At 53.6% G+C, this 41854-nt stretch carries 37 protein-coding genes and 2 pseudogenes; 18 read left to right on the plus strand and 21 right to left on the minus strand.

Annotated elements, in window-relative coordinates:
- The 7 genes and pseudogenes from ABLU88_RS24535 to mdh all read right to left on the minus strand — a co-directional run.
- Positions 1–79: pseudogene (locus ABLU88_RS24535) on the minus strand (oxaloacetate decarboxylase subunit gamma); the annotation flags it as partial.
- A gap of 346 nt (positions 80–425) precedes the next feature.
- A complete protein-coding gene (ttdB, locus tag ABLU88_RS24540; RefSeq protein WP_014227006.1) occupies positions 426–1043 on the minus strand; it encodes a L(+)-tartrate dehydratase subunit beta in 618 nt (205 codons plus the stop codon).
- Positions 1043–1942, minus strand: a complete 900-nt coding sequence (ttdA, locus tag ABLU88_RS24545; RefSeq protein WP_025108481.1) for a L(+)-tartrate dehydratase subunit alpha — start codon at positions 1940–1942, stop codon at positions 1043–1045. The genes ttdB and ttdA overlap by 1 nt, the downstream gene beginning before the upstream one ends.
- 32 nt (positions 1943–1974) lie before the next feature.
- Complete coding sequence (locus tag ABLU88_RS24550) at positions 1975–3243, minus strand: SLC13 family permease (RefSeq protein WP_025108482.1); 1269 nt, start codon at positions 3241–3243, stop codon at positions 1975–1977.
- Positions 3244–3453: 210 nt separating this feature from the next.
- Positions 3454–4119: a GntR family transcriptional regulator gene (locus tag ABLU88_RS24555; protein WP_014227009.1), complete on the minus strand. Its 666-nt coding sequence runs from the start codon at positions 4117–4119 to the stop codon at positions 3454–3456.
- Positions 4091–4735, minus strand: a complete 645-nt coding sequence (locus tag ABLU88_RS24560; RefSeq protein ID WP_025108483.1) for a GntR family transcriptional regulator — start codon at positions 4733–4735, stop codon at positions 4091–4093. The genes ABLU88_RS24555 and ABLU88_RS24560 overlap by 29 nt, the downstream gene beginning before the upstream one ends.
- A 131-nt stretch (positions 4736–4866) precedes the next feature.
- Positions 4867–5805: a malate dehydrogenase gene (gene mdh, locus ABLU88_RS24565; RefSeq protein WP_004854646.1), complete on the minus strand. Its 939-nt coding sequence runs from the start codon at positions 5803–5805 to the stop codon at positions 4867–4869.
- A 413-nt stretch (positions 5806–6218) separates the two neighbouring features.
- On the opposite strand from mdh, the gene argR reads away from it, so the two are divergent.
- The 3 genes from argR to yhcN-B all read left to right on the plus strand — a co-directional run bounded on the left by argR (position 6219) and on the right by yhcN-B (position 7676).
- Positions 6219–6689: a transcriptional regulator ArgR gene (gene argR / locus ABLU88_RS24570; RefSeq protein WP_004106225.1), complete on the plus strand. Its 471-nt coding sequence runs from the start codon at positions 6219–6221 to the stop codon at positions 6687–6689.
- A 354-nt stretch (positions 6690–7043) separates the two neighbouring features.
- Positions 7044–7307, plus strand: coding sequence for a peroxide/acid stress response protein YhcN (gene yhcN / locus ABLU88_RS24575; protein ID WP_004106226.1), 264 nt, complete (start codon positions 7044–7046; stop codon positions 7305–7307).
- Between the two features lie 102 nt (positions 7308–7409).
- Entirely contained in the window at positions 7410–7676 is a 267-nt protein-coding gene (gene yhcN-B / locus ABLU88_RS24580) for a DUF1471 family stress response protein YhcN-B (protein ID WP_004106229.1), read from the plus strand.
- Positions 7677–7726: 50 nt separating this feature from the next.
- Here the strand turns inward: yhcN-B and ABLU88_RS24585 are convergent, their stop codons facing one another.
- From ABLU88_RS24585 to aaeX, 4 genes are all read right to left on the minus strand, one after another.
- Positions 7727–8002 carry a barstar family protein gene (locus ABLU88_RS24585; RefSeq protein WP_004854654.1) on the minus strand — a complete coding sequence of 92 codons (276 nt, stop codon included), beginning with the start codon at positions 8000–8002 and terminating at the stop codon, positions 7727–7729.
- A 139-nt stretch (positions 8003–8141) separates the two neighbouring features.
- Positions 8142–10109, minus strand: coding sequence for a p-hydroxybenzoic acid efflux pump subunit AaeB (gene aaeB / locus ABLU88_RS24590; RefSeq protein ID WP_032720724.1), 1968 nt, complete (start codon positions 10107–10109; stop codon positions 8142–8144).
- A 5-nt stretch (positions 10110–10114) separates the two neighbouring features.
- On the minus strand, positions 10115–11047 hold the full coding sequence (gene aaeA, locus ABLU88_RS24595; protein WP_004854657.1) for a p-hydroxybenzoic acid efflux pump subunit AaeA: 933 nt from the start codon (positions 11045–11047) through the stop codon (positions 10115–10117).
- A gap of 7 nt (positions 11048–11054) precedes the next feature.
- Complete coding sequence (aaeX, locus tag ABLU88_RS24600; RefSeq protein ID WP_002918640.1) at positions 11055–11258, minus strand: p-hydroxybenzoic acid efflux pump operon protein AaeX; 204 nt, start codon at positions 11256–11258, stop codon at positions 11055–11057.
- A 131-nt stretch (positions 11259–11389) separates the two neighbouring features.
- Here aaeX and aaeR point away from each other — a divergent pair, with 131 nt between their 5' ends.
- Positions 11390–12319: an HTH-type transcriptional activator AaeR gene (gene aaeR, locus ABLU88_RS24605; protein WP_004854659.1), complete on the plus strand. Its 930-nt coding sequence runs from the start codon at positions 11390–11392 to the stop codon at positions 12317–12319.
- Here aaeR and fucR read toward each other — a convergent pair.
- The 9 genes from fucR to csrD form a co-directional block, all read right to left on the minus strand.
- Positions 12316–13062: an L-fucose operon activator gene (gene fucR, locus ABLU88_RS24610; protein ID WP_025108485.1), complete on the minus strand. Its 747-nt coding sequence runs from the start codon at positions 13060–13062 to the stop codon at positions 12316–12318. The genes aaeR and fucR overlap by 4 nt on opposite strands.
- 58 nt (positions 13063–13120) lie before the next feature.
- On the minus strand, positions 13121–14566 hold the full coding sequence (tldD, locus tag ABLU88_RS24615) for a metalloprotease TldD (protein WP_004854666.1): 1446 nt from the start codon (positions 14564–14566) through the stop codon (positions 13121–13123).
- A gap of 88 nt (positions 14567–14654) precedes the next feature.
- Positions 14655–18452 (minus strand): AsmA2 domain-containing protein YhdP, encoded by a 3798-nt coding sequence (yhdP, locus tag ABLU88_RS24620; protein ID WP_009651883.1) that lies wholly within the window; start codon positions 18450–18452, stop codon positions 14655–14657.
- A gap of 79 nt (positions 18453–18531) precedes the next feature.
- Entirely contained in the window at positions 18532–20001 is a 1470-nt protein-coding gene (gene rng, locus ABLU88_RS24625) for a ribonuclease G (RefSeq protein WP_004125826.1), read from the minus strand.
- A gap of 2 nt (positions 20002–20003) precedes the next feature.
- A complete protein-coding gene (locus ABLU88_RS24630) occupies positions 20004–20585 on the minus strand; it encodes a nucleoside triphosphate pyrophosphatase (protein ID WP_014839653.1) in 582 nt (193 codons plus the stop codon).
- 7 nt (positions 20586–20592) lie between these two features.
- Entirely contained in the window at positions 20593–21081 is a 489-nt protein-coding gene (gene mreD, locus ABLU88_RS24635; protein WP_004125830.1) for a rod shape-determining protein MreD, read from the minus strand.
- Positions 21081–22067 carry a rod shape-determining protein MreC gene (gene mreC, locus ABLU88_RS24640; RefSeq protein ID WP_004106252.1) on the minus strand — a complete coding sequence of 329 codons (987 nt, stop codon included), beginning with the start codon at positions 22065–22067 and terminating at the stop codon, positions 21081–21083. The genes mreD and mreC overlap by 1 nt, the downstream gene beginning before the upstream one ends.
- Before the next feature lie 70 nt (positions 22068–22137).
- The gene (gene mreB, locus ABLU88_RS24645; protein WP_002918653.1) at positions 22138–23181 is read right to left on the minus strand and encodes a rod shape-determining protein MreB; all 1044 of its coding nucleotides are present in this window, start codon (positions 23179–23181) and stop codon (positions 22138–22140) included.
- 305 nt (positions 23182–23486) lie between these two features.
- Positions 23487–25427, minus strand: coding sequence for an RNase E specificity factor CsrD (gene csrD / locus ABLU88_RS24650; RefSeq protein WP_102803995.1), 1941 nt, complete (start codon positions 25425–25427; stop codon positions 23487–23489).
- Positions 25428–25646: 219 nt separating this feature from the next.
- On the opposite strand from csrD, the gene ABLU88_RS24655 reads away from it, so the two are divergent.
- The 11 genes and pseudogenes from ABLU88_RS24655 to fis all read left to right on the plus strand — a co-directional run bounded on the left by ABLU88_RS24655 (position 25647) and on the right by fis (position 35705).
- Entirely contained in the window at positions 25647–26621 is a 975-nt protein-coding gene (locus tag ABLU88_RS24655; RefSeq protein WP_348838297.1) for an MDR family oxidoreductase, read from the plus strand.
- A gap of 77 nt (positions 26622–26698) precedes the next feature.
- Positions 26699–27700, plus strand: coding sequence for a protein-methionine-sulfoxide reductase catalytic subunit MsrP (gene msrP / locus ABLU88_RS24660; RefSeq protein ID WP_102803994.1), 1002 nt, complete (start codon positions 26699–26701; stop codon positions 27698–27700).
- Positions 27700–28299, plus strand: a complete 600-nt coding sequence (gene msrQ / locus ABLU88_RS24665; RefSeq protein ID WP_025108489.1) for a protein-methionine-sulfoxide reductase heme-binding subunit MsrQ — start codon at positions 27700–27702, stop codon at positions 28297–28299. Before msrP ends, msrQ begins: the two co-directional genes overlap by 1 nt.
- Before the next feature lie 393 nt (positions 28300–28692).
- Positions 28693–29166 carry an acetyl-CoA carboxylase biotin carboxyl carrier protein gene (gene accB, locus ABLU88_RS24670; protein ID WP_004125844.1) on the plus strand — a complete coding sequence of 158 codons (474 nt, stop codon included), beginning with the start codon at positions 28693–28695 and terminating at the stop codon, positions 29164–29166.
- A gap of 10 nt (positions 29167–29176) precedes the next feature.
- Positions 29177–30526 carry an acetyl-CoA carboxylase biotin carboxylase subunit gene (gene accC, locus ABLU88_RS24675; RefSeq protein WP_004125846.1) on the plus strand — a complete coding sequence of 450 codons (1350 nt, stop codon included), beginning with the start codon at positions 29177–29179 and terminating at the stop codon, positions 30524–30526.
- 110 nt (positions 30527–30636) lie between these two features.
- Complete coding sequence (locus ABLU88_RS24680; protein ID WP_004125848.1) at positions 30637–30879, plus strand: YhdT family protein; 243 nt, start codon at positions 30637–30639, stop codon at positions 30877–30879.
- Positions 30869–32320, plus strand: a complete 1452-nt coding sequence (panF, locus tag ABLU88_RS24685; RefSeq protein ID WP_032751512.1) for a sodium/pantothenate symporter — start codon at positions 30869–30871, stop codon at positions 32318–32320. The genes ABLU88_RS24680 and panF overlap by 11 nt, the downstream gene beginning before the upstream one ends.
- A gap of 11 nt (positions 32321–32331) precedes the next feature.
- The gene (gene prmA / locus ABLU88_RS24690; protein WP_046878630.1) at positions 32332–33213 is read left to right on the plus strand and encodes a 50S ribosomal protein L11 methyltransferase; all 882 of its coding nucleotides are present in this window, start codon (positions 32332–32334) and stop codon (positions 33211–33213) included.
- Positions 33214–33349: 136 nt separating this feature from the next.
- Positions 33350–34090 carry a carbonic anhydrase family protein gene (locus ABLU88_RS24695; protein WP_004854712.1) on the plus strand — a complete coding sequence of 247 codons (741 nt, stop codon included), beginning with the start codon at positions 33350–33352 and terminating at the stop codon, positions 34088–34090.
- Positions 34091–34418: 328 nt separating this feature from the next.
- Positions 34419–35427, plus strand: a pseudogene (dusB, locus tag ABLU88_RS24700) (tRNA dihydrouridine synthase DusB).
- Entirely contained in the window at positions 35409–35705 is a 297-nt protein-coding gene (fis, locus tag ABLU88_RS24705) for a DNA-binding transcriptional regulator Fis (protein ID WP_000462905.1), read from the plus strand. Before dusB ends, fis begins: the two are co-directional and overlap by 19 nt.
- Positions 35706–35778: 73 nt before the next feature.
- Here fis and envR read toward each other — a convergent pair whose 3' ends face one another.
- Positions 35779–36420, minus strand: a complete 642-nt coding sequence (gene envR, locus ABLU88_RS24710) for an acrEF/envCD operon transcriptional regulator (RefSeq protein ID WP_004854718.1) — start codon at positions 36418–36420, stop codon at positions 35779–35781.
- 378 nt (positions 36421–36798) lie between these two features.
- Here envR and ABLU88_RS24715 point away from each other — a divergent pair, with 378 nt between their 5' ends.
- The 3 genes from ABLU88_RS24715 (at position 36799) to ABLU88_RS24725 (ending at position 41552) form a co-directional block, all read left to right on the plus strand.
- Positions 36799–37938, plus strand: a complete 1140-nt coding sequence (locus ABLU88_RS24715) for an efflux RND transporter periplasmic adaptor subunit (RefSeq protein ID WP_348838304.1) — start codon at positions 36799–36801, stop codon at positions 37936–37938.
- Positions 37939–37951: 13 nt separating this feature from the next.
- On the plus strand, positions 37952–41062 hold the full coding sequence (locus ABLU88_RS24720) for an efflux RND transporter permease subunit (RefSeq protein ID WP_348838306.1): 3111 nt from the start codon (positions 37952–37954) through the stop codon (positions 41060–41062).
- A 268-nt stretch (positions 41063–41330) separates the two neighbouring features.
- A complete protein-coding gene (locus tag ABLU88_RS24725) occupies positions 41331–41552 on the plus strand; it encodes a hypothetical protein (RefSeq protein ID WP_025108494.1) in 222 nt (73 codons plus the stop codon).
- Positions 41553–41854 lie beyond the last annotated feature (302 nt).

Genomic DNA, 41854 nt, shown 5'->3' on the forward strand with positions numbered 1-41854 from the left:
ACAGAAACGCCAGCACGAACCCCATGCCGAGAAACATCAGGGTGAAGCCTTCACCTAATAGCAGTGCTGCATCAGTCATAAAATAGCCTTCGGGCAGGAGGCACGATAATGATGTTATTTATCCCCGTCATCTTTCAAATTGCTTCTTTGTTGGCCAGCTTCGTTCCCCCCAGTCACTTACTTGCGTAAGCTCCCGGGGATGTAATGAGGGACATCCATGTCCCTCACCAGAGGCAGCCTTTGGCTGTTCAAATTCGTTCCAGACGAATTTGTCTCTCCCTTGCCGCCTCAAAGCAACTCGAAATCTTTTGGGTATATAACGAAAATAATAAGGGTGGATTTCCCTGGACCGCCCGGTCAGAGCCCCTGTTTATTATCGTCATAAACATCACGCCATCATTATCGTGCGAATGATATCATCCAGATTATTTGATAAAGCTTACGTTCTGGCATATTTCATCAGCGACTATCTCTTTACGCTGATTGAAAATAACTTTGTTCTGTTCAAACAGGTTATTACCATGAGTATCAATAGAAACAATTAACGGGCCAAACTCTTTCACCCGACATACCCACAGCGTTTCCGGCATACCCAGATCGCGCCACTGCGCATCTTCAATTTCTTCCACGCACACCGCGGCCACTACCGCGCAGCCGGCCGGGAATACGCAGTGCAGCGCTTTATGCTCCGCGCAGCCCTCTTCAGTGCCCTTGCCCATACCGCCTTTACCAACAATTAATTTCACGCCGGTCTTTGCAATAAATTCTTTTTCGAATTTTTCCATGCGCATGCTGGTCGTTGGTCCGACGGAGACCATTTCAAACTTATCGTCTTCGCCTTTAATCGGACGGACAATAGGCCCGGCGTGTAAAATAGCGCCGCCGCTAACATCAACGGGTAATTCGCGGCCACCTTCAATTAAGCGACGGTGCGCCACATCACGACAGGTAACAATATGGCCATTGAGATAAATAATATCGCCAGCCTTAATATCGGCTAAATCTTCATCTTTAATTGGCGTAGTAAGGATTTTTTTCGTCATCAGAAATTCACTCCGCTGTGAGACATAATGGTGTAGTTCAAGTCTTTATCAAAAACGATATGCCCTTTCCGGTGTGACCAGCAGCCCACGTTCACCGCCACCCCAATGGTAGAAGGATGACGCGCGGTGTTTTCAATATTCACGCCCATAACGGAGGTATTACCGGACATCCCCTGCGGCCCAAGGCCAATTTTGTTAATACCGTCTTCCAGCATTTTTTCCAGCGAGGCCGCACGTTCATTTTCATTATGCGAACCGATCGGACGCATCAGCGCTTTTTTCGACAACAGCGCCGCCGTTTCAACGGAGGTCGCCACGCCCACGCCGACCAGCAGCGGCGGACACGCGTTCAAACCGTAGCTGGTCATCACGTCGAGAACAAAGCGGGTAACGCCTTCATAACCCGCGCCCGGCATCAGCACCATCGCTTTCCCCGGCAGGGAACAGCCGCCGCCAGCCATATAGGTATAAATGCTGCACTGGTCAGAATTGGGGACAATCTCCCAGAACACCGTCGGCGTGCCTTTACCCACGTTTTTGCCGGTATTGTATTCATCAAAAGTCTCAACGCTGTTGTGGCGCAGCGGGGAATCCACGGTCGCTTTAATCACCGCTTCACGCAGCAGCGCTTCCAGCTCGCCGATCAGCGGGAAGTTCGCCCCGCACTCCACCAGAAACTGAATCACGCCGGTATCCTGGCAGGAAGGGCGATCCAGCTCCTTTGCCAGACGCTGGTTCTCAATCATGGTCATAAAGATGACGTCAGCCAGTTTACTGGTCTCTTTTTTATGCAAATCTTCCAGTTTTGCAGTGACGTCATCAGGTAAGACTTTGCCGGTATACCCCACAAATTTGGCCATCACATTGGTCATATGGGATATCTGTTCACTTTTGCTCATACAGGCTCCTTAGTCAGGACAGCTTCCGTTCATTACGGATGAAAAGGGAAAAGGATTGGCAGCAGAATCAGGCTGACAATGGTGGAAACGATAATCAGAGGGATGCCGGATTTGGCGTAGTCGACAAACTTATAGCCACCTGCCGACAGCACCATCATGTTGGCAGGCATACCGATTGGCGTAGCGTAGGCGCAAGAACTGCCGATAACCGTCGCCATTAGCACCGCACGAGGATCGGCGCCCATGCCCGCGGCAATCGACAGGCTCACCGGTACTAACAGCGCGACGGTCGCGGTGTTGGACATGAAGTTAGTCATAATGATGGACAGCGCAAAGACCACCACCAGCAGCATAAACGGCGAAGAGTTTTGCCCCAGCATGCCAATCACGTGATCCGCCACCAGTTTTCCCGCCCCGGTCATTTCCAGCGCTTTCGCCAGCGCCAGCGTGCCGCCGAAGATAAAAATGGTCTGAGAATCAATGGCTTTATAGGCCTGCCTTTCTGTAAGTACGCCGGTAACCACCAGCACCAGCGCGCCGATACAGCCCGCTACCGCCAGACTCACACCGGTCTGCTTTTCGAAAATCATGCCGAGGATCGTGGCGATCAGAACAACCAAAGAGAGGATCTGCTTCCAGCGCGGAACGTGGCTGTAATCGCGCTGTTCACCGATGCTGCCAACTGCACCGCTGTTCGGGTGATTGGGCAGGAATTTATAGCCGATGGTCAGGAAGTAAATAACGCCGCAAATCAGCATCGGTAAACCGACTTTGGCATATTCAAAAAAGCCAAAACCGCTGCCAATATTCTGCAAAGCTGACTGCGCAATCAGGTTGCCCGGCGCGCCAATCAACGACAGATTACCGCCGAGCGCGGCGGCAAAAACCAGCGGCATCAGCAACCGGGAACGGGCAAAGCCTGATTTCGCCGCCACGCCGATAACGACCGGGATCAGTACGGCTGCGGTACCGGTATTGGAGAGAAAACCGGACATCACGCCAACCACGACCATAATGGTAAAAATCAGCTGTTTTTCCGTTTTCGCGAAGCGCGTAATCACGCCCCCCACCTTATTCGCCATCCCGGTTTCAAATAGCGCCCCGCCGACGATAAACATGGCGACGAAGAGAATAACGTTGGTGTCGATAAAGCCGGCGAAAGCCTGCTTGAGATTGAGCACGCCGGTAAGCACCAGCGCGACGCAAACCACCATAGATGTGACCGCGAGGGGGATTTTTTCCCACACGAACATGGCGATAGCAAACACCAGCAAACATAGGGTAATGGTAATCGGTTCCATATTTATAGTTATCCCATCAATGATATATGATATTGTATCCAATATTGACGGGAGGGAAATTATTCCCATACAAAGAGTAAGTCAACGCGTTTTTTTCGAAAGCTTCAGGATTGAGATCTTTATCAAAATCTTGCGAAAGCAGTCACTTATCGAAACTTATTTATGAAATGAATAAGTAAGGCGCCTGCAGCGGTCCTACAGGCGATGCGATCAAGCGGAAGGTTCTTCGACGTAGCGCGTTAGCATGTTCTCCATCGAACGGATGATATGCTCGCGCATTCGCTGGCGCGCCAGCGCTTCATTATGCTGCTCCAGGGCCTGTAAAATCCCCTTGTGCTCGCGGATGGAAATGATCGCGTACTCTTCCTCAGTGACCTTATGCCCCATCGAAAGCCCGTTCCACATATTGCTGAGCAGCAGCTTCATTTTGCCATTTCCCGCCGCGTTCCATATCTCCATATGAAACGCCTGGTTCAGGTCTGAATATTCAGCTGAGTTATTTTCCGCCAGCGCTTTTTCCGCAGAGTAATGCACTTCGGCAATGCGCGAAATGTCCGTCCCGGGACGACACGCTTTAGCGACTGCTTCACTCTCCAGCAGCGCGCGAATCTCATAATGCTCGCGGATCGTTTGTTCGTTAATTCCCAGCACGACCGCCCCTTTATTGGGCCGGACTTTAATCAGCCCATCCGCAGCCAGTATCTGAAACGCTTCACGCACGGGCATACTGGACACGCCGACCATGGTGGCGATCCCTTCAAGGGTAATTTCTTGCCCTTCAACTAAATCTCGCGACAGTATAGCTTTACGTAATACTGCCGCGACCTGCTCTTTCGCTGAAAGAAGCTTAATTTTCCCTAATCGAGGCTTCTGCACTTTCCCAATCCTTCATGTGTTGACGCATTATTTCTGCCAGAGAGAGGAAATAACGCTGCGTTTCCTGCGCGATCTCGGCGCGATCGCCCTGACGAATAGCCTCCATCAGAGAGCTGAGTATTTGCGCCGACTCTTGATTATCCTCTTTCAGATACAGAATGACATAACCGATATAACCATCCAAAAACTGCTGATAAATTTTTTCCAGATAGCGATTATCAATATAAGAAATGAGCGTCTCGTGGAACGCCAGCTCTCGCGCTCGCTCACCGGGATGCCCCAGCGCGCGCGCGCTGGCCGCCAGCGATTCGCCCGCCGCTGCGGGTACCAATGAAAAAAGCTCCGTTGCCATCACCGCAATGGCCCGGAAAATATGGCTGACGTGGTCAGGCGCCAGCCTTGCGACCTGCATATGGCGGTTTGGCAAACGCACCAGAAACCCTTCCTGCTCAAGGGCCTGTAGCGCTTCCCGAACCGGCATACGAGAAAGCCCCAGCTGTTCGGCAATACTCTCCTGCGCGAGTTCATCCCCCGGTTTCATGCTACCGGAAAGGATCTCGTAACGGAGCATTTGCGTAATGTGGTCCCTGGTCTGCTTTCTTTCGATTTTTTTCACAACGTCCTCGTTTATTACCGCTCAAGACGCGGGGAGTTTAGCAGATTTACCAGCAGGTTGAGTCATTCAGGGGTGGGAGAAAGCCATAAAAAAGCCGGAACCCAGGCTCCGGCTTTTCTTTTCATGAAACGTTATTTATTCACAAAGTCTTCGCCAAGGGCGATATCTTTCTTCAGCGTATCCAGCATCCCCTCCAGCGCCTGCTGCTCAAACGCGCTCAGCGTGCCGATAGACTGACGCTGCTCTACGCCATTTTTGCCTAACAGCAGCGGCTGTGAGAAGAAACGGGCATATTGACCATCACCTTCAACGTAGGCGCATTCCACTACCCCTTTCTCTCCCTGCATGGCACGAACCAAGGAGAGACCGAATCGCGCGGCGGCCTGTCCCATCGAGAGCGTTGCTGAGCCGCCACCGGCTTTTGCTTCCACAACTTCAGTACCGGCGTTTTGAATGCGCTTAGTCAAATCGGCCACTTCCTGCTCGCTGAAGCTGACGCCCGGAATTTGTGACAATAAAGGAAGGATAGTCACGCCTGAGTGGCCGCCAATCACCGGAACCTCAACATCTGATGAAGATTTGCCTTTCAGTTCGGCAACAAAGGTATTCGAGCGGATAATATCCAGCGTTGTGACGCCAAAGAGCTTGTTCTTATCGTAAACACCGGCTTTTTTCAGCACTTCTGCGGCAATCGCCACGGTGGTGTTCACCGGGTTGGTAATCACCCCGACGCAGGCCTGCGGACAGGTTTTGGCGATTTGCTGTACCAGATTTTTCACAATACCGGCATTAACATTGAATAAATCGGAGCGATCCATGCCGGGCTTACGCGCTACGCCCGCGGATATCAGCACCACATCAGCGCCTTCCAGCGCAGGGGTGGCGTCTTCGCCGGAAAAACCTTTGATTTTTACATCGGTAGGGATATGGCTTAGATCAACCGCCACGCCCGGGGTTACCGGAGCAATGTCGTACAACGAGAGTTCTGAACCTGAAGGCAGTTGGGTCTTAAGTAGTAGGGCAAGCGCCTGGCCAATTCCACCAGCGGCGCCGAGGACTGCAACTTTCATCCTAAACTCCTTATTATGGTTAAAATAGTCTTTCGTTACTCCGTCGCCTGGACCTTAATTCACAAGATGAACAATTACAATAATTATGGCTGAAGAATGCGTGGTCGTGCGCAGCGATGCAGCAGCTTCGCATTTTCCTCCCTGAGACTGACCATCCAGCAAAGCGTAGTACCGGATCGACTGTTGGTTACAATACACCCAGCACATTGAGCAGAACAACATCATTTAATAACATTTCATTTACTTTTGTGGCAATTTGCGCGCCGTGACGAAAGCATGTTCCTTATTAGGGTTTTTTGCTAAAATATGCGCCCTTCATAACATTATTTACGCTTCTCCCCTGCGGATTATTTGCATAAAAATGCATGTTTATGCATAATGATGTTGTTTTTACCACCATAATTGGGTGACTTATGCGTAGTTCGGCAAAACAAGAAGAACTGGTTAAAGCGTTTAAAGCGCTGCTTAAAGAAGAGAAATTCAGCTCTCAAGGTGAAATCGTTCAGGCCCTGCAAGAGGAAGGCTTCGATAATATCAACCAATCGAAAGTCTCACGTATGCTCACCAAGTTTGGCGCCGTACGCACGCGTAACGCCAAAATGGAAATGGTTTACTGCCTGCCCGCCGAGCTTGGCGTCCCGACGACCTCCAGCCCGCTAAAAAACCTGGTGCTGGATATCGATTATAACGATTCGGTCGTGGTTATTCATACCAGCCCAGGCGCAGCGCAGCTGATCGCCCGGCTTCTGGACTCCCTTGGCAAAGCCGAAGGGATTCTCGGCAGCATTGCGGGTGATGACACTATCTTTACCACCCCGGCCAGAGGTTTTACCGTTAAAGAGCTGCATGACGCCATTCTCGTCCTGTTTGAGCAGGAACTCTGATGCCCTTCCCTCTGGTTAGCGCCGGAGGGTATCCCTTCAAAAAATTATCATTTCTTTAACATTTTGTGTGTTTTTCCGCTTCTATACATTCATTTACGTGATGAAACCGGCTTAAGCGCACAAAAGATCAAATTCACCTATCCTTATGATTTTATTAGCCATAATGACCAAGCATGGCGAAGAAAAGACATTTCTAATTCTTATATGTTATAAAAAAGACATTTCTTTGTAATTATTTACATGAAAAACAATTAGCAAGGTATTAATATTTTCAGTGATTAGTGTATACTTGATTTTGTGATGAGGGTCACGAAACAAAGACCCCCAACAAAAAGATTCGACGAGGTGAACATCATGAAAATCAAAACCACTGTAGCAGCATTGAGCATCCTTTCCGTTCTGTCTTTCGGCGCCTTCGCCGCTGACTCTATCAACAGCGAACAGGCTCAAGGCCGTCAGGCAATCGGCACCGTTTCCGTCGGCGCGGTAAGTTCTTCCCCGATGGATATGCACGAAATGCTGAACAAAAAAGCACAAGAAGAAGGTGCTTCTTCATACCGCATTATTGAAGCACGTACCGGTGACCACTGGCACGCAACGGCTGAACTTTATAAATAAGATTTAACGATTGTCGGTCATTAACTGAAACAGAATCTCTCCAGCGGCCCCAGGTTCATTAAGCCTCCCGCCGCTGCAAATATTAAGGTTGGAGAAAAAATTATGAAAAGCGCAATTATCATCGCATCCCTGGGTCTGGCTTCCGTTCTCTCTTTCGGCGCAAACGCCGCCGTTAATCAAGTGAACGCCGAACAGGCGCAAAATCTGCAGTCCATGGGCACCGTTTCCGTTTCTCAGGTAGGCAGCGCGCCGATGGATATGCGTCAGGAACTGGCGGCTAAAGCTGAGAAAGAAGGCGCCAGCAGCTACCGTATTATTGAGGCCCGTACCGGCGATAACTGGCACGCTACGGCTGAGCTGTACAAATAAACCCTCGTCGTCTTATCCGACGACTTGCCCCCGCTCCGTCGGGGGCTTTTTTATGACTGCCGCACATTAAAACGCAGCTCCCCTTCCAGCTCCTCTTCCGCCTCATCAAAGAGCAGAATTAACGCGCCGAAACGCCGGCGCTGATTATCGCTTAAATGAATAAACTCAATCTCCAGCGGTAAGGGTAACAGCCCGGCGGTCACGGCTTCCCACAGAGAATCCAGGTTATTCACTTTCTCACGCGCTAAAGCAAAGGTACGAGAAAACTCACGATAAAAATCCTGCTGCTCAGCTATTTCATCAAAATCAAAGGTATAGGTAGTCATTGCCCGCATCCCGTCCACACCTGCAACTTTTCATAGCCCGGTCATCCCGGCGTGTAGTTCCACTCTGACGGAGGAATTCATACTCTGAGCGTTAAGTATAGCGATAAAAAAACCGACGCTTCGGCGTCGGTTCTGGCGGTTAGCTGTTGGTTAACACATGCTGGTACTTATGCAGCATCTCCACCAGCCTTCGTACCGGCTCGGTCACCTGCGGAGAGGCTTCCCAGTGCTGTAATTTTTGCTGGTAGATATCCAGTTCATCAAGCAAGCGGGCAAAATAGTAGCGGCGCTTATCATCACTACTGGCTGAAATGACGCGATCCGCGGTACGTCGCAGCTGCCGGTGAAAGGCCGACAGATCGTCATTTATCGGTACCGGCGCATCGCGCAGACGCTGATGCGCGATAATCAGGGTCAGCGCCAGACGAAAGCGGGCGATATCGCCAGGGAATTTATTCAGCAACAAAAAGAGCTGACGATACAGGGCCGGCAAGTGGTTCTCTTTACGTCGCGCCATATTGGTGGTCAGCGATGATACCGCCGCCGAGACAAACTGGTTGAGCAGCACGCGGCCGGTGCGGGCCTGCGAATTATCACGCACCAGCAGGATCACCATCAGCGCAAGGAAGCATCCGACAATCTGGCCCAGGGCACTATCAAGAAACTGGTTGAATTCAAACTTCATCGGATTGTCGAGCACCAGAATATTAATGGTGCTGGCCAGCGCCCCCAGCGAACCGAGCCGCCGCTTTTGTACCTCGATGCCGATAAAAAAGGCCATCACCGCCAGGCTGATACACAGCAGCAGCATACTTTGCTGCGTCGCGGGCATAATCACGAGGAAAAACAGCGCCCCCAGCGGTAACGCCGCCAGCGTGCCGTAGAGGAAATCGATAGCTACCATCCGCGGATTAGGTAAACGCATCGCTAAGGCCGTGACAACCGCAATCATGACCATCGCCCCGCTTCCTGAAGTCCAGCCGGTCCACAGCCAGAACAGCGTACCGAGGATACAGGAGATAGACGTACGCCAAAAGTTGACCATCGCATGGTGCCGCTCGGCGGATTCCGCCTTCACCACCACTTCGCCTTGCAGCACTTCTTCTTCAATACGGCTGATTTTGGTATTGCCGACCACGCCCCGCTTCAAAAGCAGATAGCGCGTCGCAGCGCCTACCCAGCTGTAGATTGTTACCGGCGTATTGTGCTCTCCCTTCCAGGTCAAGAAGCGGCGCATCCGCTTTAGCTGGCGGTGCACGTCCTGCACGGTCTCGACCGGTTCAGCAAACAGCTCGCGGTAATCATCCGTCACCATCTCAGGCCGGGTATTCTGAATCAAATATGTTTCACAGGCCTGAGTAATTAAGGTCAGAGAGAGGGTATTGATCGCCTTCAGCCGCTGATTCACTTTTGCCCAGCGCGATGACTCCATGATCAAGTTGCCGCGCATCCCTTCCAGCGCGTTGGTACGACGCACCAGCGCGCTCCAGGCCTTATCGACGTCATCTTTATCACCATGCGCCACGCAAAGCTGCATCAGGCGATAGTGATCGATCAGCAGATTATCCAGTTCAAGGTCGATCTCTTTTTTAATCGAACGCGGAGAAAACAGCAGGTCGGCCACAATGGCGCTGACGATACCGATGACAATCTCACTGCATCGCTCAACGGCGAACTGCGGCGCCAGCATCGGCTCTTCATGAATAGTGATAATAATGATAAGCGCGGTATAGCCCGCCAGGCCCCAGGCATAGGAGTTCTCAACCCGCACCAGCGAGGAGATCCAGGTGCAGAATCCGGCCCACAGGCAGCATACCAGCACCATCAGCAGCGGGGCGCGGATCATCAGGATGATGATCGCCAGCGCGGCGATACAGCCGATAAAGGTGCCGGCGATACGCAGCATCCCGCGATAGCGGATCGCCCCGGAGTAAGGCTCCCCGCCTGCGGCAAACGCCGGGCCGGCAGCAACGATGGCGGCGGTAAGCACCGCCCAGCGCGGCGTTTCCAGCTGAAAATGAAAACCGACGAATAACGCCAGCACCACCGCGCAGGCTAACTTAACGGCGAAGCGGAGATGCCGGAGTTCGATGGTGAAGATCCCCATGGCGATTAACCGAACTCACGCAGGCGCATCGCCAGTTTCTGGAAGAAGTTTGCCTGGCGAGTATCGCGATCCTCTTTACCGGTAATCACCACCGTCGCGGTGGTACCCGCAGGCCAGAGATTGCCCTGCTGTTGATCGAGGCGAATACGTACCGGCACCCGCTGTGCCAGACGTACCCATTCAAGGTTAGAATCAATAGAGGCCAGCCCTTTTGAATCGCTGCTGCTGCTGGCATTGGTGACGCCTGCAGCAATGCTGTCGACGGTGCCCCTGAGGGTGTGTACGCTTCCCAGCGGGGTAATTTCAGCACGAAAACCGGGGCGCACGCCCTCAAGCTTGGTCTCTTCAAGATAGGCCATAACGTAGAAGGTATTCTGCTTCACCAGCGCAACCGCGGTGGAGCCTCGGGTGATAAACTCGCCGCGGTAAACGTTCAGGTTGGTCACCCAGCCGTCGGCCGGGGCGCGAATCACCGTACGTTCAAGGTCAAGCTTCGCCAGGTCGCGACTTGCCGTCGCTTTGGCTAATTGATGCTCAACGGTTTGCAGAACGTTATTCGCCTGGTCTATCTCTTCCCGGGACATGGCCTGGACGCCAAGGCGGTTACGACGGCCGGCTTCGACGCGCTTCTCCTGCGCCAGAGTCTGATAGTAGGAGACATCGGCTTCAGCCTCGGCTAACGCCTTCTGGTAACGCGGCTGGTCAATGACGAACAAAACCTGGTCTTTCTTAACCAGTTGGTTATCCTTGATATTCACCTGCGAAATCAGGCCGGAGACATCGGGAGCGATGGCCACAATATCCGCACTAAAACGCGCATCGCGCGTCCAGGGCGAGGCGGTGTAATACACCCATGCGCGAAAAATCGCCATAAATGCAAGGATAACCAGTATCACAGTGATTGCGGTACGGAGGATATTTCTTGTTAGTGTTTTCACATCAACCTCAAACGAACAAACGTGATATCAGATAAAACAGGCAGCAATATAGCGCGGTATTAAACAGTGCCGGGTGCCAGACAAAATCATAGATGCCCGTTGGAACCAGCAGGCGGTGCACCAGCCAGAAGATGGCTAGCGACAATAGCAATTCAAAGAAGATCGGCGGAAACGACAAGCCGAAAATCACAATGACAGGAAACAGACTCATGATGACCTTGATAAGAAGCGTACAGGTGATATGCGCGATGCGTTTATTATTAAGCTAACTATATAGTAACGTAACAATTGCGGTCTTATCTATAATGTGTGATCTAAATCACTTTTAAGCCAGAGTGAATAATGGAACGATTAAAACGCATGTCCGTTTTTGCCAGAGTGGTCGAATTAGGTTCATTCACCGCCGCGGCCCGCCAGCTCCAGATGAGCGTTTCTTCCATCAGCCAGACGGTAGCCAAACTGGAAGATGAACTGCAGGTTAAGCTACTCAACCGCAGTACGCGCAGCCTTGGCTTAACAGAAGCGGGAAAAATATATTATCAAGGCTGTCGGCGAATGCTGTTCGAAGTCCAGGATGTCCATGAGCAGCTGTACGCGTTTAACAATACGCCCATCGGTACGCTGCGCATCGGCTGTTCTTCAACTATGGCACAGAATGTCCTGGCTCGCATAACCGCCGATATGCTCAAAGAGCACCCCGGTCTCTCAATCAATCTGGTCACAGGCATTCCCGCGCCGGACCTGATTGCGGACGGCCTGGATGTGGTTATTCGCGTGGGAGCGCTGCAGGATTCCAGCCTCTTTTCCCGCCGCCTGGGCTCCATGCCGATGGTGCTCTGCGCGGCAAAAAGCTACCTTCAGCACGCCGGATGTCCGGAAAAACCGGCGGATCTCGCCAGCCACTCGTGGCTGGAATACAGCGTCCGGCCGGATAACGAATTTGAAATCATCGCTCCGGAAGGGATTTCAACCAAGCTGATCCCTCAGGGCAGATTCGTCACCAACGATCCGATGACGCTGGTGCGCTGGCTGACGGCAGGCGTCGGCGTGGCTTACGTTCCGCTGATGTGGGCGATCGAAGAGATCAACCGCGGCGAACTGGAGATCCTGCTGCCGAGCTACCAGTCCGATCCGCGACCGGTATACGCGCTGTATACCGAGAAAGATAAGCTGCCGCTTAAGGTACAGGTATGCATTAATTACCTGACTGAGTATTTCGTCGGGGTGGCGAAGATTTACCAGGGGATGCACGGCCGGGGGATTGCCCGCTAGCGGCCCGAGCCCGCCACAGAGGGTAAGAACAGATTATCGGGCCCGGCATCGGAAATAATCTGCGTTACGTCGCGGAGATTGCCGATACGCACCTCGCCGGAACGATCAAATTTGCTTTTGTCGATTAATAATAGCGACTGTGCCGCCCGTTTCAGAAGCAGCGATTTGTAGGCGGCATTATTGGCGCTGGAATCCCAGAGTACGCCATCGTTATCGATCCCCTCGCAGGAAAAAATAAACAGATCGATCTCCAGCGATTTGACCTGAGAGAACAGCGCCGGATTAACGTAATAACCATACTGACGCAGGAGCTGCCCCCCGGCGCTGATCAGCTGGATCCGCTCACGGCGGCCCAGCTCTACGCAGACCGGATGGCTATTGGTAAACACCGTCAGGGTCATATTCGGTAGCTGACGCGCCAGAAACCAGCAGGTTGAGCTGGCATCCAGGGCGATCGTCATTCCTTCATCAATCCACGCCAGCGCCGTACGCGCGATATCAGATTTATGGGCATAATGGCTTTTCACGCGGCTATGAAAAGGCTTCTCGCCGTTGTGATTGTTACGCTGGAGAACGCGCGCCTGCCCGTGGCTACGCTGAAGACGCCCCTGCTTCTGCAGCTCGCTCAAATCGCGACGAATGGTCTCGATACTGACCTGCAGCAGATGGGACAACGCTTCGGTGGTTAAGGTGTGATGCTGGTTGAGTAGTTCGACTATCTGCTGCTGACGCGCGGCTTTCATCGCGACTCCGCGGAGGTGATTTGCGCTTTCGCCGCGGGCGAAAGCGCCTTGAGAAGTATCAGGCGGTACCGCCGACGGTGAGTTTATCCACTTTGAGCGTTGGCTGACCGACGCCAACCGGTACGCTCTGGCCCTCTTTGCCGCAAACGCCGACGCCGCTGTCCAGCTTAAGATCGTTCCCCACCATCGAAATCTGCTGCATCGCTTCGATACCTGAACCGATAAGCGTCGCGCCCTTCACCGCTTTGGTCACTTTACCTTTTTCAATCAGGTAGGCTTCAGACGTGGAGAAGACAAATTTCCCGGAGGTGATATCCACCTGACCGCCGCCGAAGTTCGGCGCGTAGATGCCGTAATCGACCGATTCGATAATCTCCTGCGGCGTAGATTTCCCCGCCAGCATGTAGGTGTTGGTCATACGCGGCATAGGCAGGTGCGCGTAGGATTCGCGACGACCGTTACCGGTTGGCGCCACGCCCATCAGCCTGGCGTTGAGCTTGTCCTGCATATAGCCTTTGAGAATGCCGTTTTCGATCAAAACGTTATACTGGCCCGGCGTGCCTTCATCATCAATGGCAAGGGAGCCGCGACGGTGAGCAATGGTGCCATCATCCACTACGGTGCACAGCTCAGAGGCCACCAGTTCGCCCATATGGCCGCTGAATACCGACGTCCCGCGACGGTTAAAGTCACCTTCCAGGCCGTGACCGACGGCTTCATGCAGCAGGACGCCAGGCCAGCCCGCGCCCAGCACAACCGGCAGCATCCCGGCAGGCGCCGCGACGGCGGTCAGGTTGACCAGCGCCATACGCACGGCTTCTCTCGCCCAAACATCCGCGCGAACGTCGCCATCCTGCGAGTCCAGGAAATAGTCGTAGCCAAAGCGGCCGCCGCCGCCGCTGGCGCCGCGCTCGCGTTTGCCATCCTCTTCCACCAGCACGCTGACGGAAAGGCGAACCAGCGGGCGAACGTCCGCCGCCAGCGTGCCGTCGGTGGCGGCGACAAGAATTAACTCGTAGACGCCGGTCAGGCTGGCGGAAACTTCCTGCACCCGCTTATCGGCCGCGCGGGCGGTTTTATCTACCCGGCGCAGAATATCCAGCTTCTCTTCCCGGCTCATACTTTGCAGCGGATCGATGCTGGTATAGAGGGAACGATGTTCCACCCCGCCAAGGGTATGCACTTTACCATCCCCATGGTCGCGTACAATGGTGCGGGCCGCCTGTGCGCTCTGTTCCAGCGCCAGTCGACTAATCTGGTCAGCATAGGCAAAGCCGGTTTTTTCCCCGCTCACCGCGCGGACGCCAACGCCCTGGTCGATATTGTACGAACCATCTTTAATGATGCTGTCTTCAAGAACCCAGGACTCGTGATAGCTCGACTGAAAATAGAGATCGCCGTAATCCAGACGGCGCTCGGCCAGCTGGCCAAGAATGGTAAACAGATCCTGATGATTCAGGCCGTTTGCCGACAGTAATTGTTCACTTACCAGGTTCAGACTCATCGTTTTGCTACTCGTTTGTTGCCGCCTCAGGGGCGGAAATAAAAAAGGCTATCTATTGAGAGTGCGGTAATTACGCACAATCGTCAAATCATTGCTTTTTGTCGCTCCGCGCCTGGCGCAGCACTTCGTTAATTTGCGGCTGATCGATAGGACCGGTGATGCGATAGCGCAAAATAGAGACCTTGTTCCACAGCGGCCCCAGTACCTTACTGGCAGCAAAGACCGCGGCGCCGATAATCGGGTTAACGGCAAAGGCCGCGGCGACGCCCACGGTCGCAGAAATCTCCGGCGCGACCACGGCCTGCATATCCAGCTGACGACGCACGAGATCCACCGACCCCTTCATGGCGATATCCGCTTCCAGACCATCGACCAGCGTATCGTCGGTATGCAGAACGCCGTCTTTAATCCACGCCGTACTGCGAATGGAATCAAAGTAGAACCCTTCGCTGAACGTATCGCTAAAGTCGAAGCGCAGCTTGCGCAGCAGCGCGTCAACGCTCAACAAACGCAGAAGCTGGCCGGCATGACCGGTGCTGAGGTCGGTAAATTCGCCTTTTCCAAGACGGCTTTTGAGGATCCCGTTAAGCGAGGCAACGTCTGGCTGCCACGGCGGCGCACGCCAGTGCAGGTCATAATCAATATCAAACGACGAACCTTTTACCGGCGTGGAGACGCCGAAGAAGTTCACGAAATCGTCGGTTTTATTGCCGTGCAGCTTACCTTTCAAAGAGGTTCGTACGCCCGCCGGCGCGCTCACCCATACGCCATCGGTCGTCAGACGGCCAAAACCGGTATCGACCAGTCCGTTCGCCAGCGTCAGGGTATCGCCGCGAATATCAAAATCCCCTTCGATACGGCCATATTTTTGCCCCCACAGCCAGCACTCGGCGCAGCGAAGCTGAAGGTCCGGCCAGCCGTGGAAATCAATGTTGGTATCGGCCAGCGGGGCGCTGCTTTTTTCTGTACCGCGGCTTTTCGCCGCCGTTGGGTTGTAGTAGAGATAGCGAATGGCCGCCAGCCACGGGGCGTTCTTCCGCATCGTCAGGGTTGCGTTGACTTCACGCCCCTGGGCTTCGATCTTCGTTCCCCCGGCATCGGGCCGGGAGACAAGGCTAACGTTATTCCAGCTCTGCCCCGCCATCGTTAACGCTGGCGTTCGCAGCGTGACCTGCTCCGGGAAGACGAGATTACTGCTGACGTCATTCGCCGCTCCGCCCTGGAACAGCGCCAGCCACTGCGCGCCATCCATCGGCGGCATATTCAGCTCCACGCCTGGCTGCTCGGGAAGCGGAGAAACGGCTTTACTGTCCGTGGTTAAAATAGCGCGGTCCAGGGTCAGCTTATGACCCAGCAGCCAGCGGCTATTAATATGGTTCTTCGCCCCCATGGAGCCGGCCAGATTAAAACTGCTTAAGCCGCCATCGACCTTAATTTTTACCGGCAACGGCTCCCCGGCCTGCTTATCTAACGGTGCAGGTAAGTGACTACTTACACTCTTCAGGTCAGCGTTGAGGTCAACCTTATAGGCCGCGCTACCGCGATACGGAAGCTCAATCGCGACTTTTCCGTCCCAGGGCACGCTGCCGCTCAGGGTGCCGTCCAGGGATTTCGGCAATAAACCGGTACGCGCAGGCTGCCAGCTGGCGTTCATCCCGACGTTCACGAGAAATGCTTTCGCGCCTTCGGTGGTCGAGAAATCAAGATTCAGCGGCTGATTAAACCAGCTCGCGCTCATCGGTTCGCTTTTCAGGTCGCCGTTTACAAAGCTGAATTTACCGCTCAGGTTCTGCAATGTGGTATCGATAGGCTTGATAAACAAGCTGTTATTGTTCAACCGGACATCACCTTTAGCGGTGGTCATCTCGCCATCCAGGGGGATATCAAGATGTAAGCGAGCGCTAACATTACCGTCCAGCTGGAGCTCATCCAGCGCCGCGCCCAGCGTCTCTTTCAGCGGCGTCTCGTTAAAATAAGGGCCAACCTCTTTACCCGGGCCGTTAACGTCGGCATCAATCAGCAGCTTTTCTCGCGAATAGTCGGGAATCACCGCATCGAGATTGCTGGCGGTCACGTTGCCGAGCATCGCCTTATCGGCCTTCATCCATAGCCCATCATTGATAAAGTTAAGGTCGATATTAAGCCCGGTAAGCGCGGGCCAGTCAGGCTGAAAGGCAAAGGTGGCGTTCTTGAGCGGCACCGTGACCTGGAATTGCCCCTCATTATGCTTGTACGGGAAAAGATGCGGGTTACCGCCATAAGCCAGCGTAGCATCGGTGGCCTGACCGCCTTTAATGGCTCCGCTGAGGTAATCCACCAGCGCTTTGCCCATCAGATTTTCCGGGAAGTAGCGCCAGGCCTGTCCGCCATCGTTGGTACTGATACCGGCCAGAATACCGAGCCAGGGTTCGTCGCCCTGCGGCTGCAGATAGCGGAACCCACCGCGAGCGCGAACGCCGGTAGCCTGTACATCAATATCGCGACCATCGAGCATAAAACCCTTGTCATTCTTCACCCAACTGAGGGTCGCATCGCCTTTGGCGATCTCCAGCGGCGCACGAAAGACCGTTTCATAGGGCATTTTCGCCTGCGTCATGCTGGCATGCAGAGTACCGTTTTCTACGCTCCCGGCAATGTTGCCGGAGAAATGCTCAGCCCCTGGCAGCAGCTTCCACTGCTTCCAGGACATGTCGCTCCAGTCCGCCCGGAAGCGCGTTTTTTCCGCCATTTGCAGTGGAATATCCAGCGCCAGAAGATTGATTTTGCCGTCCGGCTGCGTCGTACGCCAGATTTCGCCCAGCGACGGAGCCAGTTTATCCGCCATCGGCTGCAGCCCGGTCAGACCGCTAAGGTTAAGGTTGCTGGCGCGAATGCGCAGCTCATCGCTGCGTTGACCATTTTTTCCGCCCACATCCTGAGCCGGGATCCACGCCATCGACAGCGCGCCGCGCGGCCAGGGTTTGTCATCCATCGAGATGCGCGTATCAGGGATGTGAAAGCCCCAGCTTTGATTATCGCGATAGATGTGAGCCGTCAGATTATCAACCGACAGATGGTGCTTCTCTTTATCGCCCTGCCAGCTGGCGCCGCCTTTTTTAAGCCATACATCGCCGCTGGCGACATCGCCTTTGTCGATAGTCATCCAGCCTTCCAGGCTAAACCGCGCGCTCTGCAGGGCGATGTTGTCCTGCATCCAGCGCCCAAGCCACGGCTTAACGTCGATATCATCCGCCTGAAGCCAGACGCGCCCCTTATTGAGCAGGCCGTCTTCATCGCGCAGGTCCATTCGCACCTGCATCACGCCGTGCTGGCCGGTCAGGCTGCTGAGACTAAGCTGCCCCTCCGCGCGATGGCGATTTTTACCGTTCAGCCAGGTAAGCTGCGGAATGGTGAGCTCCGCACGCTGGCCGGAGATGGTCAGAAAGCTCAGATGGCTATCGCGAAGAATAAAGTGATCGAACTGGCGGAGGAAAAGATCGCTGATACGGTCGGTTTTCAGCCCTTCACCGCTATTATTCGTTTGAATGGGGGTATTGGTATGAACCTGCAGCTGCCAGAAGGTCAGATCGCGAAACTGCCAGCGCATATGCAGCAGGCTTTGCCAGACGTCGAGCGCCAGGGTGACGCGTTTAGCGGAAAGCTCGCCGCCATCATTCAGGCCGGCCTTAACATCGCGGACATCAAGCGTCGGGCCAAAAGTCTGCCAGCTGGCGACAATATTTGAAGCATCGACCGGTACGCCGGCCATCGCGGAGACTTTTTCCAGCACCTGCGGACGCCAGCTGTTTAACTGCGGCAGAACGAGACGCAGACCGCTCACCAGCAGTGCGACGACAACAATCAATGTTGCCACGGTGAGCAGTAATATCCCGGGCAGTCGCCTCACGCATCTCTCCTTGTCAGCCTGTTACGCGTCATCCTTTTGCCCGCCTCTTTATCCCGACATCAGCAAGCAAAACGGATGATTACATCATTACTACATCAAACTGCTCTTGATTATAGAGCGGTTCAATTTGCACTTTGACCTGCTTACCGACAAAGATCTCGACTTCTGCCAGCGCGTGCGACTCTTCCCCTTTCAGCGTTTCCGCTACCGCAGGAGAAGCATAGACCAGGAACCGGTCGGAATCGTAGGCATGGTGCACGCGCACGATTTCGCGCATGATTTCATAGCACACCGTTTCCACCGTTTTCACCGTACCGCGACCGTGGCAGGTAGGGCACTCATTACACAGCACATGCTCCACGCTTTCGCGAGTACGCTTGCGGGTCATCTCTACCAGCCCAAGCTGGGAGAAGCCGTTGATGCTGGTTTTAACCCGGTCTTTGCTCAGCGCCTGCTCAAGAGAGTGCAGCACCCGACGGCGGTGATCTTCATTGTTCATATCAATGAAATCGATGATGATAATCCCACCGAGATTGCGCAGCCGCAGCTGGCGGGCAATCGCCTGGGTCGCCTCAATATTGGTATTAAAGATAGTATCGTCAAGATTACGGTGACCGACGAATGCCCCGGTGTTGATATCAACGGTGGTCATCGCTTCCGTTTGGTCAATGATCAGATAACCACCTGATTTCAGCTCAACTTTGCGTTCCAGAGCGCGCTGGATTTCATTTTCCACGTCAAAGAGATCGAAAATCGGCTGACGGCCGCTGTAGTGCTCCAGCTTGCTGGTCATCTCCGGAATATATTCGGCGGTAAACTCCAGCAGCGATTCGTAAGTCAGACGAGAGTCAACGCGAATCCGGTCAAGATGCGCATCGGCGAAATCACGCAGCACGCGCTGCGCCAGCGCCAGTTCGCCGTACATTTGATATCGGGTCTGCTGGCGCTTTTTGCGTTCCATCACTTTTGTCCAGACGCGCTTGAGATAGGCGGCATCTGCTGCCATCTCCTGCTCATGAACGCCTTCCGCCGCGGTACGGATAATGAATCCGCCCTGCTCGTCACAGTATTCAGAGACCACTTTTTTCAGGCGTTCACGTTCCGCTTCGCTTTCAATACGCTGAGAGACGCCGACGTGCGAAGCGCCGGGCATAAAGACCAGATAGCGAGAGGGAATGGTGATATCGGTGGTCAGGCGGGCGCCTTTGGTGCCGAGGGGATCTTTCACCACCTGCACCATTAAATCCTGCCCCTGACGCACCAGCTCTGAGATATCGCGGACGGCGAACTGCTTTTGCTCTTCGCCCGCCACGCACTCGGTGTGCGGCATAATATCGGAAGCGTGCAGAAACGCGGCCTTATCCAGGCCAATATCTACAAAAGCCGCCTGCATTCCCGGCAGCACCCGACTGACACGACCCTTGTAGATATTGCCTACTATTCCGCGTCGCGCTTCACGCTCAATATGAATTTCCTGAAGAATACCGCCATCAATGTAAGCGACGCGCGTTTCTGATGGCGTTACGTTAACTAATAATTCAGCAGTCATCTTTATCCCTTTTCTTCACGCAGTGAGTTAAAGTTACTTAGCAACTCATACGTTTCCACCAGCGGTAAGCCAACGACGGCGTGATAGCTGCCATTTATCTTCCTGACGAAACAGCCACCCAACCCCTGAATACCGTATGCACCTGCTTTATCTAAAGGTTCGCCGCTGGCGACATAATCGGCGATATCCTGCCCTGAGAGCACGCGGAAAGTGACCTCCGTGACCACCAGACAATCCAGCGTCTGCCGCTTATCAGCCAGCGCCACGGCGGTCATCACCTGATGAGTCTTTCCGGAAAGCATGCGTAGCATCTCGGCGGCGTGCCCGCCATCGCGCGGTTTTTCCAGCACTTCACCGTTAAGGATGACAATGGTATCCGCGCCTAAAACCGGGAGATCGCGCGGTGCCAGCGCGACGCCAGCCTGGGCCTTTTCGCGCGCCAGCCGGACCACATACTGCTGGGCGCTCTCCTGCGGGCGGCGCTGTTCCTCAATACCGGGAACCACGCGCTCAAAAGCGAGGCCAAGCTGTGTCAGCAGTTCCTGCCGACGCGGAGAACCTGAAGCAAGATACAGAGTCGTCATATCAACCTTATTGCACCGCAAACTGCTGGCGCACTTTACGCATCAGCAGGAAAATCCATGGCCAGAGCACACCGTTTACTACACTACTCCAGAACACTTCCGGACGGAAAGAGACGTTGATCACTAAAAACTCTGCCCAGAAAACAATGATATCCACGGAGAGGGATAACATGACCACCACCAGCGCCTGTTGCCAAAGCGCCAGGTTGCGGAACAGTTGATACTTCAGCGCAACCAGATAAGCCACAATACTTAATGATAGTGCGCGAACGCCAAGCGTCGACCCGCTGATGAGATCGAGGATCGCGCCCATCACAAAGCCTGTGCCAACGTTAACCCGGTGGGGTAGCGCGAGGATCCAGTACAACAGGATAAGCAATACCCAGTTTGGCCGGTAGACGCTAATGTCCGCCGGCCAGGGCATAATCTGCAGCAATAGTGCGATAAGAAACGAGAGCCAGATAACCCAGCGTCCCTGGCTACGGTAACTTGCCACTATTGCCCTCCTGCTGGCAGAGGCTGCTGTGGCATACCGGTTGCCGGCGCGGGCATCTGCGGCCCCATCGCATCCGGCGCAGGCAGAACCTGCGGCATCATCTGCATCAGGCGTTCATTCGCTACGCGATGAACCTCTTCCGGCGTCATCGGATTCGCGCCGTTGCGATCGGCTCCCCACAGCAGCAGCAGATAACGCAAGCGCTGCAGACCGGCAGTCGGACGCGCCTGAATCACCGTATACGCACGCTGCGTATCCAGCTTAACGGACGAAACCACCCCGACCGGATACCCTTCAGGGAAGCGGCCGCCGAGACCCGAAGTGACCAGCACGTCGCCGACGCGAATATCGGTATTGGCCGGCAGATGTTCCAGCTGTAAATCGTCAGTACAACCGTTGCCTGCGGCAATGACGCGAATATCGTTACGCAGTACCTGAATCGGTAACGCATGCGTGGCATCGCAAATCAGCAGCACGCGGCTGGTCAGTTTCGCGACCGCGACCACCTGACCCACAACGCCTTTATCGCTGATAACCGGCTGGCCTTCATAGACGCCGTTAACGCTGCCTTTATCGATAACCACCTGATCGCTATAGGGGTCGTTAACCGTTGAGATGACCTGGGTCACCATTTTTTGCTCGTCCTGGCGCAGCGGAGAGCCCAGCAGCTCGCGCAGACGCGCGTTCTCCTGTTTGTACTGACCCAGCATCAGTAAGTCGCTGTTCTTGAGCAGCAACTCCTGACGCAGCGCGCGATTTTCCAGTTCGAGCTGATCGCGGGTGGCCAGCGTTTGCGAAACGCTATCCAGCAGCTCCCGGGGACCATTAGAGACAAAGTAGAAAGGGCTGACGGCTGTATCCATATACGTTCGAATTTGGCTGAACGTACCCAGGCGGCTGTCGGCGATTATCACGCCAAGCGCCACCAAAACCGCCAGAATAAGGCGAATCTGTAGCGACGGGCCACGGCTAAAAATTGGCTTCATAGGCTATGCGTATTCTCGTGTCAGTTAAGATCGGGGCAGCCGTAGGCCAGCTACCCGGATCTCAGGCTGACTACTCTTCGCTGAACAAGTCGCCGCCGTGCATATCGATCATTTCCAGTGCCTTACCGCCGCCACGAGCGACGCAGGTCAGTGGATCTTCTGCAACTACGACAGGGATTCCTGTCTCTTCCATTAACAGACGGTCAAGGTTGCGAAGCAGAGCACCGCCGCCGGTCAGAACCATCCCGCGTTCGGAGATATCGGAAGCCAGCTCCGGTGGGCACTGTTCCAGCGCGACCATCACCGCGCTGACGATACCGGTCAACGGTTCCTGCAGCGCTTCGAGGATTTCGTTGGAGTTCAGAGTAAAGCCGCGCGGAACGCCTTCAGCAAGGTTACGCCCGCGAACTTCGATTTCGCGGACTTCATCACCCGGATAAGCGGAGCCGATTTCATGCTTAATGCGTTCTGCGGTCGCTTCGCCGATCAGGGAGCCATAGTTACGACGGACATAATTAATGACGGCTTCGTCAAAACGGTCGCCGCCGATACGGACAGAAGAGGAGTAAACCACGCCGTTAAGGGAGATGACCGCCACTTCAGTGGTACCGCCGCCGATGTCCACAACCATTGAACCGGTTGCTTCGGAGACCGGCAGGCCTGCGCCGATCGCAGCCGCCATCGGCTCTTCAATCAGGAAGACTTCACGGGCGCCAGCGCCCTGTGCGGACTCACGAATCGCGCGACGTTCAACCTGGGTCGCACCAACCGGCACGCAGACCAGCACGCGCGGGCTCGGACGCATAAAGCTATTGCTGTGCACCTGTTTAATAAAGTGCTGGAGCATTTTTTCGGTAACGAAGAAGTCGGCGATAACGCCGTCTTTCATTGGGCGAATAGCTGCAATGTTGCCCGGTGTACGCCCAAGCATCTGCTTCGCTTCATGACCCACAGCGGCGACGCTTTTCGGCGATCCGGCACGATCCTGACGAATGGCCACAACGGAAGGCTCATTCAATACGATGCCTTGTCCTTTTACATAAATCAGGGTATTCGCGGTACCCAGGTCAATGGACAGGTCATTGGAAAACATGCCACGAAATTTTTTTAACATACTAAGGGATAATCCTGAAAGCTGGGGCGGAAAACAAAATCCGCTTACTTTACCAACCACGCGCAGCAGCGACAAGGCGCAAAAATCATCTGCTGCGGTGAAAATTAGTGCAGTTCGTTACCTTTGTTACAAATTTGACTGAGTCCGTCCAACGCAGAAATCTTCAGCAGCGCTCCGCGCTTGAATCTGCAACCTGTCAAAGGTCATTCACTGGCATTTACATTGCGACAATCCGGCAGGTAGACAAGCACACCCCCATCACTATGGCGCGCATTATTCTACGTGAAATCACGCTAAACGGCAGATCAAACAGAGTATCTTTGCGAATATTTTTTCACATTTGTGTCAAGTGGCTGTGAGGCGGCAAAAAATTCCCCCTGGCCACCGGTAACACCGCATTGAGACAGCACCTGCCACTCGCTTCGGCTGAGTACGCCGGTTGCGAAAACCTGAACCGGCATTCCTTTACAGGCTTCTACCAGGCTCTGCACCAGCAGCTGATTTTCACTGCGTTTTTCTATATTGCGCGATAACCCCGAATGCAGCTTAATCACTTCAACATCGAGCTGCTTGATCCAGCTGGTTCCAACCAGCGTCAAACCGGCCTGAACCACGGCAATTCGAATACCTAAAGCGTTAACCAACCGCATAACCGGCTGCAGGCGGCCGATATATTGACAAACATCCGCCTCTGCAAGTTCAAAAATAATACGTCGACGGTGCGATTTTTCGCATTGCATCAAAGTATCGCGCAGCCAGCGCTGGAATCGAGGGCGGATCAAGGACTCGACCGTCACCTGCAGCGCGAGGTTTTCTTCCGGCCAAAAGCCTAAAAACGGCAGCAATCGCGTAATTTGCAAACGGTCATACTCCTCCGCCAGGCCAAACTGCAGCACCATCGGCATATATTCGGCCGCAATCACCTCTTCCTTACCATCATAAAGACGGCACATTAGCTCACGATGATGTACGCGACCATCACGAGTGACGGCGGGTTTCTGGTAAAGTCGCGGGCCGCCGCGGCTAAGCATTTGCTCGATAAGCGTACGCCAGCGCACGTTGCCACGCCCTTTCTCCGGCAGAGAATCGTCATAGACGGCCCAGCTGTTGCTGCCCTGCAGCACCGCATTACGCGTGGCCGCTTCCGCATGCCCCATTACCTGGGCCGCCGTTTGTCCGCTGCGGAAAGCGCAGATCCCGATATGCATCATATCGTCACGATCGAGAATTCGCGTCGGCGGCAGGGCATCCATGGCTTTCAGGAGTAACCCGGCAATGCTGTCCGCCTCTTTCAACGTGCGATGCGGAAGCAGGACGGCAAAATCGCTGCGGTGGTAGCGAGCCAGCAGTGCGCCAGGGTAGCGCATAATAAAAGTGGAAAGCATATTGATCAGCGTAAAGTAGTGCTCTTCGGTCGCTGCGCGTCCCCAGTTATCGCGCAGCAGGTCGAAATCCGGCAGGCGGATCATCATTACGATGCCGTATGACCCCACTTTCTCCTGATCTTCAAGCAGCGTCGACAGCTGATTATCAAAAAATAATCGGTTACTCAGCCCGGTTTTTGAATCCTGCGCGACATAGGAACGGATCAGAGTATCCATACGGCTTCGCTGATCGCTGGCGAACTGAAGTTCGGATAGCAGCATATCCAGCGCGCTACTGGTATTCGCTGGCCACTCGTGTACCGACCCTCGCACCTGCGGTCCGCGTTCGCCATTAAGAATACGCGCAGTGCGGAGTTCCAGTAGCTCCTGGCCCGCCAGCTGGCGACGGATCCAGCGTACGGAAAAAAAGATAATCAGCACCATAAAACCAATGGCGATGGAGAGCGGCGCGGTGATGTGCAGTGAACGGAAGTAATTGGCCATCGGATCCAGGTACACCAGATGGATTGCCATACCGGGCTGCTTGAGCGACGGTACCGTGATATCGCGAAACTGATTGCTGCTACCTAAAGGACGATAGTTATCGGTGCGGGAATGGCTATAGACCGATTTGCCATTAAGCTGAAAGTCAACGCGCGTCGCGTCGATCGGCGTCATCAGCTCATCCATCTGCGGTTCAATCTGGTCAAAAGACATAGAGACCAGACGGTTATCCAGCATGGTCGCCACCGCCTGAACGCGGTTGGTCATTTTTAGCTGAATGCCGTTGTAAAAACTCAGCGAAGCGCCAATCAGCGTGACAAAGATCGTCAGGCTGGTGAGTAACGTGACAAACGCTGAGAATTTCGTCGTTAATCGCATCCCTGTGTTAACTCCGCGTGTGAATGACTACCCGATAAACATCCGGGCTCCTGTGCTGGCGCCTAAACTAAAGTAAGCACTAACTTTCTAAAGAGCGACGCATACTATCAAAGCTGGCGCATCTGGCAATTTATTGCGTTACATCGGTGTAATAATGCCGTTAGCGAGTATAGTCTGCAGAAAAAATTTTCCAATCATCCAACCTATGAGGACCGGCGCATGCAGGCTTTAATCTTAGAACAGCAGGATGGCAAAACTCTCTCTTCGGTGCAAACCATTGACGCCAGCCAGCTGCCGCAGGGGGATGTGACAGTGGATATCCACTGGTCCAGCCTTAACTATAAAGATGCGCTGGCCATCACCGGTAAAGGAAAAATTATCCGCAACTTTCCGATGATTCCTGGCATCGATTTTGCTGGTTTTGTCCACAGCAGCGAGGATCCGCGTTTCCACGCCGGCCAGCAAGTCCTGCTGACCGGATGGGGCGTGGGGGAAAACCACTGGGGCGGACTGGCGGAGCGCGCTCGCGTTAAAGGCGACTGGCTGGTGGCGACGCCGCAAGGCCTGGATGGTCGTAAAGCCATGGTCATTGGGACCGCTGGTTTCACCGCGATGCTGTGCGTGATGGCGCTGGAAGACGCCGGGGTTAGTCCGGAAGATGGCGAAGTCGTGGTCACCGGGGCCAGCGGCGGCGTCGGCAGCACCGCGGTCGCTTTGCTGCATCATCTCGGGTACAAGGTGGCGGCGGTTTCCGGGCGCGAAAGCACCCATGAATATCTTAAAAACCTCGGCGCGCAGCGCATTCTTAGCCGCGATGAGTTCGCCGAAACCCGCCCGCTGGAAAAACAGCTGTGGGCCGGTGCCGTTGATACCGTTGGCGATAAGGTGCTGGCAAAAGTGCTGGCGCAGATGAACTACGGCGGCTGCGTGGCGGCCTGCGGTCTGGCAGGCGGCTTTGCCCTGCCCACGACCGTGATGCCGTTTATTCTGCGTAACGTGCGCCTGCAGGGCGTTGATTCGGTAATGACGCCAGCCGCGCGCCGGGCCGAGGCCTGGCAGCGTCTGGTGCGCGATCTGCCGGAATCCTTCTATGCGCAAAGCGCGACGGAAATCTCCCTCGCCGAAGCCCCTGAATTTGCCGATAAGATCATGACCAATAAGATTCAGGGGCGCACGCTGGTTAAAATCGCCTAATCTGCAATTTTTCGTGACATATTCGCAATAACGCTCCGCCTCCGTCATGCTAAGAAAAACGCACGACGGAGGATGCCATGAAATCCAAAAAACTGACGGAAGCCGACGTAACGGCAGAATCCGTTTTTATGCTGCAGCGTCGCCAGATCCTGAAAATGTTGGGAATTAGCGCCACCGCCCTTTCCCTCTCACCCTCCGCGCAAGCTGACCTGCTGGATTGGTTTAAAGGCAACGACCGCCCGCCGGCGCCGGCAGGTAAAGCGCTGACGTTCGATAAACCGGCGCAATGGCAAAACACTCTCACGCTCACGCCGGAAGATAAGGTATCAGGCTACAACAACTTTTATGAGTTCGGCCTGGATAAAGCCGATCCGGCGGCCAATGCCGGAAGCCTGCGCACTGATCCCTGGACGCTGACGATTGGCGGCGAAGTGGCAAAACCCCTTACGCTCGATCATGACGACCTGACCAGCCGATTTCCGCTGGAAGAGCGAATTTACCGGATGCGCTGCGTCGAAGCCTGGTCGATGGTGATTCCCTGGGTCGGCTTCCCGCTGCATAAATTGTTATCGCTGGTCGAGCCCACCAGCAATGCGCACTACGTCGCGTTTAAAACGCTTTATGCGCCTGAGCAGATGCCGGGTCAAAAAGACCGTTTTATCGGCGGCGGGCTGGCGTATCCCTATGTCGAAGGGCTGCGGCTTGACGAGGCCATGCATCCTCTGACGCTGCTTAGCGTAGGCGTGTATGGCAAAGCGCTACCTCCGCAAAACGGTGCGCCGGTCCGACTCACCGTGCCCTGGAAGTACGGTTTCAAAGGGATTAAGTCTATCGTCAGTATCGAACTGACGCGTGAACGTCCCCCCACGACCTGGAACCTCGCCGGACCTGAGGAGTATGGCTTCTACGCCAACGTCAATCCGCACGTCGATCACCCCCGCTGGTCGCAGGCAACTGAGCGCTTTATCGGCGCAGGCGGCGTACTCGACGTCAAACGCCAGCCAACACTGCTCTTCAACGGCTATGCTGACGAAGTGGCTTCGCTCTACCGGGGCCTGAATTTGCGGGAGAATTACTAGTGCGCCTGACTGTAAAGCAGATTACCTGGCTGAAAGTGTTTCTCCATCTGGCCGGATTTTTGCCTTTTGTCTGGCTCTTCTGGGCCGGACATCAGGGGTATTTCAGCGCCGACCCGGCAAAGGATATCCAGCACTTTACCGGTAGGATGGCTCTTAAATTCCTGCTGGCTACCTTGCTTGTTTCGCCGCTGGCGCGCTACGCTAAACAGCCGTTATTGATACGCACCCGGCGCTTACTTGGTTTATGGTGCTTTGCCTGGGCTACGCTGCATTTGACCAGCTATACGCTGCTCGAACTTGGGATTAACAATCTGGCGCTATTGGGTACAGAAGTCCTCACCCGCCCTTATCTGACGCTGGGGTTAATCAGCTGGCTGATTCTGCTGGCGCTGGCGGCGACGTCAACGCAAGCGATGCAGCGAAGATTGGGTCGTCGCTGGCAAACATTGCATAACTTCGTCTATGTTGTCGCGATCCTCGCCCCCATTCACTACCTGTGGTCGGTGAAGATTTTATCCCCCCAACCGCTCATTTATGCGCTGCTGGCGATCCTGCTTTTAGCATGGCGATATAAGAAGTTCCGCCAGTGGTGGCGCTAATTCCGGATATGTGCAGTTTCCCGCAGTTCTTTTATCAACCGCCACTCTTTACACGATAGCGGTTGATAATCTTCCCTGATAAGACCAGTATTTAGCTGCCAAATGCTACGAAATCGTTATAATGTGCGACTTTGGTTTTCCTGACGGGCTTTTTGAGTCCCGAAAAGGTGACAATCGCGCATCGAAGGTATATTTTGTTTTTTACCCGAGAATGGCAGAAGATAGCCGCATATTGGCCGATAAGTTTCGTTTTTTGCTTTCGAGCATCGGAGGCTTAACCTGTCGGCTTCTGAAGAAGCGCGGCGTCTTGCAACAGCAGTAATTCATATGCTTTACAGACGGTGCTAACACGCCTGTCACAATCACACTAAACAAAGAGTACGGAACCCACTCATGGATATTCGTAAGATTAAAAAACTGATCGAGCTGGTTGAAGAATCAGGCATCTCCGAACTGGAAATTTCTGAAGGCGAAGAGTCTGTACGCATCAGCCGTGCCGCGCCAAACGCAGGTTTCCCGGTGATGCAACAGGCTTACGCCGCACCGATGATGCAGCAACAGCCAGCGCTGTCTAACGCAGTCGCCTCTGCGGCAACGCCAGCAATGGAAGCCCCTGCGGCAGCGGAAATCAGTGGCCACATCGTACGTTCCCCAATGGTTGGTACTTTCTACCGCACCCCGAGCCCGGACGCGAAAGCCTTCATCGAAATCGGTCAGAAAGTTAACGCGGGCGATACCCTGTGCATCGTTGAAGCCATGAAAATGATGAACCAGATCGAAGCCGATAAATCCGGCGTGGTGAAAGCCATTCTGGTCGAAAGTGGTCAACCGGTAGAATTTGACGAGCCACTGGTCGTCATCGAATAACGAGGCGAACATGCTGGATAAAATTGTTATCGCCAACCGCGGCGAGATTGCATTGCGTATCCTGCGTGCCTGTAAAGAACTGGGCATCAAGACCGTTGCTGTGCACTCAACGGCGGATCGCGATTTAAAACACGTATTGTTAGCGGATGAGACGGTCTGTATCGGCCCGGCTCCGTCCGTAAAAAGCTACCTCAATATCCCGGCGATTATCAGCGCTGCTGAAATCACCGGCGCGGTGGCTATTCACCCGGGTTACGGATTTTTGTCCGAAAACGCAAACTTCGCTGAGCAGGTTGAGCGTTCCGGCTTTATCTTTATCGGCCCGAAAGCTGACACAATCCGCCTGATGGGCGACAAAGTGTCTGCGATCACCGCGATGAAGAAAGCGGGCGTTCCGACCGTACCGGGCTCTGATGGCCCGCTGGGCGAAGATATGGACGTTAACCGCGCCCATGCAAAACGCATTGGCTACCCGGTGATTATCAAAGCCTCCGGCGGCGGCGGCGGTCGCGGTATGCGCGTTGTGCGCAGCGATGCTGAGCTGGCGCAATCCATCTCCATGACCAAAGCGGAAGCCAAAGCCGCGTTTAACAACGACATGGTGTATATGGAGAAATACCTGGAGAATCCTCGTCACATCGAGATCCAGGTACTGGCTGACGGTCAGGGTAACGCTATCTATCTGGCTGAGCGCGACTGCTCCATGCAGCGTCGTCACCAGAAAGTGGTCGAAGAGGCGCCAGCGCCGGGCATTACGCCGGAACTGCGTCGCTATATCGGCGAGCGTTGCTCCAAAGCGTGCGTCGATATCGGCTATCGCGGCGCGGGTACTTTTGAGTTCCTGTTCGAAAACGGCGAGTTCTATTTCATCGAAATGAACACCCGTATTCAGGTTGAACACCCGGTAACCGAAATGATCACCGGCGTCGACCTGATTAAAGAGCAGCTGCGCATCGCAGCCGGCCAGCCGCTGTCCATCAAGCAGGAAGAAGTTGTGGTTAAAGGCCATGCGGTGGAATGCCGTATCAACGCCGAAGACCCGAACACCTTCCTGCCGAGCCCGGGTAAAATTACCCGCTTCCACGCGCCGGGCGGTTTTGGCGTGCGCTGGGAGTCTCATATCTACGCGGGCTACACCGTGCCTCCGTACTATGACTCAATGATCGGTAAGCTGATCTGCTATGGCGAAAACCGTGATGTCGCGATTGCCCGCATGAAAAATGCGCTGCAGGAGCTGATTATCGATGGCATCAAAACCAACGTTGATCTGCAGATTCGCATCATGAACGACGAGCATTTCCAGAATGGTGGCACCAATATCCACTATCTGGAGAAAAAACTCGGATTGCAGGAGAAGTAATTCTGCCATCGCTGCAAAAGGCCGGATAATCCGGCCTTTTTTCTTTTTCTCTCCTCTCCTCTTTTCCATGCGGTACAATCCCCGCTTTCTTTATCCTCAAGGGACAAAAAATGGACAAACGCTTTGTTCAGGCCCATAAAGAGGCGCGCTGGGCGCTGTGGCTAACCCTTCTCTATCTTGCGGCCTGGCTGGCTGCCGCCTATCTGCCGGGCGTCGGTATTGGCCTAACCGGCCTGCCGCACTGGTTCGAAATGGCCTGCCTGCTGGTACCGCTGGTGTTTATTCTGCTGTGCTGGGCGATGGTAAAAGTTATCTATCGCGATATTCCTCTGGAGGATGACGATGCAGCTTGAAGTCATACTGCCGCTTATCGCCTACCTGCTGGTGGTGTTTGCTCTCTCCATCTATGCAATGCGTAAGCGCGCAACGGGTTCCTTCCTGAACGAATATTTTCTCGGCAGCCGCTCGATGGGCGGCATTGTATTAGCCATGACGCTTACCGCTACCTATATCAGCGCCAGTTCGTTTATAGGCGGCCCCGGCGCGGCCTATAAATATGGCCTCGGCTGGGTGCTTCTGGCGATGATCCAACTTCCGGCGATCTGGCTTTCTTTGGGGATTTTGGGTAAGAAATTCGCCATTCTGGCGCGCCGCTATAATGCCGTAACCCTGAACGATATGCTCTTTGCCCGCTACCAAAGCCGTCTGCTGGTCTGGCTCGCGAGCCTGAGCCTTCTGGTGGCGTTTGTCGGGGCAATGACGGTGCAGTTCATCGGCGGGGCGCGGTTGCTGGAAACCGCAGCGGGTATTCCCTACGAAACCGGTCTGCTGATTTTTGGCGTGAGTATCGCGCTCTATACCGCGTTCGGCGGTTTTCGTGCCAGCGTCCTCAACGACACGCTCCAGGGAATGGTGATGCTGGTCGGCACTATCGTCCTGCTGGTTGGCGTCGTTCATGCGGCGGGCGGGCTACATAATGCGGTAGAAACCCTGCAAACCATCGATCCTAAGCTGGTTTCCCCGCAGGGGGCTGATGACATTCTTTCCCCCACCTTTATGACCTCCTTCTGGGTGCTGGTCTGCTTCGGGGTGATTGGCCTCCCGCACACCGCCGTTCGCTGCATCTCCTATAAAGACAGCAAAGCGGTGCACCGGGGAATTATCATTGGCACCATCGTGGTGGCGATCCTGATGTTTGGGATGCATCTTGCGGGTGCGTTAGGCCGGGCGGTGATCCCGGATCTGACGGTGCCGGATCTGGTCATCCCGACGCTCATGGTGAAAGTCTTGCCGCCCTTTGCCGCCGGGATCTTCCTCGCCGCGCCGATGGCCGCCATTATGTCGACGATCAACGCCCAGCTGCTGCAAAGTTCCGCTACGATCATTAAAGATCTGTATCTGAATCTGCGCCCCGAGCAGATAACAAATGAAGCCCGGTTGAAGCGGATGTCGGCAACGATCACCTTGCTGCTGGGCGCTTTACTGCTGCTGGCAGCCTGGCGTCCGCCTGAGATGATTATCTGGCTCAACCTGCTGGCGTTCGGCGGCCTGGAGGCCGTGTTCTTATGGCCGCTGGTGCTGGGCCTGTACTGGGAACGCGCGAACGCGAAAGGGGCGTTGAGCGCGATGATCGTCGGCGGCGTACTCTATGCCATACTCGCCACTTTTAATCTGCAGTACCTGGGCTTCCATCCGATAGTGCCCGCGTTGCTGTTAAGCTTATTGGCTTTCCTGGTCGGAAACCGGTTCGGTACCTCCGCCCCGCAAGCCGCCGTATTGACTACTGATAAATAAAGAGTTTTGCCATGCCATGGATCCAACTGAAACTGAACACTACCGGCGCGAACGCGGAAGAGCTGAGCGATGCGTTAATGGAAGCGGGTTCCGTTTCCATTACTTTCCAGGATACGCACGACACGCCGGTATTCGAACCTCTGCCGGGCGAAACCCGTCTGTGGGGCGATACTGACGTTATCGGCCTGTTTGACGCCGAGACCGATATGAAAGAAGTGATTGCGATGCTGGAGCAGAATCCGCTGCTGGGCGCCGGTTTCGTGCATAAAATCGAACAACTGGAAGACAAGGACTGGGAGCGCGAATGGATGGATAACTTCCACCCTATGTGCTTCGGTAAACGCCTGTGGATCTGCCCGAGCTGGCGCGATGTGCCGGATGAAAACGCCGTTAACGTGATGCTCGACCCGGGCCTGGCGTTTGGTACCGGTACACATCCCACCACGGCAATGTGCCTGCAGTGGCTGGATGGCCTCGATCTCGCGGGCAAAACGATTATCGATTTTGGCTGCGGCTCAGGCATTCTGGCCATTGCGGCATTAAAGCTGGGCGCCGCGAAAGCTATCGGTATTGATATCGACCCGCAGGCCATTCAGGCCAGCCGCGATAATGCCGAGCGTAACGGGGTTTCTGAACGCCTGGAACTCTATCTGCCTAAAGATCAGCCAGAGGCGATGAAAGCCGATGTGGTGGTCGCAAACATTCTGGCAGGCCCATTACGCGAACTGGCTCCGCTTATCAGCGTGCTGCCGGTTACAGGCGGTCTGCTGGGGCTTTCCGGCATCCTTGCCAGCCAGGCGGAAAGCGTTTGTGAAGCGTACGCCGATCTCTTTAGCCTCGATCCCGTCGTGGAGAAAGAGGAGTGGTGCCGGATCACCGGTTATAAAAAGTAATCTCCCTGTGGCCTCATCGCAGGCCACCGCTTTTCGCGTTTTCTGTACAAAATCATTCGCTCAATGAGAATAAGATGATGCGGTAACGTATTGTAGTTACCAATAAAATCATAAATTTATTCATTGGACGAATGATATGAAAACAACTTTAGGCAAGGCGGCATTACTGGCGTTAAGCATGATGCCCGTGACGGTTTTCGCTTCCCACTGGAGCTATGAAGGCGAAGGTTCGCCGGAACACTGGGGGGCGCTCAATGAGGAGTACAAAACCTGTCAAAATGGCATGAATCAATCCCCTATCAACATCGATACCACGTTTAAGACACACCTTTCACCGCTGGATACGCACTACATCGATGGCCCCATTACGCTCATCAACAATGGTCACACTATCCAGGCGGGGTTAAAGACCACAACAGCGGATACCGTTACGATTGACGGTACGCCATTTACCCTTCAGCAGTTCCATTTTCATGCCCCGAGCGAAAACACCGTTCACGGTAAGCACTATGCGATGGAGATGCATCTGGTACATAAAAGCGCTCAAGGCGCCGTTGCCGTCGTGGCGGTGATGTTCGACCAGGGCGCGGAAAATAGCGAACTGAACAAACTGTGGGCCACCATGCCCGAGAAAGCCGATCAGACGGCTAAAATCGTCACCCAAATGGATCTCAACGCCCTTCTTCCCGCAGACAAGACATACTGGCGTTTCAGCGGCTCCCTGACCACGCCGCCTTGCTCCGAGGGGGTAACCTGGATTGTGCTTAAACATCCCCTGACACTTTCATCAGCGCAGCTGGCAAAATTTAGCCACGCTATGCATCACGATAACAATCGTCCGATACAGCCGCTGAATGGTCGCGTGGTCATAGAATAAACATCAGCTGTGCTTCACGATCATGTTCTGAAATGAGAGCCAACTCACATAAAGCCAAGGTAATTTGCTGATTTCTTCAGCAGATTATCTTGCCCGTTCCCTGTGCCGGGAAGAAAAAATGAGAAGTTAGACAAAATTATATGTGTAGATAAATTCATCACATGTTTTTAATGCAATGATTTATATAGCTAATTATTCATGCACACTGACCTGCAAGGCGATTCTTTGATCCACCGCAGAGGATTGCTCAAAGTTTGGCCTTTCATCTCGTGCAAAAAATGCGTAATATACGCCGCCTTGCAGTCACAGTATGGTCATTTCTTAACTCATGCGCATCGGACACTACCAGCTCAGGAATCGACTCATCGCAGCGCCTATGGCTGGCATTACTGACAGGCCATTCCGCACGTTGTGTTACGAGATGGGAGCAGGATTGACCGTATCCGAGATGATGTCCTCCAACCCGCAGGTTTGGGAGAGCGACAAGTCACGCTTACGGATGGTGCACGTTGATGAGCCCGGTATTCGTACCGTGCAAATCGCCGGTAGCGTACCGGAAGAGATGGCTGCAGCCGCCCGTATTAACGTGGAAAGCGGCGCCCAAATTATTGATATCAATATGGGATGCCCGGCTAAAAAAGTGAATCGAAAGCTTGCAGGTTCAGCCCTCTTGCAGTACCCCGAGCAGGTGAAGTCTATCCTGACGGCGGTCGTCAAAGCAGTGGACGTTCCCGTAACTCTCAAGATTCGCACCGGTTGGGAACCGGAACACCGTAACTGTGTAGAAATTGCCCAACTGGCTGAAGAATGTGGCATTCAGGCTCTGACTATTCACGGACGCACGCGCGCCTGTTTGTTTAACGGAGATGCTGAGTACGACAGTATTCGGGCAGTTAAGCAGAAAGTTTCCATTCCGGTTATCGCGAATGGTGACATTACTGACCCGCTTAAAGCCAGAGCTGTGCTCGACTATACGGGGGCAGATGCCCTTATGATAGGCCGTGCAGCTCAGGGAAGACCCTGGATCTTTCGGGAAATCCAGCACTATCTGGACACTGGAGAGCTGCTGCCGCCGCTGCCGTTGGCAGAGGTTAAGCGCTTGCTTTGTGCACACGTTCGGGAACTGCATGGCTTTTATGGCCAGGCAAAAGGGTACCGAATCGCACGCAAACACGTATCCTGGTATCTGCAGGAACACGCTCCAGATGACCAGTTTCGGCGCACATTCAACGCCATAGAAGATTCCAGCGAACAGCTGGAGGCGTTGGAGGCATACTTCGAAAATTTTGCGTAATAGAAATAAAGAGCTGACAGAACTATGTTCGAACAACGCGTAAATTCTGACGTACTGACCGTTTCTACCGTTAACTCTCAGGATCAGGTAACTCAAAAGCCCCTGCGTGACTCGGTTAAACAGGCACTGAAGAACTATTTTGCTCAACTGAACGGTCAGGATGTTAATGACCTGTATGAGCTGGTACTGGCTGAAGTAGAACAGCCCCTGTTGGACATGGTGATGCAATACACCCGCGGTAACCAGACCCGTGCTGCTCTGATGATGGGCATCAACCGTGGTACTCTGCGTAAAAAATTGAAAAAATACGGCATGAACTGATACTAATCAGTTAAATGTTTGATATAAAAGGCGCTCTTCGGCATGGGGAAGCGCCTTTTTTATTACATGAATTTTAATGGCTGGCTATCGTCTGCCGCCCATTAGCCCCGCAAAGGATTGACATAATATTATCAACCAGGGCGGGTGCCTGGCGATACAGATCGAATTGCCCGGGCTCCACCAGCCAGTTTTTAATAATACCGGTAAATGCGCTGTGTAATACAATTAATGAAATTTCAACATTGGTTTCCGCTGGCAATAATCCGTTACGAATACAGAGCTGCAAAATGCTGCGAATAATCGGATAGCTAAAACCAATTCTCTTGCGAATCTCAGCTTCCGGCATCATGTCGCTGGAAAACTCACACTTCTGATACAGAATTTGCATTAAGGCACGTTGACGGGGATTATTGGCGATATATTGTAAGCCAATAATAAATTTCTCTCGTAGCGTGCTGAGCGGATCCTGATCGTCTTTAAGGTTAAATTCATGCTGAAGCAGGTCGCGTAGCGGCAGCTGCTGTTGCCACATTTCATTAAATAGCTCAGCTTTGCTTGCAAAGTGCCAGTACACCGCTCCGCGCGTCACGCCAGCAGCATCAGCGATATCGGCTAAGGTCGTGCTGGTCACGCCACGTAAGGCAAACTGCTGAATGGCAGACTCAATCAGAAGCTGCCGCGTCTTTAACGCATCTTCTTTCGTTCTTCTGGGCATACGGTGCTCCACTCAACGCCAGATTGAGAGTGTGGGGAAATCGCTGGATACCTATAAACCTAACATCTGACAATCAATATTGTTTAGCAAAAATACAGATGAGTTAAATCTCAAACGCTCTCCAATAAATACACCGCAAGAATAATTAAGATAAATATATTCATATATTAAATATCAATGTAAGCAAATTTTAATTTAAGTTCATTCTAAAAACATTATTCCTGATATTTTGTTTTTACGTGCCTTGCTGATGGCTAAAAAATAACTATGTCTTACATCCATCGTTTTTTATTTGTAGGATAACAAACCGCATTTTAATTCATTATTTCTTGCACAGATTCGTGGCCATGCCTGGCTCATAATCTATAAGGAACAGCAATGACACCTCATGTCAGGGTTACACTTTTATCCAGCCTTATCATCCCGGCCATCCTGCTCAGCGGTTGCGATAATTCAGGCGATCGGCAACCGCATGCGCAGATACCTCAGGTCTCCGTTTATGTCGTACACAGCGCGCCGCTGTCCGTCACCACGGAGCTACCTGGCCGCACATCTGCCTACCGCGTCGCGGAAGTCCGCCCGCAGGTCAGCGGGATTATCCTGCACCGTAACTTTGTCGAAGGTAGCGATGTCACCGCTGGACAGTCTCTTTATCAAATCGATCCGGCGACCTATCAGGCGGCTTACAACAGCACAAAAGGTGATGAAGCGAAAGCAGAAGCCGCGGCGGCTATCGCCCACTTAACGGTAAAACGCTACGCGCCTCTTCTCGGCACAAAATATATCAGCCAGCAAGAATACGATCAGGCGGTGGCGACCGCGCGCCAGGCCGATGCCGATGTTATTGCCGCAAAGGCAGCCGTGGAAAGCGCGCGTATTAACCTGGCGTACACAAAAGTGACGTCGCCAATCAGCGGCCGCATCGGCAAATCCAGCGTGACCGAAGGTGCCCTGGTGACAAATGGTCAGGCTGACGCGATGGCGACGGTACAGCAGCTCGATCCCATTTATGTGGATGTCACTGAATCCAGTAATGATTTCATGCGCCTGAAACAGGAAAGCCTGCAGCACGGCAGTGGCACCAAAAGCGTGCAGTTGATTATGGAAAACGGAAAACCTTATGCGCTTCAGGGCACGCTGCAGTTCTCTGACGTCACGGTAGATGAGAGCACCGGCTCTATTACGCTTCGCGCCATCTTCCCCAACCCACAGCACGCTCTGCTGCCAGGGATGTTTGTTCGCGCCCGTATTGATGAGGGCGTTTCACCGGATGCAATTCTCGTTCCTCAGCAGGGAGTCACCCGAACGCCGCGCGGCGATGCCAGCGTGATGCTCGTTAATGATAAAAACCAGGTGGAAACGCGAGCCGTCACAGCCTCACAGGCGATTGGCGATAAGTGGTTAATCACGAGCGGTCTGAAAGCCGGTGAAAAGGTTATCGTCAGCGGTCTGCAGAAAGTACGTCCCGGCGTCACCGTGAAGGCCGAAGAGGATACCGCGACGTCCGTCGCGCAATAAGGTACGAATCCCTATGTCTAAGTTTTTTATCCATCGACCGGTCTTCGCCTGGGTGCTGGCGATCATCATGATGATTGCCGGTGGCCTCGCAATTATGCAGCTACCGATTGCACAATACCCGACTATCGCGCCGCCAGCGGTGGCCATCTCCGCAACCTATCCAGGTGCGGACGCACAAACCGTTCAGGATACGGTGACTCAGGTTATCGAACAGAACATGAACGGTATCGATAATCTGATGTACATGTCCTCAACCAGCGATTCCGCAGGCGGCGTTACCATCACCCTGACCTTTAAATCAGGTACGGATCCGGATATTGCGCAAGTTCAGGTGCAGAATAAACTGCAGCTGGCGACGCCGCTTCTTCCTCAGGAAGTACAGCAGCAGGGGATTAGCGTAGAGAAATCAAGCAGTAGTTTCCTGATGGTTGCCGGATTCATCTCCGATAACACGAGCACCACTCAGGATGATATATCCGACTACGTTGCATCGAACGTCAAAGATACCATCAGCCGCCTTAACGGCGTCGGCGATGTACAGCTCTTCGGCGCGCAGTATGCCATGCGCGTCTGGCTGGACGGTAATCTCCTGAATAAGTACAACCTCACGCCTGTCGACGTCATTAACCAACTGCAGGTACAGAACGATCAGATTGCAGCAGGCCAGCTTGGCGGTACGCCGGCCCTTAAAGGCCAGCAGCTAAATGCATCCATTATTGCTCAGACGCGACTGAAGGATCCGGCAGAGTTTGGCAAAGTGACTTTGCGCGTGAACGCGGATGGCTCAGTGGTGCACCTGAAAGATGTGGCACGTATTGAGCTGGGAGGTGAAAACTACAACGTTGTCGCAAAAATCAATGGAAAACCGGCTTCAGGACTGGGAATTAAGCTCGCTACCGGCGCCAATGCCATCGATACCGCCGCCGCGATTAAAGCGAAGCTTGCCGAACTGCAGCCGTACTTCCCGCAGGGGATGAAGGTCGTCTATCCCTACGACACTACGCCGTTTGTGAAAATCTCTATTCATGAGGTTGTGAAGACGCTGTTTGAAGCGATTATCCTCGTCTTCCTGGTGATGTATCTGTTCTTACAGAATATCCGGGCCACGCTGATCCCCACCATTGCGGTTCCGGTCGTCCTGCTCGGGACCTTTGCCGTACTGGCGATGTTCGGTTACTCCATCAATACGCTAACGATGTTTGGCATGGTGCTGGCAATAGGCCTTCTGGTCGACGATGCTATCGTGGTGGTGGAAAACGTCGAACGCGTCATGGTAGAAGAGAAGCTTCCCCCCAAAGAAGCGACGGAAAAATCAATGTCGCAAATTCAGGGGGCGCTGGTCGGCATTGCCATGGTGCTATCGGCAGTGTTTGTCCCGATGGCCTTCTTTGGCGGCTCTACGGGGGCGATCTATCGGCAATTTTCTATCACCATCGTCTCCGCCATGGCGCTGTCCGTCCTGGTCGCGCTGATCCTGACCCCCGCGCTTTGTGCCACATTACTGAAACCTGCATCAGCCGATCATCATGAGAAAAAAGGATTTTTTGGCTGGTTTAATGCGAAATTCGATCGTAGCGTGAACCACTACACTAACAGCGTCAGCGGGATCCTGCGCTGTACCGGACGCTACCTGATCATCTATTTGCTGATCGTTGTGGGTATGGCCGTCCTGTTTATGCGCCTGCCCACCTCCTTCTTGCCGGATGAGGATCAGGGGGTATTTATGACCATGATCCAGCTTCCTTCAGGCGCAACGCAGGAACGCACGCAAAAGGTTCTTGATACGGTTACCGATTACTATCTGCATAAAGAGAAGGCGAATGTTGAAAGCGTCTTTACCGTTAACGGCTTTAGCTTTAGCGGTCAGGGTCAAAACTCCGGTATGGCGTTTGTCAGCCTGAAGCCATGGGAAGAACGCAGTGGCGCAGAGAATGGCGTTGAGGCAATCATCAAACGTGCGACCGTTGCCTTCAGTCAGATTAAAGATGCTATGGTCTTTCCTTTCAATCTGCCGGCAATTATCGAACTGGGTACGGCGACCGGTTTTGACTTTGAGCTTATCGATCAGGGTAACCTTGGCCATAGCGCGTTAACCCTGGCCCGTAATCAACTTCTGGGTATGGTGAGAGAGCATCCCGACCAGCTGGTACGCGTTCGCCCCAACGGGCTCGAAGACACGCCGCAATTTAAGCTGGATGTTGATCAGGAGAAAGCTCAGGCTCTGGGGATTTCGCTATCCGATATCAATGAAACCATTTCCGCGGCGCTAGGGGGTTACTACGTCAACGACTTTATTGACCATGGACGAGTGAAAAAAGTCTACGTTCAGGCCGATGCAAAATTCCGTATGCTGCCGAGCGATATCAATAATATGTACGTCCGCAGCGCGAATGGCGAAATGGTTCCGTTCTCCGCCTTTGTCACCTCACGCTGGGTTTATGGTTCACCGCGCCTGGAGCGCTATAATGGCTTACCCTCTATGGAAGTTTTGGGTGAAGCTGCTCCGGGGAAAAGTACCGGCGATGCGATGATTTTAATGGAGCAGTTAGCCAGCAAGCTTCCTGCCGGTATTGGTTACGACTGGACGGGAATGTCCTATCAAGAACGTTTATCCGGTAACCAGGCGCCCGCGCTCTACGCCATTTCGCTTATTGTTGTCTTTCTGTGTCTTGCGGCGCTTTATGAAAGTTGGTCTATTCCCTTCTCCGTCATGCTCGTCGTTCCATTAGGGGTAGTTGGTGCATTACTGGCGGCGTCGTTACGCGGGCTTAATAATGACGTTTATTTCCAGGTGGGCTTATTAACAACTATCGGCCTCTCTGCGAAAAACGCGATTCTTATCGTGGAGTTTGCGAAAGACCTGATGGATAAAGAAGGCAAAGGAATTATCGAAGCCACACTTGAAGCATCGCGTATGCGTTTACGCCCTATCCTGATGACTTCGCTGGCCTTTATCCTCGGGGTTCTGCCTCTGGTTATTAGCCATGGAGCCGGCAGCGGCGCCCAAAACGCGGTCGGTACCGGCGTTATGGGCGGAATGCTGACGGCAACATTACTGGCGATCTTCTTTGTTCCTGTCTTCTTCGTCGTGGTAAGACGCCGCTTTACGAAACACGCAGAGTAAATATGTTTTTCTAAAGGCACCTTTCAGGTGCCTTTTTTTCGTCTGCGTTTCGATAACTATCCTGATGATATTAAATATATTTATTGCCGCGGTACCCAATACACATTATTTCCCCATAGTTCTCTGGTTTTCTTCATGATATTTACGTTACTCATAAATTGAGATTATTTACTCTAGCGGCACCCCATATTGCTGATGATAAAATAAACCGTTCCGCGCAGGTACGGGTTCTCCAATACAGCGAAGCGGATTATTTAGAGGTAATATCATGACTAAAGTTATTCTAGTGGCATTGCTGGCAACGCTACTCGCCGGCTGTGCACATGACTCTCCGTGTGTACCGGTCTATGATTCTGAAGGCAGATTAGTGCACACCAATACCTGTATGAAAGGAACGACCCAGGATAACTGGGAAACCGCCGGCGCGATTGCCGGGGGCGCAGCTGCCGTTGCTGGCCTGACGCTCGGCATCGTGGCGTTGACTCGTTAATTCCTTTCTTTTCTCTGCCATGACAGGTGCCGGAGCGAGCTCCGGCAGCGCTTTTCCCGAAGGTAAGCTCCACAATGCTTAAACTGCAATACCGGCAGCTGAAGCTCGGGAAACGATCCTTTAGATAAGATCAAATGGGCAAATTGTCATTGCCAGGTCTGGTATAAATGGATATTTTCGCAGCAGCACAAACGCAAAAAGCCCATCCGTCAGGATGGGCTTTTCACTTATTTGATGCCTGGCAATGCCCTACTCTCACATGGGGAGACCCCACACTACCATCGGCGCTACGGCGTTTCACT

The organism is Klebsiella sp. GW_Kp182 (assembly GCF_040062275.1).
Lineage (GTDB): Bacteria > Pseudomonadota > Gammaproteobacteria > Enterobacterales > Enterobacteriaceae > Klebsiella > Klebsiella michiganensis.

Coding starts and splice junctions, on each gene's coding strand:
- ttdB (WP_014227006.1), bottom strand. CDS start 1,043: ATGACGAAAAAAATCCTTACTACGCCAATTAAAGATGAAGATTTAGCC.
- ttdA (WP_025108481.1), bottom strand. CDS start 1,942: ATGAGCAAAAGTGAACAGATATCCCATATGACCAATGTGATGGCCAAA.
- ABLU88_RS24550 (WP_025108482.1), bottom strand. CDS start 3,243: ATGGAACCGATTACCATTACCCTATGTTTGCTGGTGTTTGCTATCGCC.
- mdh (WP_004854646.1), bottom strand. CDS start 5,805: ATGAAAGTTGCAGTCCTCGGCGCCGCTGGTGGAATTGGCCAGGCGCTT.
- argR (WP_004106225.1), top strand. CDS start 6,219: ATGCGTAGTTCGGCAAAACAAGAAGAACTGGTTAAAGCGTTTAAAGCG.
- yhcN (WP_004106226.1), top strand. CDS start 7,044: ATGAAAATCAAAACCACTGTAGCAGCATTGAGCATCCTTTCCGTTCTG.
- yhcN-B (WP_004106229.1), top strand. CDS start 7,410: ATGAAAAGCGCAATTATCATCGCATCCCTGGGTCTGGCTTCCGTTCTC.
- ABLU88_RS24585 (WP_004854654.1), bottom strand. CDS start 8,002: ATGACTACCTATACCTTTGATTTTGATGAAATAGCTGAGCAGCAGGAT.
- aaeB (WP_032720724.1), bottom strand. CDS start 10,109: ATGGGGATCTTCACCATCGAACTCCGGCATCTCCGCTTCGCCGTTAAG.
- aaeX (WP_002918640.1), bottom strand. CDS start 11,258: ATGAGTCTGTTTCCTGTCATTGTGATTTTCGGCTTGTCGTTTCCGCCG.
- aaeR (WP_004854659.1), top strand. CDS start 11,390: ATGGAACGATTAAAACGCATGTCCGTTTTTGCCAGAGTGGTCGAATTA.
- fucR (WP_025108485.1), bottom strand. CDS start 13,062: ATGAAAGCCGCGCGTCAGCAGCAGATAGTCGAACTACTCAACCAGCAT.
- tldD (WP_004854666.1), bottom strand. CDS start 14,566: ATGAGTCTGAACCTGGTAAGTGAACAATTACTGTCGGCAAACGGCCTG.
- rng (WP_004125826.1), bottom strand. CDS start 20,001: ATGACTGCTGAATTATTAGTTAACGTAACGCCATCAGAAACGCGCGTC.
- ABLU88_RS24630 (WP_014839653.1), bottom strand. CDS start 20,585: ATGACGACTCTGTATCTTGCTTCAGGTTCTCCGCGTCGGCAGGAACTG.
- mreC (WP_004106252.1), bottom strand. CDS start 22,067: ATGAAGCCAATTTTTAGCCGTGGCCCGTCGCTACAGATTCGCCTTATT.
- mreB (WP_002918653.1), bottom strand. CDS start 23,181: ATGTTAAAAAAATTTCGTGGCATGTTTTCCAATGACCTGTCCATTGAC.
- csrD (WP_102803995.1), bottom strand. CDS start 25,427: ATGCGATTAACGACGAAATTCTCAGCGTTTGTCACGTTACTCACCAGC.
- ABLU88_RS24655 (WP_348838297.1), top strand. CDS start 25,647: ATGCAGGCTTTAATCTTAGAACAGCAGGATGGCAAAACTCTCTCTTCG.
- msrP (WP_102803994.1), top strand. CDS start 26,699: ATGAAATCCAAAAAACTGACGGAAGCCGACGTAACGGCAGAATCCGTT.
- accB (WP_004125844.1), top strand. CDS start 28,693: ATGGATATTCGTAAGATTAAAAAACTGATCGAGCTGGTTGAAGAATCA.
- accC (WP_004125846.1), top strand. CDS start 29,177: ATGCTGGATAAAATTGTTATCGCCAACCGCGGCGAGATTGCATTGCGT.
- ABLU88_RS24680 (WP_004125848.1), top strand. CDS start 30,637: ATGGACAAACGCTTTGTTCAGGCCCATAAAGAGGCGCGCTGGGCGCTG.
- panF (WP_032751512.1), top strand. CDS start 30,869: ATGCAGCTTGAAGTCATACTGCCGCTTATCGCCTACCTGCTGGTGGTG.
- prmA (WP_046878630.1), top strand. CDS start 32,332: ATGCCATGGATCCAACTGAAACTGAACACTACCGGCGCGAACGCGGAA.
- ABLU88_RS24695 (WP_004854712.1), top strand. CDS start 33,350: ATGAAAACAACTTTAGGCAAGGCGGCATTACTGGCGTTAAGCATGATG.
- fis (WP_000462905.1), top strand. CDS start 35,409: ATGTTCGAACAACGCGTAAATTCTGACGTACTGACCGTTTCTACCGTT.
- envR (WP_004854718.1), bottom strand. CDS start 36,420: ATGCCCAGAAGAACGAAAGAAGATGCGTTAAAGACGCGGCAGCTTCTG.
- ABLU88_RS24715 (WP_348838304.1), top strand. CDS start 36,799: ATGACACCTCATGTCAGGGTTACACTTTTATCCAGCCTTATCATCCCG.
- ABLU88_RS24720 (WP_348838306.1), top strand. CDS start 37,952: ATGTCTAAGTTTTTTATCCATCGACCGGTCTTCGCCTGGGTGCTGGCG.
- ABLU88_RS24725 (WP_025108494.1), top strand. CDS start 41,331: ATGACTAAAGTTATTCTAGTGGCATTGCTGGCAACGCTACTCGCCGGC.